Consider the following 50,641-nt stretch of genomic DNA (forward strand, 5'->3'; position numbering starts at 1 on the left):
CGTCGCCTGCCGTTGGACATGGTCGTCTGGGCCGTGGTCGGGATGGCCTTGTTTCGACATATCCCGATGGGGCAGATCGTCAATCACCTCGACATCATGCTGCCCGGCAAGCGCCCCTTCGCCGCGCCCAGTGCCGTGGTGCAAGCACGTCAAAGGCTTGGGGTGGAGCTCGTCAAGCGCGTCTTCGAGCAGACCCAGGCCTTGTGGCATCAGCAGACCCCTCACCCCCACTGGTGCGGCCTGACGTTACTGGGTGTCGACGGCGTGGTCTGGCGTACGCCTGACTCTCCCGAGAACCAGGCGGCATTCGCGCGCACACGCAATGCTCAGGGGGAGGCGAGCTATCCACAGATTCGCATGGTGTGCCAGATGGAGCTGACCAGCCATCTACTGACGGGCTCGGCCTTCAATAGCGTCGCGAGCAGCGAAATGGAGTTGACCACTGAGCTCATCGGCAGCACCCCGGACCACTCCCTGAAACTGTTTGACCGTGGGTTCTACTCCCTGGGTCTGCTGCATGCCTGGCAGAGCGCAGGCGAGCAACGTCATTGGCTCATTCCGCTGAAGAAGGGAACGCATTATCAGGAACAACGCTCGCTGGGTAGGCAAGACCGCCTGGTAACCTTGACCACGTCACCTCAGGCGCGCAAGAAGTGGCCGGACTTGCCGCCGACAATGACGGCGCGTCTGTTACGGCGCAAGGTGAATGGCAAGGAGGTCCAGGTCCTGACCTCGATGTCCGACCCGCTGCGCTTTCCGGCGGCAGATATTGTCGACCTTTATAGCCATCGCTGGGAAATCGAACTGGGCTACCGGGAAATCAAGCAATCGTTGTTAGGAAACCGCCTAACGTTGCGCAGCCGCACGCCGGAGATGGTCTTTCAGGAGCTCTGGGGCACCTTGCTGGCCCACAACCTGATCCGTTTCCAGATGGCGCGCATGGCCTATAGCCTGGACGCCGTGCATCCCAACCAGCTTAGCTTCCATCAGGCTGCCCACTGGCTCATCAAGGAGTTGACGATTCTACCTTGGGTCTCGCCGGGACGCGTGCCCGGCGTGCTTCAATCGATGCTGGACATGGCACCTGCCTTCGTCCTGCCTTCGTCCTGCCTGAGCGACGCGAGCGGTCTTGTCCTCGATCGGTCAGGCGCCGACCACAGAAATACCCCACCAAGAAAAATGCCAGTCAGCGTTAACTGACTGGCATTAGGGCATAAGCCCGGCATGAAGAAAGGTGATTTGCTCGGTATTACTGTCGGCGAGCAATCTGCTGGGCTTCGACCAGTTGAGAGTAATCCAGCAGGACTTGGGCCGCTTCGAGTACCTGAGCGCGATCCACCGGGGTATTTTCTTCTTCCTCGATGTCTTCATCGCGGGCATCGATCCATTCATCCAGCGGGTCCAGGCCCAGAGCACGACGCCGTTGATTTTCCAGTGCAAGCTGTTCGGCCTCTTGGGCCTGCATTTCACTCTGGCGCAGCTCGCGATTCAAGCTGACACTGGTGTGCTGTTCTCGTAGCTTGCGTGCCAGTTCCGATTGGCGCTCCAGGTAATGAAAGTTGGGCTCTTCCTGAGCGCGTGTCTGATGGCGGCTGAGCAAGGTTTCCATGAAATTCTCAGGTTCGCCGTAACGGCGGTACTGCACGTTCTGAACCTTATCCCAAGGCAGGGCGTTATCCAGGCTGCTTTCTCCGATACGTTCCGGGTCGAACAGGCTGGGGAAGATGATGTCCGGTTCGACACCTCGGTTCTGAGTGCTTTCACCGGAGATCCGGTAGAATTTGGCGCGGGTCAGTTTGATTTGGCCATGGCTGAGTTCGCTCATGGTTTGTACCGTGCCCTTGCCGAAGGTCGAGCTGCCCAAGACCACTCCGCGACCATAATCCTGGATAGCACCGGCAAATATCTCCGAGGCCGAAGCGGACAGGCGATTGACCAATACGCCGATTGGACCGTCATACAGGGCGCCGCTTTCGCTGTCGCCATAGAGATTGATGCGTCCGCGAGCATCACGCACCTGAACGGTGGGGCCGCGGTCAATGAATAGCCCGATCAAAGCGTTGGCTTCCTGCAGCGCGCCACCGCCATTGTTGCGCAGGTCGAGTACGATACCCTCCACTCCCTCCTGCTTGAGGCGTTCGACTTCCTGAGCCACATCGCGGGTGGTACTGCGATATTCCTCTTCACCTGCCTGCCAAGCGTCGAAATCCACATAGAAGGTAGGAATCTCGATGACTCCGAGACGATGGGTGCGGCCTTCACGTTCAATATCGATGACTTCACCCTGAGCGGCCTGGTCTTCCAGGTCAACGGTATCACGGGTGATATTGATGACGTGCGAGCGAGTCATGTCCACGGCCTGAGCGGGGACGACATCCAGGCGCACGACCGATCCTTTGGGGCCACGAATCAGATCAACCACGTTATCCAAGCGCATGCCTACCACATTGACCATCTCACCGTCTTCCTGACCCACGGCCACGATACGGTCGGCGGGCTTCAAGGCGCCGGCACGCTCGGCGGGGCCGCCTGTAACCAGGCTGGATACCTTGACATACTCTCCATCGGATTGGAGCAGGGCACCGATGCCTTCCAGTGAAAGGCTCATCTGGATATCGAAGGATTCACCTTGGCGCGGAGAAAGGTAGCCGGTATGGGGGTCGATGGTGCCGGTGATGGCGGCCATGAAAAGCCCGAAGACATCTTCCGGCTCGGTCTGACGTACCCGGGAGAGCTGGCCTTCATAGCGCTGACGTAGAGTGGTCTCGACCTGCTCATCGTCCTGGTCTGACAGCGACATGGTCAGGGCGGCATTCTTCAAGCGCTTGTGCCAAAGCTCGTCAAGCTCACTTTCACGGCTGGCAAAAGGCACGTCTTCACGCTCCAGTTCCAGGCGCATGTCGCTGTCAAAACTGAAATCGAGCCCATCGTCGAGCTTGGCCAGTAGCCACTCCAGGCGATCTTCCATGCGCTCGTTCAGGCGCTGGTGAAGGGCGAAGATTCGATCAAGGTCACCATCGAAAATGACTTGATCCAGGCGGGGTTCCAGATCACGGAATTCATCGATATCGCTACGTAGCAGATAGGCACGCTGACCATCCAGAATATCCAGATAGCGCTCAAACGCTGCTATCGACCATTCCTCACCGAATTCTACCTCGGCGTAATGGCCGTAGCGGAGTGAATCCGCGATCTCTGTCGCTACAGTGCGCTGGGCGTCCGTCGGCTGCAACTGGGCCGATGCCACTGGACTGGCTATTACCAGCACCAAGGCAAGTGCCGTCGCGCGCGAAAGCGTTGCAAACAGGCTCATCAATCAAGCTCTCCCGGATTTGTGTACACTCTGATTTCTAGACCCGCATCTTTCTAGACCTGCAAGCGGCTCATGAGTTGCATGATGACGCAACTCATGCCGAAGAAAGGCCATTGTAGCAGTTCATCTGCTGGGCCGAGACGCATTCACTACTGTTATGAGGAATTTCATGTCCAACTCTGCTAGCGCCGGCGGGCTGGCGCGGTTATGCGATTTTTTAGGGCAATCCCCCACTCCCTGGCATGCCACGCAATGCATGGCTCAGCGCCTGGAAGCGACAGGGTTTCGTCGTCTGGAAGAAACCGCCGCCTGGCAGCTGTCGCCGGGCGAACGTTTTTATGTCACCCGTAACGACTCCTCGATCATAGCCGTTCAGCTTCCTCAAGGGGAGCTCCAATCGTTACGTATGCTGGGGGCTCATACCGATAGCCCGGGGTTGCGGCTCAAGCCCAACGCCGTCCAGCATGCCGCTGGTTGGCTGCAGCTGGGGGTGGAAGTGTACGGCGGCATGCTGTTCAACCCCTGGTTCGATCGTGACCTGGGGCTTGCCGGTCGGGTACATGTGCGCCACGCCGACGGGCGTCTGGAAAGCGTATTGCTGAATGTCGACAAGCCCATCGCGATTATTCCCAGCCTGGCGATTCATCTGGATCGTGACGTCAACAACGGCCGAGCAGTCAATCCGCAAACGCAAATGGCGCCGGTGGTCATGCAAACTGAGCAAGCCGAGTTTACTCCGCTGCTCGAGGGTTGGCTGCACGAACAGCATGGCTTGGAAAATATCCAGGTAATGGATTTCGAGTTGGCATTCTACGACCTGCAACCGGCGGCCCTGGTGGGCTTGAAACAGGAATTGCTCGCCAGTGCTCGGCTGGATAACCTGCTTTCGTGTTTCATCGGCCTGGAAGCATTACTCGAAAGTGATGGTAGCCAAGGAGCGTTGTTCGTTGCCAGCGACCATGAGGAAGTCGGCAGTGCCAGTGCCTGTGGAGCACAGGGGCCGTTTCTGGGCGATGTGCTCAAACGTATCAATGCCCAGATTGGTAAAGGGGGCGAAGAGGCATTGATTCGCTTGATCCAGTCATCGTGCATGATTTCCTGCGACAACGCCCATGCCTTGCATCCCAATTTTTCCGACAAGCACGATGCGGCGCATGGCCCAAGGATCAACGGTGGGCCGGTAATCAAGGTCAATGCCAATCAGCGCTACGCCACAAACAGCGCGACGAGTGCCTTGTTTCGTGATCTGTGCCGAGAGGTGGGCGTGCCGGTGCAAACATTCGTTACCCGGGCCGACATGGGGTGTGGCAGCACGATAGGGCCGATCACGGCCACGGAGGTGGGTGTGCCGACGTTGGATGTGGGTGTTGCGCAATGGGCAATGCACTCTATCCGCGAAACCGCCGGTAGCCAGGATGTGGTCCATCTTACCCGGGTGCTCACCGCCTTTCTCAACCGCAGACAGCTGAACTGATCGAACTCTTGCATGCGAGTCCATACAAACCTTTCATACAAAAAGCCCGCTGACAAAATCAGCGGGCTTTTTGGCAATCTTGGTGGCTACGCCCTGATTCGAACAGGGGACCCCATCATTATGAGTGATGTGCTCTAACCAGCTGAGCTACGTAGCCTTTCAACGGGGGCGAATATTACTGAGTAATTCGATCCTCGTCAAGGCGTTGGCCGGTTCAAACGTATCTTTTCAGACTCATACATTGAACCGGAAATGGATCACGTCGCCATCCTGGACAATGTACTCCTTGCCTTCCAGGCGCCATTTGCCTGCATCCTTGGCGCCTTGTTCGCCGCCTAGCGAAACGAAGTCGTCATAAGCGATCACTTCGGCGCGAATGAAGCCTTTTTGGAAGTCGGAGTGGATAACGCCTGCGGCTTCCGGGGCGGTTGCTCCTTGCTTGACGGTCCAGGCACGCACTTCCTTCACCCCGGCGGTGAAGTAAGTCTGCAGACCGAGCAGGGCGTAACCGGCACGAATCACGCGGTCCAGACCCGGCTCGGACATGCCCATTTCATCCAGGAACATGGAGCGTTCCTCGTCGTCGAGTTCCGCGATTTCGGCTTCGATCTGGTTGCACACCGGTACCACCACGGCACCTTCCTCGGCGGCAATTTCATTGACCACATCGAGGTAAGGGTTATTTTCAAAGCCGTCTTCATTGACGTTGGCGATGTACATGGTGGGTTTCAGCGTCAAGAAGCCGAAGCTCTTGAGTTGACGCTGATCCTCTTCATCCAGGCCGAAACTTCTCAAAGGGTAGCCTTCAGCCAGATGGGGCTGGACACGTTCGAGAATCGCCTTGGTGGCAATGGCATCCTTGTCCCCGCCCTTGGCGACGCGCACCAGGCGTTGAATAGCGCGCTCTACGGTATCCAGGTCGGCCAGTGCCAGCTCCATGTTGATAATTTCGATATCCGCACGCGGGTCGATCTGATTGGCCACATGGATAACGTTATCGTTGTCGAAACAACGCACCACATGCGCGATGGCCTCGGTCTCGCGGATGTTGGCCAGAAACTTGTTGCCCAGTCCTTCGCCTTTGGAAGCGCCCGCCACCAGGCCTGCGATATCCACGAATTCCATGGTGGTCGGCAGCACTTTTTGCGGTTTGACGATCTCGGCGAGCTTGTCAAGGCGCGGGTCGGGCATGGGGACGATGCCCACGTTGGGCTCTATGGTGCAGAACGGAAAGTTTTCTGCATCGATCCCGGATTTGGTCAAGGCATTGAAAAGAGTGGATTTGCCGACGTTTGGCAAGCCGACGATGCCGCAATTGAAGCCCATGATGTATTCCTGAAAGTCTGTACTTGAAAAAATGCAGCTGCGCGAACTTTACGTTCAACGACTGCCGTCGCGCAACGCCAGGGCGCGTCACTCTTAGGGCTTGACGCTGTGCAACCGATTCATGGCTTTGGCCCAATCGCCCGCCACTGCATAGGGCAAGGTGGCAAGGCACTCCGACAGGGCATCCTCGATGGCGGCCTGTTCCGATTTTCCGGGCCGGCCAAGCACGTAATGGGTGACTTGGCGTGCATCCCCGGGATGGCCGATGCCGATGCGAGCGCGATGAAACTGCTTCTGATTGCCCAGCGCACTGATGATGTCGCGCAGACCATTGTGTCCGCCGTGCCCGCCGCCGGTCTTGTAGCGAGCCTGGCCGGGGGGAAGGTCCAGCTCATCATGAGCCACCAGCAAGTTTTCCGGGGCCAGCTTGAAAAACTGACACAGGGCGGCCACGGCAGCGCCGCTGCGATTCATGAAGGTGGTCGGGTTGAGCAGGTGTAGCTCATGATCGTCGAGCCGTATCTTGGCGTATAGCCCCAGAAATTTCTTTTCCGGACGCAGTTCGCTATGCGCTTGTCTGGCCAAGGCATCGACCAGCCAGGCGCCGGCATTGTGGCGTGTGGCGGCGTATTCGGCTCCGGGATTACCCAGCCCGATGATGGCTGTCACCTGACTCATGCTCACCTCCAAAAAAATTCCAGGAGAAATTTTCGACGTCGCGCCAGCGGCGGTCCGAAGGGCGGCTGCCTCGGATGGCCGGCCGCAAAAAAAAGATCAAGCGCCGGAGCGCTTGATCAATATCACGAGGGCCATGCGAACATGACCCTGGCAAGCGCTTACTCTGCGCTGGTACCGCTTTCTTCACCGCCTTCTTCGTCTTCCTCGGTACCGCGTACCTTGGGCTTGACGATGCTGAGCACGGCGTTGTCGTGATCTGTGCCATGAGTCAAGGCGACGATGGTGACGCCGGCAGGCACGGTCAGGTCGGACAGGTGCAGTGTGGTACCCAGTGCAAGCTCGGAAATGTCGACTTCGAGGAAGTCAGGCAGATCCTTGGGCAAGCAGCTGATTTCGACTTCGTTGGCCAAAACGTGCAATTCACCGCCATCGTCCTTGATGCCGATGCTCTTTTCTTCACCCAAAACATGCAGCGGCACGCGCAGGGTGATTTCGTGAGTGGCATCGACACGCAGGAAGTCGGCATGAATCAGCAACGGCTTGAAGGGGTGACGCTGCAGGTCACGCACCACGACTTGCTCTTTGTTGCCGTCAACCACCAAGGTAAGCACGGAAGAGAAGAAGCTCTCGTCTTCAATGGCCTTGTAGAAAGCGGTTTTTTCCACGGAAATGGATTGCGGCGCAGCTTCACCGCCGTAGATCACGGCGGGAACCTGTTGGTTCGCACGACGCAGGCGGCGGCTCGCACCTTTCCCCAGGTCGTTACGAACGCTGGCGTTAAGGATAAAATCAGACATGTAATGTGCCTCTTGGTTTAAGTAAGGAAACGTCGCCGCCCGCGACCAGACGACGACGTTTCCGGGAGCTCCTGGTGGAGCTGAGTTGTCAGTGGCGCTTAATGGAACATCGCACTGACGGATTCTTCGTTGCTGACACGGCGAATCGCCTCGGCAATCAGGCCGGCTACACTGAGCTGGCGGATCTTGCCACTGCGGCGCGCGATATCGGACAACGGGATGGTGTCGGTCACCACCACTTCATCCAGCACCGACTCGGTAATATTGTCTACCGCCGGGCCGGAGAGAATCGGGTGAGTTGCATAGGCCACCACACGCTTGGCGCCATGCGCCTTGAGCGCCTCACCTGCTTTGCACAGCGTGCCAGCGGTGTCGATCATGTCGTCCACCACCACACAGGTGCGGCCTTCGATGTCCCCGATGATATGCATCACCTGGGCCTGGTTGGCCTGGGGGCGGCGCTTGTCGATGATCGCCAGGTCCGCATGAAGTTGCTTGGCAATCGCACGAGCACGCACCACGCCGCCCACATCGGGAGAAACCACGACCAGATCATCGTAATTCTGACGTTCGATGTCGTCGAGAAGAATCGGTGAGCCGTAGACGTTGTCTACCGGTACATCGAAAAAACCCTGAATCTGGTCGGCGTGAAGGTCCATGGTCATGACGCGGTCAACGCCGGCCTTGACCATCATGTCGGCGACTACCTTGGCGGAAATCGGTACGCGGGCAGAGCGCACGCGGCGATCCTGGCGGGCGTAACCGAAGTAAGGCAGTACCGCGGTGATTCGAGCCGCCGAAGCGCGACGCAACGCATCCACCATCAGGATCAGTTCCATCAGGTTGTCGTTGGTCGGTGCACAGGTGGACTGAAGGATAAAGACATCCTTGCCGCGCACGTTCTCGTTGATTTCGACCGCGATTTCACCATCGCTGAATTGGCCTACCGTGGCGTTACCCATGCGGCTATCCAGGCTCTCGGCGATCTTGTGAGCGAGTTCGGGGTTGGCATTCCCGGCGAAAACCATCAATTTTGACACGCGCAGCCACCTTTGCAGTGTTGGGGATCGTGGGAGGAACAGGCCTTCCGGCCATCGCTCAGAGCGGCGGGATCAGTTTTTCGATATCCAGCTTGGCAACCGAAGCGATGGCTCTGGGTGTTCAGCAGCCCAGAGCATCGTGAAGAGGAGAGACGTTGAGACCGCGTGCCACGAAGGCATGCCAGTGTTGATTGGCCGCCGCTGCTAATGCCTGTGCCGCCTGCTCTGAATCAAGACGAGCAAACAGACAGGCGCCGGTGCCGGTCAACATGCTGGGTGCGTACTGAGACAACCAGTCAAGTGCTTGCGCTACTTGCGGATAACGCAGTCTGACGGTGGACTCGCAGTCGTTACGCCACTCAGGCGCTCCCCCCTGCAGTGCGCGCGCCATGGTAATGGGGCGGCTGTCGCGTGTCAATTGCGGGTCATTGAACACCACCGGCGTGGCGACGCTCATCCCGGGGTGCACCACCACGAACCAGGGCGTATCGAGGGTCACCGGGGTCAAGCGTTCCCCGATGCCTTCCGCCCAAGCCGCACGACCATGGATAAACACCGGGACATCAGCCCCTAACTGGGCACCCAGGGCGGCAAGGCGTTCAAGACTCAGGCCGAGTTGCCATAGCTGGTTGAGCCCTAGAAGTGTCGTGGCGGCATTGGAACTGCCACCGCCCAGGCCGCCGCCCAGGGGTAAGCGTTTTTCCAGATGGATGTCCGCTCCCGAAGAAGCGTGGCTGGCGCGTTGCAATAGCCGTGCGGCGCGCACCACCAGGTTGTCCTCGTGGGTGACAGTTTCAAGCGCAGGGGAAAGGTGAATCTCCCCATCCCGGCGGGCTGTCAACGTCAGGTTGTCGCCGTGGTCGAGAAACTGAAACAGGGTCTGCAGCTCATGGTAGCCGTCGTGACGGCGACCAACGATATGCAGCATTCGGTTGAGCTTGGCGGGTGCCGGTAGAGTCAGCCCTGCGGTCATGCGTTTTCCTCAGGGTTCAGAGCGCCATTGGTTGATCACCAGGGTAATCCTGAGGTCGTCGTAGTTGAGTACCATGCGGCGTGGCAACCAGAGATCATCGAGGCGTTCCCAATCGCGATAGTCGATTTCCCAACCGTCCTGTTGAAGGTGGCTGGGGAAGCCGAGTTCATCGGTTTCCAGGCGATAGCTTGCATGGTCGCCGGGAAGACCGCGCACCCAGTCAGGCATGGCTTCCACCGGAAGCGACCAGCCGAGCTGGGCGTTCATCAAGGCTTCAGGCGTCTCGGCTTCAAAGCGGCCCTCACCGGTGGTCAAGGAGTAACGGCCTTCACGGCCTTCCAGTACGCTACGCCCCCCGCCGAAAGGGCCGCTGATCAGCATGCGAAAATAATGCGGATATTGATTCCAGTCGAGATTGGCACTGGTCGACTCTTCGGAAGTACGCAGCCCCACCTTGCCTGCCAGGCCCCAGGTGTCGAGTCGTTCGAGTGCGGATTGCTGAGCTTCCCATTGGCCGGATTGACGCTCGCCTTCGAGAGGCGCGCCGGGGGCGGCGCAACCGGCGAGAAGAATGACGGCGAGTGCCGGGAGTAAAAAGCGTGAAAATGTGGATGACGCTAATAAAGAGGGCATGGAAACTCCGGAAAAAGTGTAAACGGTGGCGAGAAAGGGCTGCATCATGAAGTACTCGCTGCGGGAGTGAGCTGGGGGTGGCGTTCAAGCAATTTTTCTATCTGAGGATAATCGCTGAAACGCTGCATGACCTCCTGGATCACCTGGCGAGCTTCAGAGGTGCGCCCCAATGCATGCAGGACTTCCGCCAGATGTGCAGCAATTTCCTGGTCGGGCATCAGGGCGTAAGCGCGCTCAAGCCAAGGCAGCGCCTGTTGCGGGTCGCCTTGACGGTAATGGACCCAGCCCAGGCTATCCAGTACCGCAGGATTGTCGGGTTCTTGCTGGTAGGCACGCTCGATCAATTCGCGAGCTTCCTCCAGGCGATCGGTAAGGCCAAGGTCGGCCAGGGTGTAGCCCAGGGCATTGAGCGCCATGGCATTATCGGGGTCGTTTTTTAGAATGCGCCGTAAATCCCGCTCCATGGCTGCAAGGTCGCCGTCTTCCCAAGCGCGCATCGCCCGCATGTAGAGAAGCTGGGTATCATCCGGGGTGCGACCAAGTTCGCGATCAAGCAGAGCGTCTGCGGAGGCGCTCATGTCGAGTTCATCGAGCAGGCTGGCTTCAAGCATGACCAGTTCACTGAAATATTCTTCAAAGCGCATGCGTTCGATACGTAAAAAAGCCCGGGCATCGAGCAGGCGGTCATTCTCGATCAGCATGCGTGCGGCGGCAATGCGCGCCGGCATGAATTCCTCTCCCGGTTCGACCTGACGGTAATACAGCAGGGCATTATCGACATCGTCCTCATGCTGGGTAATGGCGCCCAGCAGATAGTAGGCCAGAGGCGGCGTGTCCTGCTCGGCGACGAGAGGCTGCAGTAAGCGTCCAGCCGGTTCGGGATAGCCTTCTTCCAGGTAAAGTTGAGCCAGGGCCATGCGAAGAGATTGGCTACCCGCATGCTGTTCAAGCAGGCCATCGGTATATGCTTCGGCGGCGGCAATGTTGCCGAGCCGGGCTTCCGCTTGGGTCAGCAGCAGGATGAAACGTGCGTCATCCGGCGAGAGTTCAAGACCGCGTTTCGCCGCACGACGTGCCGTGGCGGGGTCCTGATTCTGCAATGCCAGGTTGGCGCGGGTCAGCCACAGGCTGGGCTCTTCCGGCGTGAGCGTTGCTGCCTGGTCAAGCCGACGCATGGCACTTTGCGTATCGCCGATAGCGGCTTCGAGCAGGGCGGTTCCCAAAAGCACATCGCTATGAGATTCAAACGCGTCGACGCCGGGGTTAGCCAGGTAAGCACGTAGTTGAGCGACCAGCGGAGCCAGCGGCGCGTTTTCCGCGAGAGCCGTTTCGGCAAAGCTTGCCACGTTACCATAGCCGCCATTACCTGCGACATTCAGTCGCTGCTCAAGGCTTTCCTGCCAATTGCCTCGCTGTAATGAAAAGTCGGCCAATAGGCGGGCGGGAGCATCCGACTGGGGAGCGAGCTCGCGCCAGCGTGTTGCCGCTTCCTCCAGCAACGCCGGGTCATTGGCGAAGCGTGCCGCCAGGGTGGCGCGCTCGGCAAGCATCGGAGTGGGGTAACGTTGAGCGGCATCCAGGTAGCCTCGGCCGGCGGTACTGTAATCGCCGCGCTGCCCGGCCAGTTCGGCGCCCAGCAGGATGCTCAGGCCGGCGGCATCCAGCCCTTGGGTAATCGGCGGTGCCGAACGCATGGGATCCGAGGGAAATGTCTCAAGTATCCCTTCCTGCGATTTTTCTTGAGAGGTGAACGTCTGGCAGCCACTGAAGAAAACGGCCACAGCGACCAAGGGGAATAGGGTCCAACGTGAAGGCATGCATTTCTCGCTCAGGTTGCCTGAAGTGTCAGCATAGCGGCTTGCCGCGGCGGGGCAAAGTCGTGTGCGCCTGTTGGTTCATGGCTGTGATAGGATATATCGCCTTGAAGGGGCGATGAACAGCCCCGACGCGTTCAAATAACCGATCAAATCTGCCTTACGCGGGCATTCAATGACCATGCAAAGACTGACACTAGCGAAGACGCATAACGCATGACGCTTCTTGCCCTGGGAATCAATCATCGCACCGCCACGGTGGCCGTACGCGAACAGGTGGCCTTTACAGCGACTCAGCTGGAAATGGCGCTTGCCGAACTGCGCAGCCTACCGCAAATAAGCGAAGCGGCGGTACTTTCCACCTGCAATCGCACGGAATTGTATTGCGTGACTGATGCTGAAGGTGAGCAAGCCGTGCTCGACTGGCTGGGGCGTTTCCATGGCTTGCGGGTCGAGGAGCTGGCGCGCTGTGCTTACCATTACCTGGATAACGATGCTGCCCGTCATTTGATGCGCGTGGCGGTAGGGCTGGACTCCATGGTATTGGGTGAGCCGCAGATACTCGGCCAGCTCAAGGACGCCTATCAGCAGGCACGCGATGCCGACGGCTTGGGTGGCGAACTCGAGCGCCTGTTTCAGCACACCTTTGCGGTGGCCAAACAAGTGCGCACGGAAACCGGGATCGGCAAGAATCCGGTATCCGTGGCGTACGCGGCTGTCAGCTTGGCCAGCCGGATCTTCGATGACTTTTCCCGGGCGCGGGCACTGTTGATCGGCGCGGGTGAAACCATCGAGCTAGTGGCGCGCCATTTACATGAAGCCGGGGTGCGCCATCTGACCGTTGCCAACCGGACGCGCGAGCGAGCTGAACGCGTCTCGGCCGAGCTGGGCGGCGAAGCCATTACTCTGGAAGAAATCCCTCAGGCCTTGGAACGTGCGGATATCGTGATTTCTTCCACCGGGTCGCCGCTGCCGATATTAGGCAAGGGGATGGTCGAGCGCGCTTTGAAGAAACGCCGCCACCGGCCGGTATTCATGGTCGATATCGCCGTGCCCCGTGATATCGAGCCGGAAGTGGGTGAGCTTGCGGATGTATTTCTGTATACGGTGGATGACCTGGAAGAGGTCATCCAGGAAAATCGCAAACATCGCCAGGTGGCCGCCGACCAGGCGGAAACCCTGATTCACCACGGTGTGGCCAGCTGGCAACATGATCGGCGTATTCGTAATGGTGGGGAATTGATTCGTGATTATCGACGCCAAGGCGAGGCCCTGCGCGACATCTCGCGCCAACAGGCACTTGAGCGTCTTGCGCGTGGCGAAGACCCGGCTGAGGTGATCGAACGTCTCGCCCATCAGTTGGCCAATCGCTTGATGCATCAGCCGACCCAGGCGATTCGTGACGCCGCCTCCCGTGAGCAATACGACCTGCTCGATGCCGCCTCAAGCCTGTTACTCCCCGCCGAAATGCCCGCTCTTGCCCATCGTCAGAAGGATAATACGCCTGCATGAAAGCTACGTTGCGTCAACGCCTTGAAGCCTTTAGTGAACGGTTCGAAGAACTCTCCATGCTGCTGTCCGAACCGGAGGTAATCAACGATCAGCGTCGTTTCCGGGATTACTCACGGGAATATGCCGAACTCGAACCGCTGGTTGACACCTGGACCCGGTTTCGCGAGACCGAAGGCGACATGGAAGCGGCCGAGCAGTTAAGCCACGATAGCGACGCGGAAATGCGTGAGCTGGCCCAGATGGAGCTGACGGAAGGGCGTGCGCGCCTGGAAGCGCTTGAAGCCGACCTCAAGCGATTGCTGGTGCCGAAGGACCCGGATGATGGGCGCGGGGTGTTTCTGGAAGTGCGCGCCGGAACCGGGGGGGATGAAGCCGCCCTGTTTGCCGGGGACCTGTTTCGCATGTATGCCCGTTATGCCGAAAAACGCGGTTGGAAAGTGGAAATCGTCAGCGCCAATCATGGCGAGCAGGGCGGCTACAAGGAAGTGATTTCCCGGGTAAAGGGCGATTACGTTTACGCCCATTTGAAATTCGAGTCCGGTGCCCATCGGGTTCAGCGGGTGCCGGCCACCGAGTCTCAAGGCCGCATTCACACCTCGGCCTGCACCGTGGCGGTGATGCCTGAGGTCGACGATATCGGCGACATCGACATCAACCCTTCTGACTTGCGTGTCGATACCTTTCGTTCCAGCGGGGCGGGTGGTCAGCACGTCAACACCACTGATTCCGCGATACGCCTGACCCACTTGCCCAGTGGCGTCGTGGTGGAGTGCCAGGAAGAACGCAGCCAGCACAAGAACCGTGCCAAGGCGATGTCGCTTCTGGCCGCCAAGCTCAAGCAGTCGGCCCAGAACAGCCAGCGTCAGGCACAGGCGGATACCCGCCGCTCCCTGGTGGGCTCGGGGGATCGCAGCGAACGTATTCGCACCTATAACTTTCCCCAGGGGCGCATCACCGATCACCGCATCAACCTGACGCTCTACAAACTGAACGAAGTGATCAGCGGTGAACAGTTGGATGATGTGATCGAGCCCTTGATCAACGAATATCAAGCCGAACAGCTGGCAGCGTTGCAGGATGCCGGATGACGTTGGATACCTTGGTCATGCAGGCCGCCAAGCGCTTGAGGCAGGCCGGCTCATCCAGCCCGCGCCTGGATGCCGACGTGCTGCTTTGCCATGTGTTGGGGCGTGAGCGTGCCTGGCTGTACACCTGGGGCGACAAACCCTGCCCCACCTGGCAGCACGCGCGTTTCGATGCGCTGATTGCCGCTCGTGTTCAGGGCATGCCGGTGGCTTACCTGACCGGTGAACGTGAGTTTTGGGGGTTGCGTCTTGCAACGTCGCCGGAGACCTTGATCCCGCGTCCGGATACCGAAACCCTGGTCGAAGCCGCGCTGGCGCAGGGCTCTCAGCCTGGCGGGCGCCTGCTCGATCTGGGGTCCGGCACCGGCGCCATTGCGCTGGCCTTTGCCAGTGAGCGGCCCGGTTGGCAAGTAGAAGGGGTGGATATCCGCGAGCAAGCCGTGGCGCTTGCGCGGCACAATGCCCAGCGCCTGGCCCTGGCTAACGCAACCTTCCAGCTCAGCGACTGGTTCGCCGCTCTGGATGACGCTACCCGGTTCGATGTTATCCTCAGCAATCCGCCTTATATAGCGGCCGATGATCCACATTTGATGCAAGGGGATGTTCGCTTTGAACCGGCTTCCGCCCTGGTGGCGGAGCAGTCCGGTTTGGCGGATCTGTATCATTTGATCGCCTCGGCAAGCACCTACCTGGAAATTGGTGGCTGGTTGCTGCTGGAGCACGGTTACACTCAGGCTCTGGCGGTGCAGCAGGCCTTGCGTGAAGCTGGTTATGTCGAGGTGCAAAGTCGCCGGGATCTGGGCGGGCACGAACGTGTGACCTTGGGGCGCTGGTTGCCGACCCCAACTTGAGCCTAAGACAATACAGTCCGATAGGAAGTCAAAAACACAATGAAAATCAAAAATCGAACGCTGGACCGTATTGACCTCAAGATCTTGCGCGCCTTGCAGGAAAACGCGCGTATCTCCTATGTCGACCTCGCCGCCGATGTCGGCCTTTCCACCACGCCCTGTCTCGAGCGTGTCAAACGATTGGAGCGCGCGGGCATCATCCGCGGTTATCAGGCGATTCTCGATCCTCGAGCGCTCAAGGCCAATCTATTGGTATTCGTTGAAATCAGCCTGGAAACGCAATCCCCGGCGGTGTTCGATGAATTCCGGCGTGCTGTCGAGGAGCTGCCCCAGATCCAGGAGTGTCATCTGGTGTCGGGGCAGTTCGACTACATTCTCAAATGCCGGATTCCCGAGATGTCCGCCTACCGCCAGCTACTCGGCGATGTGGTGTTGACGCTGCCGGGGGTCAAGGAATCCAAAAGCTATGTGGTCATGGAGGAAGTGAAAGAGAGCTTCGCCTTGCCGGTACCCGATATCGAGGAATTTGACGACAAATGAGACAGTCAATGCAGGATCAAGCGCTGCTGCGTTATAGCCGCCAGATAATGCTGCCGGAAGTGGACATCGAAGGCCAGGAGCGCCTGCTTGCCGCCCGGGCGCTGATTATCGGCGGGGGCGGACTAGGCTCGCCGGTGGCCCTGTACTTGGCTGCAGCAGGCGTCGGGCAAGTGACGATTGCCGATGCCGATGAAGTGGAACTTTCCAACTTGCAGCGCCAGATCGCCCATCGTGAAGCCGATATCGGGCGTAACAAGGCAGTGTCCGCCGTGGCTGCTGCTGCGGCACTCAACCCGGATTGTGAACTCAGCGCCTTGCCTGTCCAGTTGCAGGACGAAGCCTTGCTTGAAGCGGTGACCAACGCGGACGTGGTCCTGGACTGCACCGATCGTTTTTCCAGCCGCTACGCAATCAACGCGGCCTGCAGAAAAGCCGGCAAACCACTGGTGTCGGGGGCGGCGATTCGCTTTTCAGGGCAATTGGCGGTATTTGACCCCCGTGACGCTCAGAGCCCTTGCTATGCCTGCCTGTATCCGCCGGATGGCTCGGGCGATGAAGCCTTGAGCTGTGCCGAAAGCGGCGTTATCGCACCGCTGGTGGGATTGATCGGGAGCTTTCAGGCGCTGGAAGCCATCAAGTTGCTTAGCGGTGCGGGTAAGGTGCACCAGGGGCTTTCCACCTTCGATGGATTGAGCGGCCAGTGGCGCCATTTTCGTGTCATGCGTGACCCCGCCTGCTCGGTATGTGGCCTAGCCTGAAACGAGCGACTGGGGGCTGATGATAAAGCATTGAAAAACGCCATAAAAACGCCCGCTACTCTGTGAAGAGTCGCGGGCGTTCTGGTTTTACGGTGGTTTTTTGATCAGTTGCGGATGCGATCAGTTACGGATGATGAAGTCGAAAGCACCGAGAGACGCTTTAGCCCCTTCGCCTACCGCAATCACGATCTGCTTGTAGGGGACGGTGGTCACATCACCGGCGGCAAACACACCGGGCACTGAGGTCATGCCGTGGGAATCGATGATGATCTCGCCACGCGGGGTCATTTCGATGGGCGAGCCCTTGAGCCACTCGGTATTGGGCACCAGACCGATCTGGACGAAAATCCCTTCCAGGTCGACTTGCTTCAGCTCATCGGTGTGACGGTCCTTGTAGCTCAGGCCGGTGACACGGTTGCCGTCACCATTGACTTCGGTGGTCTGGGCGCTGGCGATGACCGTGACATTGGGCAGGCTTTTGAGCTTGGTCTGCAGCACGGCGTCGGCGCGCAGCTCATCCATGAATTCGATCAAGGTGACATGGGCGACGATACCCGCCAAGTCGATCGCGGCTTCGACACCGGAATTGCCGCCGCCGATCACCGCCACGCGCTTACCCTTGTATAGCGGGCCGTCGCAGTGCGGGCAGTAGGCCACACCCTTGTTACGGTACTCTTGCTCACCGGGGACGTTCATTTCACGCCAGCGGGCACCGGTGGCCAGAATGACGGTCTTGCTTTTCAACGTAGCGCCCGAATCGAAGCTCAACTGATGCAGACCACCCTGAACGTCCGCAGGGGTGAATTTCACCGCGCGCTGCAGGTTCATCACGTCAACCTCATAATCCTTGACGTGCTCTTCCAGGGCTCTGACCAGCTTGGGGCCTTCCGTGTGCGAAACGGAGATGAAATTTTCGATCCCCATGGTGTCGGCCACCTGGCCACCAAAGGCTTCAGCGGCAAGTCCGGTATTGATGCCCTTGCGTGCGGAGTAGATCGCCGCGGACGCACCGGCGGGGCCGCCGCCGATAATCAGGGTGTCAAAGGCGGCTTTTTCATTGAGCTTCTTAGCATCGCGTTCGGCGGCACCGGTATCGACCTTGGCCAGAATCTGCTCGAGGGTCATGCGGCCTTGATCGAACGGCTTGCCGTTCAGGTAGATGCTGGGTACCGACATGACTTCCCGCGCTTCCACTTCGTCCTGGAACAGGGCGCCGTCGATGGCCACGTGACGAATGCCGGGGTTGAAGATAGCCAGCAGGTTCAGTGCCTGGACGACATCCGGGCAATTCTGGCAGGAAAGCGAATAATAGGTCTCGAACAGGAAGTCGCCTTCGATCGACTTGATCTGCTCGATGACCTCATCGGAAACCTTGGGCGGATGCCCTCCGGTCTGGAGAAGCGCCAGTACCAGGGAGGTAAACTCATGGCCCAAGGGAATCCCGGCGAATACCACCCCGGTTTCTTCGCCGGGGCGATTCAAGGCAAACGACGGCCTGCGGCTATCCTGACCGTCGGTTTTCAGGGAAAGCTTGTCGCTCAGGCTGTCGATGTCTTCGAGCAAGCCGAGCAACTCCTGTGACTTGGCGCCGTCATCGAGGGACGCAACGATCTCGAACGGCTGAGTCACTTTTTCCAGATAAGTTTTCAACTGATTTTTCAGATTGGCGTCCAACATGACAGCGGTTTCCTCGCAATAAAAAAGATAACTTCAAGTATCGTGCCCACACAAGAACGCAATGACCTGGGTGGGCCGATGAAACGATGTGCGGGAAAAACAAACGCCCGAGCTGGTGCCCGGGCGTTGGGCAACGTCGCAGTCAAGCCATGGGTACGTTAAGTAGTGGCTTGGGCTGCTTCAGAGCCGGTATGGCAGGGAGTTTAGATCTTGCCGACCAGGTCCAGTGACGGCGCCAGTGTCGCTTCGCCTTCTTTCCATTTGGCCGGGCATACTTCGTTGGGATGAGCCGCGACGTACTGAGCCGCCTTGACCTTGCGCAGCAGTTCTTCGGCGTTACGGCCGATGTTGCCGGCATTGATTTCGACGATCTGGATCTTGCCCTGGGGGTCGACCACGAAGGTGCCGCGCTCTGCTACACCGTCGGCTTCGATCAGGACTTCGAAGTTGCGCGATACAACGTGAGTCGGGTCCGCCAGCATCGGGTAATTAAGCTTGCTGATGGTGTCGGAGCTGTCGTGCCATGCTTTGTGCGTGAAGTGGGTGTCGGTGGAAACGCCGTAGATTTCCACGCCCAGCTTCTGGAATTCTTCATAGTTGTCGGCCAGGTCACCAAGCTCAGTGGGGCAGACAAAGGTGAAGTCAGCCGGGTAAAAGAAGAAAATGTTCCACTTACCCTTCAGGCTTTCTTCGTTGACGTCGATGAATTCGCCGTTGTGATAGGCCTTGGCGGAAAATGGTTTTACTTCGGTGTTGATAAGGGACATTAGTGATGTGTCTCCGTTGAGTTGGGTGGATGGCTAAGTCGATGGGCGTAGGATAGCGCTGGGCTCGCCATAGTGAAAGTTGAATGTGACGATTGATTTGATAGGTTTTTACTATCTATCAGTTGGGCTATCCTTCTTTCACCGGGCAATTTAGCTAAGTGCCCTCAGCTACTGCCTTTCGAGCGCTGCTGCGAATGTTGGGCCGTAACAAGTGGATTGCAAGGCTTGCCCGAATGGATCCAGGCTTAAAGCACGTCATCGTCGCGGCCGGTGGTTACCGTCAGTTCATCGGTCATCGGTGAAACCTCTACCTGCAGCTGAATGGGCGCACAACATTGATGGCAGTCTTCCCAGGTGGTGTGGCTACCCTGGGAGGCATCGATAAGGAACTCCAGGGCGCTATCGCAGTAAGGGCAGTGGAAATGGTAGGGAACAAGAGCGTCTTCCGGCATGGGGCCTCCATCGAGTGTTGCTAAAGATGAGCGAGTTGACGCGCATTCTGTATTTCGATCCACTAGGATGCATAATGCACAGGGTAGATTCCACGTTAAAATAAGCGAGAGTAAACAATGAAGATGCGTTCAATCGTGTTGGCCGCCGCTTTGACGTTGCCAGTGGCAGCCATGGCGGAAACCCCCAATATCGAGCCTGGGGAATGGGAATTCGTCAGCGTGACTCAGATCAAGGGTGATATGGAGATCCCGGATCGGACCGAAACCGAGCGTCAGTGTATCACCCAGGAAGAACTTGAAAATGACGCCTTCACGTTCATCGAAGAGGAAGAAGGTTGCGAGGTGTTGAGCCAGCAAGCCGACGCTAACGGCCTCTCCTACAGCATGGTATGCCGAGCGGAAGGTGGTGAAGCGAACATCGACGGCAACATGAACTTCATGGGTGATCGTGTAGAAGGCAGCGTGGATATTCTTACCCAGTCGCCGATGGGTGAAATCAGCATGAATACCACCATCGAAGGCGAACGCATCGGCGAATGTTAAGCAGTCAATGCCCTTAGCTATTAGGCACATGCCGATGCAAAACACAGGGTCGCCCTCGGGCGGCCCTGTGCTATTTAGTGCACCTTGGTCATTTCTTCGTCCAACTGACGTTTGACCGCGCCGGGAGATCCGGTATATCGCGCCAGCAGGTCGTAGGCCACCGGTACCACAAACAGCGTGAACAGCGTGGCGGCGCCTACCCCAGCGATGATGACGGTACCAATCACCAGGCGCGTTTCGGCACCCGCACCGCTGGAAATGATCAGCGGTACCGCGCCGGCCATGGTGGTCACCGCGGTCATCACGATCGGCCTCAGGCGTGTCACCGCGGCTTGCATCAATGCTTCCTGGAAAGCCAACCCTTCATCACGAAGCTGGTTGGCAAACTCGACGATCAATATGCCGTTCTTGGCCGCAAGGCCGACCAGCATGACCAGCCCCACCTGACTATAGATATTCAGCGATTGCCCGGTGACATACAGCCCTAGCAAGGCGCCGAAGATCGCCAGCGGGACGGTGAACATGATGACCAGTGGATGGATAAAGCTTTCAAACTGAGCGGCCAGCACCAGAAACACCACCAGAATGCCAAGACCCAGCAAAAAGCCCGTCGCCCCGCTGGCTTCAAGGTAATCGCGGGAGGCGCCCTTGACGTCGGTCTGGACTTCCGCCGGCAGTACCTGGGCAACGCTGGCATCCAGGTAGGCCAGTGCTTCTCCCAGGGGATAGCCGTCGGCCAGATCGGCTTCGATGGTGATCGCGCGCAGGCGGTTGAAGCGGTTGAGGGTGCTCGGTCCGGCGAAGTCGGTCAGGGTGACCAGGCTTGCCAGCGGAATCAGTTCGCCGCTGCGTTGGGAGCGCACCTGCAAACTGTCCAGTGAGCGCGGGCTGGGGCGAGCGTTAGGCTCGCCCTCCAGGATGACATCGTATTCTTCGCCGTCATCCACATAGCGCGTGACGGTGCGCCCCCCCAGCAAGGTTTCCAGGGTGCGGCCGATCTCGCTGACGGTGACCCCCAGCGAGGCGGCTCGGTTATAGTCGATGTCCACGCGCAGCTGGGGCTGGTTTTCTTCGTAATCGCTGTCCAGCCCGGTCAGGCGAGGATTGTCTTCGCGGATATGCTCAAGCAAGGTATCGCGCCATTCGGCGAGCTGGGCATAAGTGCCGCCACCGAGCACGTATTGCACGGGTTTTTCCACCCGCTGGCCGAAGCCTTGGCGCATTACCGGAAAGGCGCGGATCCCCGGAAGATCGCTGAGCAAGGTGCGGATATCGGCCATGATCGCCCAGGCCGAGCGTCGTTCTCCCCAGTCGGCCAGGCCGATAATCACGAAACCGCTATTGAAGTTCTCGATATTGCCCCAGCCGCGCGGGGCGCGTACCACGGCGCGCTCGATTTCGCCGGAATCTACCATGGGCAGTAACCGAGCCTCGATCTCGTCCATGTAGTCGAGCATGTAGTCATAGGTGGCGCCGGGGGGGCCGTTGACGATCACGAAGAAATTGCCGCGATCTTCCTGAGGTGTGTATTCGTTGGGTAGCTGGCCATTGAGCCATAGCATGCCGCCGATCAACCCGACGAAGACCGCAATCACCAGCAGCCGCGCCTTGAGTACCCGGAACAGCATGGCACGATAGATAGCGCGTGAGCGCTCCAGCCCCTGCTGAACGGCATGGGCGATACGCCCTTCATGCATGTTCGGCTTGAGAATCTTGGAAGCCATCATCGGAGTAAGCGACAACGCCAGCACACTGGAAATGGCCACCGCCGCCGCCAGGGTCAAGGCGAATTCGGAGAACAACCGGCCGATATCCCCCTGGAGCATGCTCAGGGGAATGAACACGGCGATCAGTACCAGAGTGGTGGCGATGACGGCGAAGGCGATCTGGCGAGTACCGCGAAAGGCGGCGACCAGGGGTGTTTCGCCATAGTCGTGCATGCGCCGGTGAATGTTCTCCAGCACCACGATCGCATCGTCGACGATCAGGCCGATGGCCAGCACCAGTGCCAGCAAGGTCAAAAGATTGATCGAAAAATTCATCACGCCCAGGGCGGCGAAGGTGCCGATCAAGGCGATAGGTACAGTCACGGCGGGAATCAGGGTGGTGCGCAGGTTGCCCAGAAAGACAAAGATCGCCACCACAACGAGACCCATGGCAATGAACAGCGTCTGCACCACCTGGGATATTGCCCCGGAAACGAACACCGATGCATCGAAATTCAACCCCAGGGTCATGCCTTGGGGCAGGGTGGGCTGCAGGCGTTCCATCTCGGCCTTCACGCCTTGTGAAAGCTCGAGCACGTTGGCGGTGGACTGTTTCATCATGCCCAGCCCCACCATGGGCAGGCCGTTGCCGCGAAAGATGGTGCGTTCTTCCACGGCGCCTATCTCGACCCTTGCCACGTCGCCGAGCCGAACCAGATAACCGTCTTCACCCTGGACGATGGCCAGGCGGCGAAAGTCTTCCGGGGTGGAAAAACTGCGTGGCAGGCGCACGATGAACTGGCGGTCCTGCGACTCGATGGCGCCTCCGGGCAGCTCGACGTTTTCACTGCGCAGGGCGGCTTCCACGTCACTTGCCGAGAGGTTGCGAGCGGCCAAGGCATTGGCATCCAGCCAGATGCGCATCGCATAGTCACGCCCGCCACCCACTCTTACCTGGGCCACACCGGGCTGTACCGAAAAACGATCCACCAGGTAGCGGTTGGCGTAATCGGTGAGTTCGGCCATGCCGTAGCCTTCCCCCGACAGGCTCAGCCATACCACCACTTCCGAGCTGGAGTCGGCCTTCTGTACCTCGGGCGGTTCCGCTTCCACGGGCAGGTTATCCAGGGAGCCGGAGATGCGGTCACGGATATCGTTGGCGGCGGCGTCGATGTCCATTTCCAGGGAGAACTCGACATTGATACTTGAACGACCATCCTGGCTGGAGGAGGAAATCACCTCGATGCCTGCCACACCGGCAATCCGGTCTTCGAGCAGTTGCGTGATACGGGTTTCCACGACACTGGCAGAGGCGCCGGGATAGCGCGTGTCGATACTGACCACGGGGGGATCGATGGAAGGATATTCCTGCAATGGCAGCCGATTCAAAGCCAGCAGGCCGAAGGCGACGATCAGCGCTGCCAATACCATGGCGAGTACCGGGCGTTGAACGGAAATATCCGACAAGCGCATCAGCTGTCTCCCTGTCCGCGACGCGATTCGAGAAGCTCGCGAACCGAGGTCTCGTCGCTGGCGATGCCCAGCAGTTGGACATTATCGCCTTCGCGGCTGTGCTGTACGCCGTGGCTGACGACAAGCTCACCCTTGTTGATCCCTTCAAGCACCTCGACATCGCCCGGGCGGCGTTGGCCAATCTGGACCTGACGCCTTTCGATGCGATTATCTTCCTCTTCGTGAATCACCAGAACGAAGTGGCGCTCCCCTTCGGGAATCAGGGCGGCTTCGGGAATGACTATCGTCTGGCGTGGGCGGCGTCGCACCACGACTTCCATCAGCATGCCGGGGCGCAGGCGCATCTCAGGGTTCTGCAATTCGGCGCGCACGTTCATGCTGCGCGAGATGGGGTCAACCCGGCTCCCGATGGTGGCGATTTCCCCTTGAAAGGTATAGCCGGGAAAAGCGGCACTGGTGGCAGTGAGGATCAAGCCGGGTTCGAGAACGTCCAGAAAGACTTCCGGCACCGCGAAATCCAGTTTCATGATGTCGAGCTTGTCCAGGGTGACAAGCGCCATGCCCGGGGTGACCAGAGCGCCGGTACTGATATTACGAAACCCGACGCGCCCGCTGAACGGTGCCAGCAGCCGGTAGTTGGCAAGCCGTGCCTGCAACGCCTGGATTTCCGCCTCGGCTTGGCGTAGCCGCGCCTGGGTATCTTCCACCTCCGCACGCGGCGCCAGGTTGCGCTCCAACAGTTGTGACGCCCGGTTCAAGGCATTGCGCCGTTCATCGCGAATTGCCTGAGCGACGCGCAGTTGCGCCTGTTCTTCGTTGTCTTCCAGCTTGATCAAAAGCTGTCCGGCTTCCACCTGTTCACCGTCGCTAAAATTGATCTGGGCGATGATTTCGGTAAGCGTGGCGGAAAGGGTAATGCTCTCGTCAGCGCGCAGGGTGCCTAGTGCCTCAATCGGGTCCGACCAGGGTTCAAGTGTCGCGCGGGCGCCTATGACAGTCGGTACGGACTGGGCTTGCACGGAAGAGATGAGCAGCAGTGTCAGTAGCCCGGCAAGAAAAAAACCACGAAAGGGGAAGGGCATGGAGGTATCTCTTAAAGCAAGTGAGTCTGAAAAGTGTGCCGGTGACGCATTACAAAATAGGCGACATGCTATTCTGGTTCATGCTGTGTATAGCTTCTGTATACCATAGGAATGCCCTTCAAGCACGTAAGGGTTGCCGCCTCGATTGCTGGGAGGCCAAGGTTAGCTGTTAGAATAACGGCCTTTTACTTTCTCTTTTAACTTCTTTTCTTTTAACTTCTTTTTTTACTCTCTGGAGTCGTTTCAATCATGGGCGATCGCTTTAATGAGCTGACATTTTATGAGCCAGCATTTCATGACCTATGACGTGGTGGTGGTCGGCGCCGGTGCCGCAGGGCTGATGTGTGCACTGACAGCCGGCTATGCCGGACGCCGAGTACTGGTAGTCGATCATGCCAATAAAGCCGGCAAGAAGATTTTGATGTCGGGGGGGGGGCGCTGTAATTTTACCAATCTTGCCACGACGCCAAAACACTTCACCTCGGCCAATCCGTCTTTCTGCATCTCCGCTCTAAAACGCTACCGTCCGGAACACTTTGTCGAACTGGTGGAGCGACACGGCGTCGAGTACGTGGAAAAGACCCCAGGCCAGTTGTTCTGCGCAACCTCGGCAAAGGAAATTGTCGCCTTGCTGCTTACCGAATGTGAATGGGCGGGGGTTACGGTTCAGTTGAAAACCCGGATTGATCGCGTCGAGCGCCAAGGCGAGGGCATGCGCCTGGTAACGTCGTCTGGGAAGGTGGAAGCAGGTGCTGTGGTGGTGGCCAGCGGTGGGCTATCGATTCCGAGCATGGGCGCCAGCGGGTTCGGGTATGATATCGCCCGCCAGTTCGGAATCGAGGTGATGCCCACACGTCCCGGCCTGGTGCCTTTTACCTTGAGTGATCCCTGGAAAACGCGCGCAGCCGAACTTTCGGGACTTAGCCTGCCGGTAGCGGTCAGTTGTCAGGGTAAGCGTTTCGAAGAACCGCTGCTATTCACGCACCGAGGGCTTTCAGGGCCTGCGATGTTGCAGATTTCCAGCGCCTGGCAGCCGGGTGAGTCACTTGAAATAGACCTGCTGCCCGGCGAAAGCGTTTTTGAACAGTTATGTCTGGCACGCAGAGAGACACCTAAGCGGCAATTGGCTACCTGGCTGGGGGAGCGCTTTCCAAAACGCCTGGCTCAGGCGCTGCTTGGCTGGTATCCCGAACCCAACCTGGCGGGTGGCACCTTGGCAGAATGCTCCAACGCCACTCTACAGGCGTGGGCCGAACGGCTTAATCAGTGGCAGATAAAACCCGCCGGCACGGAAGGCTGGCGGACAGCGGAGGTAACATTGGGCGGTGTGGATACGGATGCAATTTCTTCGCGGACATTCGAAGTCAAGGCCTTGCCCCAGCTGCGCTTTATCGGCGAAGTGCTGGATGTTACCGGCGAGCTGGGTGGGTATAACTTTCAGTGGGCCTGGGCGAGTGGGGTGGCTTGCGGCAGCTCTATTTGAGATGGTGCTTGAGATAGCGCTTGAGTGAGAAAGCGCTATTTAAGGTATTGTCGAAACTTGCGTACCACGACATACCCTGTCAGGAGGCGTTTGGCATTGTATAGAATACGATGAGGGTGGCGTAGACTGCGCCAAAGTACGACACCACCCACCATATACAGCGGCGTTTTCAAACGATTGAAGCCATTGTCAAGGGATTGGCCCGCACGCAGGAAACGCTCGCTTTCCACCAGTAAGTCAATACGCTGCTGCTCAAGCAGCGTTAGCAGCGCCTCCTTGCGCTCCTGACGAGTTGGAAAAGAAGGGTTAGCGTCTCGATTTTTCATCATGAGCATCTGCTTCCAGCAGGTTTCGGTCGGCCGCCAATTGGCTCAAGGTTTCCTTGAGCAAAGTATGAGTGCGGGCTTGTTTGCGGGCACGAAGCGCGAGAATGCCACTCAATGCCAGTAGCATAACGGCACTGCCGGCAATCGCGATAAGACGGTAGCTGTCCCAGAAAATAACCACGACAAGTGCCGTCAAGGTAGCGATGCCCAGCAAGAGAAACACCAAGCTAGCGCCTACCAATAGCAATAGAGACACCAAACGATCACGTTCTTCTTCAAGCTCAAGAACCGCCAAGCGTAATCTCGTTTCCCCTCCCGAGAGAAGGGTTTTCAGTAATCGCTTGGCGGCTTCAAATACCCGCTGGGTAGGACCCAATGCCATCAGCGCCGCCCGAGCAACATACCAATGATCATGCCGGCGGCAGCGCCGATACCAATGCTGGTCCAGGGATGATCGTGCACATAACGGTCGCAGGCATCCGCCTGATGATTAATGTTCTGACGCGCGTTGTCGTAGATATGTTCGCCTCGCGACTCAACCCTTGAACGCGTTTCCTTCAAGCGCTTCTCGGCACGCTCACGCAAGTCACGCATTTCGCCGGATGCATCCTTGGCAGTGGCGTTGACCAACTCTTCCACCGTTTCGCTCAAGTGACGTAAATCCTGTTTTAGCTGATCCGTGCTTGTTGGTGTTTCGATCGAATGTTTAGCCATTCAATTTTTCCTCTGACGGTGGGTGACATCCTCAGCATAGCAGTCGTAGGCCGGGACACAAGGTGCCTATCAATGGTTAACGATTGAAACCGCTGGCACTGAAAACAGGGTTCAGGCTGAATCCCAGGCTTAGGCGGTGTACGCGATGGTCATAATCGACCAGGCTTTCTCCATAGCCGTAGTAGTACTGTATATGGGCACGCAGACTGTTGAATGCCGGCCAGCTGTAATCCAGCTGAGTACCGATATTGCCAGCGCTGGGGTTGCCGCGCAGTTGAGTGCTGATCTCATGATTATCGTTAAGGCGTTTACTCAGCCGGATGTCACCGTAGCCTAAATAGCGCTCGATATCAGGGTTGTCATCCTCACTTTCAGATTCCGGTATGCGCCAATGAGGCGCCAAGGTCAACGCCCAATCGCCGCGTTGAAAGGTGGTTTCCAGATAAAGTCGATTCCAGCTGCGTGAAAGCTGTTGCGAACGGCCGTTGGACTGGTGGTTCAGGGCGATCCGGTTACGTGTATTGACCCAACCTAAAGCATTCCAGGCATTATCGAAGTCGATGAAGATTTCCGGCTCGTAATTGGTTTCGCGAAACGGTGAAGAGGCATCGGTATTGTATGCCTGCCACCAGCTGCGCTGGGTGTATGCGAAGTAAAGATCACCATGGTTACCGAAAAGTCCTTCGATCAAGTTGACTTTGGTGCTGAACTGAAACTTTAATTCCGCCTTGTCCGGCCCCGTCTCTGACGACAATTGGCGAAACGCTACATGGTTGGGGTTCACGTTGTAGCTAATCGGGAAAAGATAATTCGTTCGATGGGTGGTGATCGAGAATGGATTGCGACTTGATTCTTGCTCAAGTTGGCGGCGTTCATTGAGATCCTGGAATGCGGCCGCCTCGGGGAGCGTTTCGGGTTCTTCCTGCTGATTTGTCGAATCGGTAATCTCACGCCGTTGTTGTTGAAGCTCAAACAGCTCGGCATTCAGGGCTCTGATGCGCGCATCGATGTCCTGTGTATCGTTTTCGGCTAATGCGCTCAAAGGAAGCATGCCGACAATAATGAGGGCAGCTGTGAACAAGCATTTTCCAGCACCTCTTTTTACATCCATCATTCTTCCAGAAGACAATTCATTAACACGTAGGTTTTCAATGCATAGGTTTTCGACGAGCATGGGGTTTTCGACGAGCATGGCAACAATCCATGAAAAAAGAGAAGTACAGGAAATACGAAAAGCGGAAGGCTATTTCTATCATGTCATATGAGCAAGCCAGTTTCCGTGATTGCCAAGCGCAGGCCTTGGTTCGACAATACAACGCTTGTCCGGTTCCGGGCTGTCGCGCGAGTAAACAGTAGTGGCATATGGTGTAAATAATAGCTTAAAAATCGCTGTTCTCTCATTAATTTGCCGCCGCCTCTGGTCAGGGGCAGGCGTTGCCATCATGTTGCTTGCCACCAGCTGGGCATGGGGCCTTGAAGGCGTGCCCGAAAGAGACGTTCTACAGCAACGGCTCGCTCATCATGAAAAGCGGGAAGGTGACGTTGATCCAGAGAGTGCGCGTGAACGAGCGGCACTTGAAGCCGCCCTCAGTGCTTATGAGCGTCTCGATTCTGTTGCCGCGCGCCTGAATGCTTTGGATGAGCGCGTGCAGCAAGCACCGGATGAACTCCTGCGCCTGGAACGGGCATTGCGTGAAGAGGAGGAGGCCACGCAAACCCTGCTGGTGACCAACCTCAGTGAAATGGCGCTTGATGAACTGCAAGCACGCCAGCAAGACGCATTAGCCGAACTTCAGCAGTTGCAAGGTCGGTTAGCTGACGTCAATGCTCAGTTGCTGGCTGCACATACGCTTCCCGAGCGCGCCCAGCAAGCCATAGCCGATGCCATGCAGCGTGCCGAGCGCTTGAGACGCGAGCAGGAAGCGCAGGCGGTATTGCTCGCTGACCAACAACTTTCGGAAATGCATGATGCGCAGTCAATCCGGCTACAGTTGGAACGTAGCGTGGCCGAGCAGGAAATACGTTTTCATCAACGCGAATTGAGTGCCAATAGCCGGTTGCGGGAACTGGCCCAGCAACGCCGTGATGTGCTGATGCTGCAGATCGAGCATCAGGAGCGCCAGCTGAGCTTGCTGCAAGGTGTGATCGATCGCCAGCGTCGGGTGCTTTCCGAACAGGCGATTGCCGATGCGGCACGCGACGATCCCTTGATCGCCGAAGGCCATCCTGTGGTGGTTCGCGCACAGCAAATCAACCAGGCGCTCAGCCTGGAATTATTGCGTGCCACGGATCGCTCTAATAGCGTGATCAGGGAAGGCATCGATATTCGCCGCCAGCTCGACAATGTCCAACATTTGCAGCGTAGCTTGAATGAACAGATCCAGGCGATTCGTGGCAGCCGGTTGCTGTCACGAATCTTGCGTGAACAGCGTCAAGCCTTGCCTCAGGTCACCGCTCGCAAGGATTTACAGGAAGAAATTGCCGACTTGCGTTTGCAGCAATTCGACTTGATGCGGCAACGCGACCAGCTGCGCTATACCGAACGCCTCGCAACACAGCGGTTGGAAGAGGCTGAGGTGGGGGTGACGCCTGGTTTGGTGGACTCTCTCGTTCGGCTTTATCAATCACGCCGTGAGTTAGTGGAACAATTGGAACAGGTGTATGGCGTGCTACTGAGTGGCGCCATTGAACTTCAGCTCAACCAGCAGCAGCTATTCACTACCACGCTGGAGCTGCGTAACATTATCGATGAACAGTTGTTTTGGGTCGCCAACACCCGTCCTTTGGACATGGTTTGGGTACGCCAAGTGCCGAAAAACTTGCGTACCCAGTGGCAGACAGGTGAATGGCGAGAAGTGTTGCCTGCGCAGTGGCGTATGCCTACCTGGCAATCACTGGCAGGTATGCCATTGCTGCTGGCTAGCCTTGGGCTGATGGCGTGGCGGCGCCGCATCAAGCACCGCCTGGCCGCGCTGCATGCCCAGATTGGACGACTCAACAGCGATACCCAGTTACATACACCCAAGGCCGTGCTGATCAATATTCTGTTGGCTTGCCCCGGCCCGTTAGTGCTGGCCGGGTTGGGAGTAAGCCTGATGGCCGAAGGAGGGAGGCTGAGCATAGCGCTTGCCCCGGCCTTGTGGCAGCTAGCATTGAGTTGGCTGGTGATTGCCTGGGGACGCCGCCTGCTGGTGGCGGATGGCGTGGCGGCGCGCCATTTTACCTGGCCCCCAGGCTATATTGCCTGGTTGCGGCGTTTGTTGGGTGGCTTAGGACTGGCATTGGTGCCGGTAATCGCCATTGCCGCTCTGGCTAATGATGGAGAAGCATCGCTTTCCTCTCAGCCTTTGGTGCTAGGGGTGTTTCTGTTGGGCCTGGTGGCTATGAGCGCGATTCTGGCTCGTTTGATCCTGGCGCATATTCCATTTTTCGGCGTGCATTTGCTGCGTTTTCTGTTGGGGATGGGCATGGCGCTGGTACCCCTGGTGCTGGCGGGGCTGATGGTCATGGGGTATGAATACACCGCCCTGAGTTTAGTCGGGCGCTTTGCGGTGACCCTGTACCTGTTGGGACTGTGGGTCGTGGTCGAGGCAACGGTGGTGCGTAGCCTGGCGGTTGCCGCGCGTCGGCTGGCCTATCGAAGAGCACTGGCCCGACGCCGTGCGCTGCATCAGGATGGCATGGAAGGCACGGCGGAAGTCGAAGAGCCACCCCTGGACATGCACAAGATCAATCAGCAGTCATTGCGGCTTTCCCAGCTGATTTTGCTGATCGGCTTCAGTGTCTTGCTCTACCTTGTGTGGTCGGATCTGTTGAATGTGTTGGGTTATCTCGATCAAGTGGCATTATGGGAGGCGGGTGCCGGTGATGATCTCGTCAGCGACGCCCTCTCGATTCCCGATGTATTTACCGCCCTGTTGATAGTGGCTGTGACCTTCATCATGGCGCGCAACCTCCCGGGGCTTCTTGAAGTCATGGTGCTGTCACGCCTGTCGCTCAAGCCGGGCGGTGCTTATGCCATCAGCTCACTGCTTTCCTATGTGATTGTCGGTACCGGTGTGGTGATGGCGCTGGCTACCTTGGGGGTGTCGTGGAACAAGCTCCAATGGCTAGTCGCGGCGCTAAGCCTGGGGTTGGGTTTTGGGTTACAGGAAATTTTCGCTAATTTCGTGTCCGGCCTGATCATCCTGTTCGAACGTCCGATACGCATCGGCGATACCATTACCTTGGGTAATCTTCATGGTACGGTCAGTCGAATCCGGATTCGCGCCACCACGGTGACCGATTTCGATCGTAAGGAAATCATCATCCCCAATAAGACATTTGTCACCGACCAGCTGATCAACTGGTCGCTGTCGGACAATGTCACCCGAGTCGTGTTGAGCTATGGGGTCGCCCATGGCTCGGATTTGCAGCTTGTGCATCGATTGTTGCGCCAGGTTGCGGATGAGAATCCTCGGGTACTGGTCGATCCGGAGCCGCAAGTGTTCTGCTTGAGTTACGGCCCACACAGTCTCAATTTCGAGTTGCGTATCTTCGTCAATAATGTCCTGGATCGGCTATGCGCCGCCGATGAAGTCAATTGTCGAGTGGATGCGATGTTCCGCGAGCAGGGTATCAAGATCGCCTTCGAGCAGATGGATATATGGCTGCATCACGACCAGCGCGGGCCGGTCAAGGTATTGTCTCGAAGCGTTTCAGGTAGCCCTGACAGGGACATGGGCGTAGTAAACACCGGCGAAAATGCTATCTAGAGCGCACCAGTTCAGCGTAAACGGGCGTGCAGCAGAAATTCCCGGTTACCGTCGCTGCCGGTAATCGGGCTTTCCTGCCAATGCAGTACCTCAAAGCCGCACATTTCGCAGGCGGACTGGATGCGCTGTTGCACCTCGGGGTAACGGCTAGCATCACGGACGATGCCCCGCGTATCGACGCCATCCGGCCCCAGTTCAAATTGGGGTTTTACCAGTGACACAAGCTGTCCACCGGGTTTAAGTACGCTGGCGATTTCTGCAAGAATCAGGGTTTGTGAAATGAACGATACATCCATCACCGCGATACTGGGGGGCTGGGCTTGAAGTGCCGTGATGACTCTTTCGGACTGGCTCAAATAGCGTGCGTTGATGCCTTCCAGGCATTCCACGCGTGAATCGCCGCGCAAGCGCTCATCAAGCTGACCGTGGCCGACTTCAATGCCCACCACCCGTGCGGCGCCATAGTGCAGGGCACAGTCGGTAAAACCTCCGGTGGACTGACCGATATCCAGCACGCACTGGCCTTCCAGGCGCAGCGCCAATGCTTCCAGCACGGCTTCAAGCTTTAAACCCGCGCGCGAAACATAGCGTTCTTCGGGGTCGTCCTCGACACACAGCCCAGTGGTTTCAGCAAGCTTTTCACCAGGCTTGCAAAGCACTCTGCCATCTTCCATCAGCGAAACCCGCCCATGACGAATCAAGCGCTGAGCGCGGGTGCGTGAGCGCGCCAGCCCTTGGCTGAGCAGCAGTTGGTCAAGTCGGAGCATTGACATATTTCTGTGGAACCTGGTTGGGGGGTAAGTCAGCTAAAAATACATGGAAAATAGATGTTTATAAGCCAAGAATCACAAGGTGCTAGTTAAAAAACTATACAGATGTATTAAATATATATAATACATGTATCATTTTAATTTTCATTTAATGACAAAGTATGAAAGAATTAATTTATAAATCTTAGTTAACTTTCGTTGGCTGATTCTACGTAATATTTCAGGGTGTGATCAAGGGGTAAGTAATGGAGCCCATCAATGTGCTCTTGGTGGAAGACGATCCAGGTGATGCGGGTATTGTACATTACACCTTGAAAGACAGCGGTGCCGCCCATCAGTTGAAGTGGGTGGAAAGTCTCGCAGCGATGACGACGGCACTGGAAGATTTCTCGCCTGACATCATCCTGTTGGATCTGAACCTGCCGGATTCTACAGGTATTGCCACCGTCGAAGCGGTGAGAACACGGCTGACAGATGTTCCGACGGTGGTGCTCACGGGCCATGATGACGTCGATTTTGCTTTGCAGACACTGGAGGCCGGTGCCCAGGATTATATTGTCAAGGGGGATATCGATGCCTCCAATCTGCTGAGGGCCATACGCTACGCGATAAGCCGTGCCCAGATGGAAAAGCGCTTGCTGCTTTCCGAAGAGCGTATGTCGGCAGCCATTGAAGGAGGCAACTTGGGCATTTGGGAATGGCGGATGGAGAGTGACGTTCTGATCCTTTGTGATCGTTGGCTTTCGAGATTGGGTTATACACAAGGGGACCTTGCCGTTACTCAGAACAGGCAGTGGTGGCATGCCCAGGTTCACCCGCTGGATGCACCTGACATTGAGCGCGCCATTCAGGCACATGGTACGGGAGCGGCACCTACCTATCAGTGTGAGTTCCGCATGCGCCATCGGGATGGCCACTGGGTATGGATATTCGAGTCGGGGCATATCGTGGAGCGTAATGCCGAGGGTCGTCCCATGCGAATGGTGGGCGTGCAGCAGAACATTACAGAGCGCAAGCGGCTTGAAGAAAAACTCACTGAGCTCGCCACCCTCGATACGCTCACTGGCTTACCCAATCGACGAATCTTCATAGAAACCGCCGCACGAGAGTACGGCCATTTATTGCGACGCCCCGACTACAGCGTGGGTGTCTTGATGCTGGATATCGATCACTTCAAACGTGTCAATGATACCTACGGCCATGCTGCGGGTGACGAGGTGTTGCGTGTCTTTGCGAATACCTTGACTGATGAGCTGCGTGTAAGCGATGTCTTGGGTCGTCTGGGGGGGGAGGAGTTTGCAGTGGTGCTCCCTGACACGGATCTTGCCGGCGCCACGCGAGCAGCGGAGAAGCTGCGTTGCGCGATCGAGGCGATGAGAGTCCCACTTGAAGACGGTACGCTGCTGCGTATTACGGTAAGTATCGGAGCAACGCTTATGTACCCCGGCGACCATCGCCCGGACGGTGCCTTGGTGCGCGCCGACAAAGGTTTGTACCTGGCCAAGAACAGTGGACGTAATCGGGTCTGTGTGCACCTGCATGATGCGCAACCCTCCGACATGCCTGAAGAGGATTAGCACCATGGAAAGCCATCAATATTACAATGAGCTAATGGAGTGTTTGCCTACTCCTTTACTGCAGCAGGAGATAGACAGTCAGGGTGATGCACGTTTTGTGAGTGCCAATCGCGCCGCTCTCGAGCTTTTGGGAATGACGGATGCTCGGCAGTTGATTGGCAAGAGGCCACAAGATATTTCCCCAGCCTGTCAGCCTGACGGAGAGTGCTCACAGGGCAAGTCAAGGCGATTGCTGGCTGAGTTGCCTACAACGCTTACTACACCGTTTGAGTGGGTTCACAGCCGCACTGATGGAAAAGCAGTCATCGTGAAAGTCTCATTGCTGGTGTTGGATAGCCACGAAGAAGGGCGTGTAGTGGTGACTTGGCACGACATTACTGAGTACAAGCACACCTTGCAGGCTTTAAGCGAACAGCGTGAGGCGCTGGAAAACATTCTTTGGGGCACCGGGGCGGGTACTTGGGAGTGGAACGTTCAAACCGGCGAAACCCGCTTTAACGAGCGCTGGGCGGAAATGGTGGGCTATTCACTGGCGTCGCTGGAACCCACCACCATCGATACCTGGATGGCGCTGGCCCACCCGGACGACCTCAAGCAATCCGAACGGGCATTAACGGAACATTTTTCGGGTGAGAAACCCAGTTATGACCTGGAAGCGCGAATGCGCCATCGGGACGGGCATTGGATATGGGTGCAGGACCGAGGCAAGGTGGTTTCGCGTACGCCTGAGGGGGAGCCACTCTGGGTTGTTGGTACACATAGCGATATCACCGAACGCAAAGAAGCCGAATTTATTGCTTCGGAGCTGACGGAGCGGCTGAAAAAGCTAGCTGCCCTGTTACCCGGTACCCTATATCAATACCATCAGTGGCCTGATGGACGTAGCGCCTTTCCCTATTCCAGTGCGGGTATCAAGCATATTTACGGGGCTAGCTCCGAAGACGTAAAAACGGATGCCTCGCCGATATTCGAGGTGATTCATCCCGAGGATTTCTCCTTGGTGGTTGGCTCCATCGAGGCGTCTGAGCATAAGCTGACTACCTGGCGCCAGCGCTTTCGAGTCAATCATCCCCAACGGGGGCTGAGGTGGCTTGAAGGCACAGCGACGCCTGAACGTTTGGACGATGAAAGTACCATCTGGCATGGGTACATACACGATATCAGCGATGTGAAACAGGCTGAGGATGCGCTTGACGTTTATCGAGATTCGCTTGAGCGCTCCAATAAAGAGCTTGAGCACTTCGCTTATGCAGCCTCACATGATTTACGCCAGCCCTTGCGTATGGTGACCAGTTATTCTCAATTGCTTGAGCGCCATTTGGGTGCCGACTTGGATGAGCATACCGACACCATGCTGCATTTCATGAAGGATGGCGCTAAGCGTATGGATCAAATGCTGGTCTCGTTGCTCGAATATTCCCGTGTGGGGCGTAAAGGCCAGCCCATGAACTGGATGGATAGTCGAGAAGCCTTGGAGGAAGCGCTGCGCTTTCTGCAACCGGACATTGAAGAAACCGGTGCCAAGCTCAGCATAGAAGGGCAATGGCCAAAGATATACGCAAGCCCTGATGAAATGACTCGCCTGTTTCAGAACTTGGTGGGTAATGCCCTTAAGTACCGCAAAGCGGATAACACTATCGAAATATGCCTGGAGGCTGGAGGGGACGCTCAAAAATCCCGCTTCAGCGTCAGGGATAATGGAATCGGTATCGCCCCGGAGCATACCGACCGACTCTTCAAGGTTTTTCAGCGACTACATACCCGCGAACAATACGAGGGTGCCGGCGTAGGCTTGGCGATATGTCGCAAGATTGTCGAGCGTCACGGTGGCACTATCTGGGTGGAATCAGGAGGGAATGGCAGGGGGAGTTCCTTTAATTTCACGCTGGCCCTGCGCGGGCCGCAAGAACCAAGTTCATGAGGGCTTTTTACGGGCTCATTCGGTGGCTGTCAGTAGTATTTCTGATAGGACCCGCCGTTAGCCTGGCGGTGTTGGCACAACCTTCTTTCGACGATTTTTTCGAGCAACATCCCTCTCCCATGTGGGTAGTCGACCCGCAAACCGGAGAGATCGTCGAGGCGAATACGGCTGCCAAGGCTTTCTATGGATTTGATCAGTTGGTAGGCATGCAGATTGAACAAATCAACATATTCAGCCTCAGCCAAATTAAACAAGAATTAAGCGCCGTCTCTCAAGATATTCGTAATCACCTTTTCGTGCGTCATCGGTTGGCAAGTGGCGGGGTCAAGATGATGGGGGTTTATACCCAAGAATACTCGTTTGATGACAGGCAACTGCTTGTCTCTTCTCTATATGACGCCAGCGATTTTATCGGGCCGGCAAGGCGGCATTATGTTGCCAGTGTGGAGGAACAAGTCGACTTGCAAACCGCTGAGATTCAGCAATCGAAAGAGCTGATCCGCTGGTTGGCAATAGGCGCCAGTCTTTTGCAAGGCGCGGCGATCGTCATATTGGTTATCCTGGTGGTGCGCTTGAAGCGTGCTCAGAAGGAAAGAAAATACCTGGTCGACGAGCTTTCTTTTCGCAATAAAGAGCTTGAGCGGCTTAGTCATGTGATGGCGCATCACTTTCAAGAGCCTAGCCGACGCCTGGTCAGCTTCGCCCAACGCCTGGAGAAGACAATGTCTCAGGTGGAGGACGCCGATGCCCGCCTGTCTATCGATTTTATCAACAGCCAGGCGAAGCACTTGAGAAACCTTGTGAGTGATGTACAGCGTTACCTGAGTTTCGATAGTGCTCCTACTGCCTCGGAAAGTCTGGATGCGCGCGCTATTCTTGAGGAGGTCTATCAAACCGATCCGGTGTTGAAGCAAGCCAGAGACGAGAGTGCTTTGACGATATCCGGACGTTTGCCCAAAGTACAGTTTGATCAACGGCGACTTGCATACCTATTCAAGGTGCTGCTGGAGAACGCTTGGTATTACCGTCGAATTGAAAAGCCCTTACATATAATCGTGTCAGCGAAACAATCCGAGGATCGGGTGATATTTCGCGTTGCTGATAATGGCCAAGGGATCGCTCCCGAGTATCGTGAACAGGTTTTCGAGATGTTCACGCGGTTGGTGCCCAGCTCGGCACGCTATCCGGGGACGGGCATGGGGCTTGCGTTGGTAGTGAAAGTTTTGCGAATGGCCAATGGCCATGTCCACATAGAAGAAAGCGCCGAGGGCGGTGCTTGTTTCGTATTTGATTTACCTAGAGCGAGAAATAGCGATGGACGTTAAACCCTCCTTTACCGTGCTTCTGGTGGAAGATGAACCGGCTGATATTCACCTCACCCGGATGGCATTCAATGAGAGTCGGTTGCTTGTGGATGTGCATGATGTAGGTGATGGCGTGGAAGCGTTAGCATTTTTGCAAAATGAAGGGAGTTACCAGAAGGCTCCCAGACCGGATTTGATATTGCTGGATTTGAACATGCCACGCATGGATGGACGAACGTTCCTGAAACATTTCAAGGCATTGGAAAAATTACGGCAAATCCCCGTCATCGTGCTGACCACCTCGGATGCCGAAAATGATATATATGCTTCATATGACCTTGGCGCTTCGGGATTCATTGTAAAGCCGGTCGACATTGTTCAATTCATCAAATCTATTCAGGCGCTTGAAGATTACTGGTTATGTCTGGTGAAGCGTCCCGCTCACTGACGCGAGTATCAGTGAGCGGGACGCTTATTACACAAGTGAAGCTACGTCATGCCTTTGCATGCTATGGAAAAGCAAGCTATCCCAGCAAAATTCGCGCTAGCCTGAGGTTATTTGCATGAAAAGAGCCCCATTGAGCATTCTGTTGCTGGAAGATGATCCTGCAGATGAATATTTGGTCAGAATGGCGATGAAACAAGCCTCCCCCGATACTCGGATTTCAACCGCAGTAGACGGTCGAGAAGGTTTGGCATTGCTTCGTCGTGAAGATGGATTCGATAAGGTCTTCGATATGCTGTCAGGACCTGACTTGATCCTGCTGGATATCAATATGCCGGGCATGGATGGCCATACGTTTCTAGCCGAGTTGAAACAGGATCCATTGCTCTGTGCGCTGCCTGTGGTGATACTGACGACATCCTCAGACCAGCGTGACATCAGTCAAGCCTACGTTAGCGGGGCTGCTGGCTATATTGTCAAGCCGTTGAGTATTGAAGCATTGATCGAGGCATTGCGTTGCCTGTGTGACTACTGGGGAAGTGTCACCGAATTACCGAAAAAAATGACGTCGGAATAAACCCTGTTGTTGACTCCTTTTTGTATCACCCTGATATCTTGAGAGGTTTTCTTGACCGAACAATCAGGTATGACTGCTAACGGAAAAGCAGCATGAAGAAGATAAACAAAGTGTTGCTTGCGTTAGTGTTGAGTACTGCTGCCATGGCGATTTCTGCCTCGGAAAAAGCCGCTACTTTTGTGGTCGCCTTTGCTCAGGATGACCTCTCCAACGACTGGCGTTTGGCGCAGGTGAAAGATGCCCAAGGTGTTTTCGAGGCCTACCCGGATGTTGAATTTGTATACACCGACGGCCAGGGCCAGACAGCGCTTCAGGTGGCGCATATACACCAGTTGATCGAGCAGAAGATAGATGCCCTGATTACTAGTCCGCGCGAAATTCTGGGGGCAAGCCAAGTGATTCGTGAGGCTTATGAACGTGGCATTCCAGTGATATTGCTAGATCGCCATGTGGATCACGCCGCCTACAGCACATTTTTACACAACGATAATTACAACATTGGCTTGAGAGCAGCGCAATTTCTTGATTCGGCGCTAGAAGGTAAAGGACGAATCCTGATGTTGGAGGGGTTGCCGGGCGCTACACCTACGATATTGCGTAGGGAAGGCTTCATTAACTTTATGGAGCAACGTCCGGGTATCGAGCTTGTCGCACGTACCGGTAATTACCTGCGCCGGGACGCTATCCTCATACTGGAAGAGTTTCTTAGTCAAGGTAATCATTTCGACGCCATTTATTCGCATAGCGATAGTATGCTCGAGGGCGCCAGGATGGTGATGAAGCGCTACGATATAAATCCCGGTGACATTCCGACTGTAGGCATAGATTACATTCAAGGAGCCCAGGATGCCTTGCTTGCCGGTCAGCAGAGTGCCAGTTTCACTTACCCGACATTAGGGGAAGAAGGGGCTGAGGCCGCACTGACGCTACTTGCCGGGGAAATTTTCCCCAAGACCATCATGAACGAGTCGATCATGGTGACGGTAGAAAATGCCACTGAAATTGTGCCTATTTTTTAACATAATCTCATGGTAAGGACTCTCTTCTAAATGGCTGTTATCTGATGCCTATGTTAACGCTGAAACACCGACTTTTACTGCTGATCTTCAGCGTTACGCTGGGCGTTCTGCTATTGGCGGGTTTTATGAGCAATCTGAGCTTATTGAATTATCATAGGTACAAAGCCCAGCAGATGATTGAAAACAGCTTCGAAATAGTCGCTTTGGATTATATTCGGCTAAGAGAGGAGTTGCAGCATGAGGCGAGATTGTTAGATGACGATATCAATCTCGAAGCTTCATTGAATTTGATAAATATCTATGAGGATCGCAATAATTACAAGAGCATTCTTTTTGATGAAGAAAAGCTCAGTATCGGTGCGCGCTTGCTAACCGCCGTGCAAACCGGGCGTAGTGACCAGGCATATCTTTTCGATCAGGGAAGCCGGCTCGTAGCGGCTGCCAGCCTTTGGGAAAAAAGCTGGGACCGTCTGTATCAGAGCTACCAGCAAGGCCAGGCAGAAATAAAGTCCACTGCTACACAGCCTTTTTCACAAGAGAAATCACAAGAATTTCAAGCCTCGCTTTACCTATTGGAAGAACGTTTGGAAGTGCTTCGTTCAAGCCTTTCCAATGGACTGTATCTGATTGATGAGAGTTTGCAGTTGCTTTATCGGCACTCGCTGAATTTTGAAAAAGAAACGCCAGATGGTCATTTGATCATGTTGCGCCACTTGGATGAAACGGTGTTTTCCAATTTGATTACGGCTCCTTTGAAATATCAGCTGCGAACCGAGGGTCAAACTGTGATAAGCACTATGAACCGGGATCTTGAGTTGGAACGTCAATTATCCCTTCTACAAAAGGAAGGGCAGGGTAGCACCGCTATTTATCGGACCGAGCAAGGGTTTTACGGAATGCGAGAGTTGTTCAACGATACTCTCGAGCCTGTGACGCTAGTGCTGAAATACCCCAATGATCTCTACCTGGAGTCACGCAATAAAACACTGAAGGCTCTCATGTTGGCGATGCTGGCTTCAGCAATTCTCGCATTGCCGTTAGCATTATGGTTTCTTGTCCGCCAGGTAACGCAGCCGATCCAAGGCTTGGTACAGGGGGTCAAGGAATTACGTGAAGGGAAGTATCAGGTCGCCATGAATGAGAGCTCGCGGGATGAACTTGGCGTACTTGCTCAAGAGTTCAATTCCATGGCGGCGGAAATACGTAATCGTGAGCAGCGTCTTGAACGTGCCAATCGTGATTTGGCGCGATTGAGTGAGGCGATGGCGCACCATTTTCAGGAGCCCTCGCGTCGCTTGGTGGCCTATGCCTCTTATCTGGAAAATGCCTTCGAGACCGGTTCACAATCTGATATGTCCACTGCAGTGGGCTTCATTGGCCAACAAGCACGTCACTTGCATTTACTGGTCAATAAAGTGCAGCAATACCTGGCATTTCAGCGAGAGTCGCCTGCTCTACAGCCAGTCGCGCTGAACATGGCACTCGAAACAGCGCTTCAACACTCTCTGCTTAACGCCACCGAAGTCGATGTTGAAATTGCCCCAGCATTGCCTGCCGTCGAGGCTGATCCCGAGTACCTTCACGAGGCACTGGTAGCCGTGATGAATAATGCCTATACCTATCGCGTTGAGCAGCGCCCGCTCATGATTCGCATAACCGCACTGCGCCATGCAGACAAGGTTACGCTGCGTGTCTGTGACAATGGCATGGGCATTTCTCTTGCCGATAGAGAGGCTGTGTTCGAGCTGTTTACACGCTTAACGCCAGCGGTGAATGCTGAAGCAGGAACCGGCATGGGGCTGGCCAATGTACGCCAGTCCTTCTATCAAATGCAGGGAGAAGTACACGTCGAAGAGGGTATCGAGGGTGGGGTCTGTATTGCGATGAGTTTGAAGGCCGCCTCGGACTTTCAAGATGCGAACGCTCAAGGTGCCAACGCCGCCGTCCAATAGAAGACGGCGGCGTTGGTATGCTGGAACAATATGTTATTTGACCGGGGCTTGAGTGGCTTGAAGGTCCGTGGGCGGTATGCGTGACGCTCCCCAGCTACGGAACAAGTAACCTTTTACGCTTTCCAGTTCGGTATCCGGCACTTTGCTGAGGTCGCCTCGCTCTAGAGGGTCGTAATGGAAAATGTACAAACGCGAGGCAAACTGCTCGATAGGCAATGATGCCTCACCGAAGCGCTCGCCGCTGCCAGCGGTGCTCACCTTGACCTCATCCCCCCAATCCTGGCCACTATCATTGTTGGGGTTGTAGAAATACACCCGCATCACATCGCGCGGATCAAGGGTGATACGCAAGATGGTGATGGCGTGCCAACCAATGAAGCGGGCGGCGCTATCGGTAAACGCAATACCGGCGGGCTGGGGATGAATCAGAGGCTGATTGCCATTGTAGTAGGGGTGGTAGCTGGCATAGAAATGTCGCAGGAAGTCATCCACCTCGAAGAGGTTTCCAGTGGCGACATCAACGTTGATGCGAAAGCCGCGGCCCGACCACCAGCCGTGGAATTCCGGGTTGACCCAGCGGTGCGGGTCACCTTCACGTCCCACGCAACGTCTACCCATTTCGGCATAAATCCGATCCAGGTGCGGCACCACCAACAGCGACACTGGATCAAGGTCCATGGGCAGTTCGGTGGCCACCCCGGAAAGGCTGGCCATGGATGAAATCGGCTGTCCTTCGAAGTGCATGATGATCTCGTCATCACGTGCGGCCCAGGCCACCATTTGCAACAGGTAATCCGGGTCGTTGTAGGCCCACATGGAGAGCGCGCGTGCCGATTGACAGGTAGGGTTGTTGCCTTGTCCGACTCCCAGCGGCATGCCTAGCATGCAAACCACGCCTTCCAGCAGGCGTGCCCGTGGTGAAGCGGTGTCGCCGTAAGTCAGGGTCAAGCGGGCCTCGGACCATTCGGAAAGTACCAGCCCGAGCTGGCGCCACATGGCGGGGGCAACCGGCGGCTGATAGAGAATGCCGCGTTCCAGCATCAAGGAAAGCCCATACAGTGCCTGGGACGTGGCCGGATAGACACCGCCCCGAATCAGGGCATGGACCAACTCCCGATAGCACATCAGGCAATCGCGCCCGGTCGAGGAGAGCCCTAGCGTTTCGGCCACCAGGTTGTCATTTTCTTCGAGCAAATGGCGCAACAGTACCGGATGGTAGGGCGAGACAAGGCCAGTATCGTGCATGGCGCGAGCAAAGCCGGTAGCCTCGGCCTGGAGTGAGGCTTGATCCATGTGGTCCAGACGTTCGCGATACACATCGAGACCGGGGTCTTCACGGCATGCCTGGGTCGGCCCGAACAGCGAACTAACCAGACGGTCGGCTCCCTGGCCACTACTGCCCAGGTCAATTTCCGGGTTAGCTTGGCACAGGGCTATCTGCATGATCATTTGCTTGATCGAATCGACCTGGATCGGACGTTGTTTGAGAATCCGCCAGATTTCCTCGATCAGTTGATCGATGACGTGCTCGTAACCGATTCGCTCGGCGAGGTGCTGAAACAGATGGCGTGGAATCATCGCCAGGCGACCCTGGGTTTCACGCTCGGCTTCGCTGGGAGTGCTGAACAGCAACCAGAGGTTGATCGCCATTGTCTGGGTCAGGTAGTGGTGGGCATGCTCGGCGGAAATTTGGTCATGAATGTATTCCCCCTTGGAAACTGCTAGCAGGCGCAGTTCGCTCAGGGACTCGATGACCACCACATTGGGGTCGGCGCTTTTCAATGCATGAGGGGTGAGGCTGGGCACCAGATACTGGGGCGTTTCCCAGTCGGAACCAGCGAACACGCCGGCTGCCTCCAGTGCCTGGGCGCGTTGCTCGATAGCGGCCGCTCCGCCCTCCTGAAGCAGTACACGGCGAGCGGTATCCAGCACTCGAGGCAGTTTTCCGGGCTTGGAAAAGGCTGGCGCCTGCAAAAGCAGGCGCACGGCGTCATCAAGCTTGGCTAACAGGCCGGTCAGTTTCTCATTGCTTGGTGGCGATATACTATTATCAGTAGTCACAAAGACTCCTTATCCCGGCGATTGCTTGGGATTATACATAGAAGTCGAGCTCTTCCTGATGTTTCAGTAAGTCGCGCAGGGTGTGCGCATCGTCGCCCTTGAAGTAAATAAGCCCCCAGTGAGTCCCGAAAGCGGTGCGCTTGGTCACGGTTTCTTCCATGGGTGCGGTCAGTTCATGCGACTCGAAGTAAGGGTGATCTTCGGTTTCCTCGGGAATTTCCAGACGGCTTACCACGCGGCGACGGGGGTATACACCGAAGCAACCGGCGAACCCATCGGCATCCACGACTTCCTTGGGGAAAAAGGCGGCGACTTCTTCCGAGGTGCTCTTGGGGTCGAATACCAGCATGGTGGCCTGGTAGGCATTGAAGCCGTAGACTTTTTCCAGTAGCTCGAACACCTTGAAGCCGGGCGGACGATAGGCCACCTCCCCGAAGTACATCTCACCATCGCTAGTGACAAAGTACTCGGGATGGATCAGGCCGAACTCGATGTCGAATGCCTTGATCAGCTTCTCGATCTGCTGGGTGATTTGTTCGCGGTATTTTTCCAGCTCCGGCGAGGCGGGAACGAACACCGAATACCCCAGGGTCACGTATTCGGAAATGTTCAGAAAGACGATCTTGCCCTTGTGGATCCAGGCTTCCACGGCGAATTCCCAACCATCCAGGTGCGATTCCATCAATACCGGGAATTCCTCGTCGGGAATGGTATCGACTTCATCCGGGGTGCGGATGACGCGGTGACCAAGACAACCGGCCTTGTCAAACGCTTTAAGGTGAATCGGGTCGTTGGGATCGCCATCAAGCTTGAGCAGCGTCTGGTTGACGCGCTTGAGGAAACGCACCACATCTTCCTTGTCGTGGGCTTCTTCGAAAATGCCCACACGGATACCGCCCAGCTGCGCCCGACGTTTCATCAAGGCTTTGTCGCGCAACAGCAGCGACTGGCCGTAGATGCGGGGGTTATCCAGCAGCACGGAGTTGATCGCACCGGCCCATTCCACGGTTTCTTCATACAGCGGAATGGCCACGTCGACGCCTTTTTCCTTTAGCGTTTCGGCGATTTCGATCGAGCGGTCGTTCAAGCGCTCGAAGTTCCAGGGCACGTAGGGGATATCATGTTTCTGGCAATAGTCTTCCGCCCAATCGGGCGCCACCACAATGTAACGCCGGTCAAAATTTTCGGCCGCTTCGATGGCGTTCAGGCTCCAGCCCAGCAGGGCGATATAGCCCTTGTTCGGATCCTTTTGCATAGTGATGACTCCGTTATTGATGAAATGGTTGATAGCCGGTGCTTTGTTTTCCATCCCGCACCGCCACCATCTACCATAGACGAGAGTTGCATGGGCTGGCTAGCGTTGTCATTGCTCGTACAGCTAACGCAATACTGTCGAAAAGCACGGATGGACACCCTAACCTTCGAGGTTTCAAGAGGTGAATGTGATAATCTAGTCGCAGCTATTTTCAATTTCCAGTGACATCATTCAGCGCAAGAGGAACGGGCCAAGATGGCGGCCAAGCCGATCTATCGTGTCGTAGTGCACCAACAAGGTGAAATTTGGGATTTATACGTCAGAGAGATTTTTCAAAGCGAACTCTGGGGCTTTATTGAGGTCGAGGAGTTCGTATTTGAGGATCCCAGCCGCCTGGTAGTGGACACTGCCACAGAGAAACTTCAACGTACCTTCGAAGGCGTCAAGCGCAGTTACCTGCCGCTGAACGCCATTGTGCGTATTGACGAAGTGGAGCGTGAAGGGCCTCTCAGGGCGGTAAAAAGTGAATCCAGCATCGCTGAATTTCCCCGCCCATTCTCCTTGCCTCCACGAGGTGAGTAAGCTTTTCCTGGCGAATGGAGCGGGCAGGAAATCGTGGGCAGGTAAGTGTTTACAATTCAGGGCAAGGTCTAATGCGAGTAAATCTATCTCAACTCCGTTTTTCGCGTCTCGCGGTGGGTATGCTTCTGGGCACCACCAGTCTGATGGTGTTGGCTCAGCAAGCGGAGGGTAACGCCTGGGTTTCCGATGAGCTGACCACTTATGTGCGCAGCGGCCCAACCGATGGCTATCGGATCATCGGGACACTCACCGCAGGTGAGCCGGTAGACGTGTTGGAAACCAGTGGTGACTACACCCGCGTGGAAAATAGCGAGGGTGACACCGTTTGGGTACTGAGCCAGGAGCTGCAGGAAACGCCCAGCGCTCGTGAGCAATTGCCGGTATTGGAAGCACAGGTCGAGGCCTTGAGTGCCGAGCTTGAAGGGATCAACGAGACTTGGGAGCAGCGAGTCGCTTCCATGACCCAGACCCTGGAGGTTCGTGAACAGCGGATCGCCGACCTTGAAACACGCAACAATGAGTTGGACAGCGAAACGGAACAGTCGCGCCAGCAGGTGCGAGCGCTTCAAGCGCGACTCGATACCCAGGAAGAAGATTTGTTGATGCGTTACTTCATGTACGGCGGCAGTGTCGCCGGGGCGGGGCTGTTAGTGGGCTTGATCGTGCCGCATTTGCCGCGTCGGCGTAAAAAACGTGACCGTTGGTTCTAGAGCATGAGCCTCGAATGGATGACGCGCTGGCGGGAGGGACGGATTGGATTTCATTTGAATGACGTCCATCCCGCTCTGGAGCGCTACTGGCCGCAACTGGAAGTGCCTCCCGAAACCAAGGTGCTGGTGCCGTTGTGTGGCAAAAGTCTGGATATGCGCTGGTTGGCTCAGCATGGCTATCCGGTCCTGGGAATCGAGTTGGTGCCTGAAGCCATTGAACAGTTTCTGGCCCAGCGTCAAGGCGAAGTGTCACGTTATCGCCAGGCTGGGTTTGATATATCGCGCCAAGGTAGCATTGAGTTGTGGTGCGGTGATTTCTTTCATCTGCATATTCAACAGGCCGCTGAAATCGGGGCGTTTTATGACCGTGCCTCGTTGATTGCCCTGCCACCGGCCGGACGCCAGCGTTATGCTTTTCACCTGGCTCAACTGATTCCGCCCGGGGCGAAAGGGTTGCTGATCAGCCTGACCCACGAAAAGTCTGGCGCCGGTCCGCCTTTCAGCGTGCCGGCGCAGGAAATTCAAGACATATTTTCTCCCAACTTTCGCCTGACTCATCTGGAAGACAGTGCCTCGGATGCCATGGGCAGAGCCGAGTCGGTATGGGCGCTCGAGCGTCGCGGTCCGCGGGGCTGACTAGCGCGCCAGAAGTCCGGCTAGCTCCGGGTCTCCGAAGGCGCGGTCCAGCCCATCGCTGAGCAAGTCATTGAGCATACGCGTGTTGCTGTCACGATCGGGTTTGATCGCATAGCCCTGGGTGCGGCGTGAGGTGTAAGTGCCGATATAGGTAGTGCCCTGATGGCTGGCTTCGGCACGAAATACCGCTTCCAGGCGCGCTTCATCGATCAATGCCTGGCCGCTGTCACCGCGAACATAGGCCAGGTTGTCAAGCACCAGCACAAGGCTGGGTCGGCCCTCGGCGGCTTCCTGCGTCGGCGTGAAACCCATATCGCGCACCGCACGTTCGGCCTCTTTCTGAAGGTGCGGAATCAGCTCATGGCTACTCACGGTGATATGTGCCGACGACATCCCTCTGCCGGTACGATTGCCGATGATGTCGCTGTCGCGCCCATCCTGAGCGATTACCGTGACTGCCTGGCCTTGGCCTACCTGGGGAACACTGGCGGAACGTTGGGGGCTAAGTTGCAAGTAATGAGGACTGGCACAGCCGGCAAGCCAAAGGCTGACCAGCAAGATAATAAATCCATGAAAGAAATGGCGCTGCAGCATGGTGACGCTCCCTGGGGCAAGACAAAAGCAGTTAAAAAAGCCTTGGCGAGTATAGCGCGCGCCTTGCCCCAGGCAAATGCTCATGCCGTGCTGGGTGAAGGAGAATATCTGGGCGACTGCTGGGCAAAGCGATGCCAGCGGCGCGGTTCGACATAAAGCCGTTGGCCTCGGGTTAACCCCAGGCGCTCGAAGTCAGCGTGCCTGATGGTGGCAAGCCAGGGGTTGGCCAGCCAATCGGCCTCCAGCTCGACACGGACTTCAGCGCCCACCGGAACGGTAGCGGTAACCGTCACCGGTAAATGGGCATGCGCAGTGGGTGTTTCGATCAACCTGAGTTCATGGGGGCGAAGCAGTAGCTCTTCGTGGCCATCGGGTAAATCCACGTCCAGGCGTGCATCGCCGCAGGTCAGAATGCCGTTCTGTACCTTGCCTTCCAGGTGATTGACATCCCCCAGGAACTCGAACACAAAACGGTTGGCCGGATGACGATAAAGCGTTTCCGGGGTGTCGATCTGTTCGATCTTGCCGTTGCTCATCACTACCACCCGGTCGGAAAGCTCCAGCGCTTCTTCCTGATCGTGGGTGACGAACACGCTGGTGAAATTGAGTTCGTCGTGCAGGCGACGCAACCAGCGGCGCAAGTCCTGGCGCACCTTGGCATCGAGGGCACCGAACGGCTCATCCAGCAGGAGAACGTCCGGCTTGACTGCCAGGGCACGGGCCAGCGAGACGCGCTGTTGCTGCCCACCGGAAAGCTGGGCGGGGAAGCGGTTGGCGAAGTCTTCCAGTTTGACCATTTCCAGCAAGCGAAACACCCTGGCGCGAATCTCGCCTGTACTGGGACGCCGGTTGCGCGGCATGACTTTCAAACCGAAGGCCACGTTTTCGTAGACGCTCATGTGCCGAAACAGGGCGTAATGCTGAAAGACGAACCCGATACGCCGGTCACGCACATGCACATGGGTTACATCCCGGTCGCCGAACAGGATCTTGCCCGAGCGGGGGTGGGTGTCGGCACTTTCCAGCCCGGCAATGATGCGCAGCAGGGTGGTTTTACCCGAGCCGGAGGGACCCAGTAGCCCGACCAGTTCACCTTCGTGAATGTCCAGATTGACCGGTTCCAGCGCTCGGGTATTACCGAAATGCTTGGAAATCTGCTGAAGACGAATGCTCATAAAAATGCCTCCCGGCGCGATGCGCGCCATTCAAGCCCTGCCTTGGCTGCCAGAGTCAGCAAGGCGATCAAGGCCAGCAAAGCTGCGCAGGCGAAAGCCCCCACGGCATTGTAATCCTGGTAAAGCTGTTCCAGATGTAGCGGCAAGGTGTTCGTCTGGCCGCGAATGGCGCCGGAAACCACCGAAACCGCACCGAATTCGCCTACGGCCCGAGCGTTGGTGAGTATCACGCCATACAGCAGTGCCCAGCGAATGTTGGGCAGGGTGATACGCCGAAACGTGGTCCAGCCCGAAGCGCCGAGTACCACCGCGGCTTCTTCTTCCTTGGAGCCTTGGGCCTGCATCAGAGGAATCAGTTCCCGGGCCACGAAAGGGCAGGTCACGAAGATAGTCACCATCACGATGCCTGGCCAGGCGAACATCAATTGAATGTCGTAGCTGTCCAGCCAGGTGCCCATCCAGCCGGTGCGGCCATATAGCAGAAGGTAAACCAGGCCTGCCACTACCGGCGATACGGCGAAGGGGATATCGATCAAGGTCTGCAGTACCCGCCGCCCTGGAAAACTGAAACGAGTGACCAGCCATGCCAGGGCTACCCCGAACACCAGGCAGACGGGGATCGTCAGCACAGCGACGAACAAGGTCAGGCCAATGGCGGACAGGGTATATTCGTTGCTGACATTGTCCCAGAACACCGCCACGCCCTGGGCGAATGCTTGGGCGAAGATCGCCACCAACGGCAGCAGCAGAAATAGCGCGGCAAGGAACAGGGCGGCACCGATCAATAGGCGCCGGACAGTCGGAGCATCACCAATGCGTCTCATCAGCCCTTTCCTCCATGCAGACGCCGGATGAAGCGCCCTTGCCAGATGTTGATGGCCAGCAGCAGAGCCAGTGACACGAACAACACTACCGAGGCGATCGCCGAAGCACCGGCGAAATCGTATTCCTGCAATTTGACGAAAATCATCAGGGCGGTGATCTCGGTTTCATAGGGCATGTTGCCGGCAATGAAGATGATCGCTCCGAATTCACCCAAAGAACGCACGAATGCCAGGCCGGTCCCGGTCACCAATGCCGGCCAAAGGTGCGGCAGGATGACTCGGCGAAAGGCGACACCGTCGGTTGCTCCCAGCGACATGGCCGCCTCATCCACCTCTATCGGCATGTCTTCCAATACCGGCTGCACCGTGCGCACCACAAATGGAATACTGGTAAAAGCCATGGCCAGGGCGATCCCCACCCAGGTATAGGCGACCTGAAACCCTAGCGGTTCCAGCAAGCGACCCATCCAGCCATTGCTGGCATAAAGGGTGGCGAGGGTAATGCCGGCAACTGCGGTGGGTAGGGCGAAGGGCAGGTCCATCAGCGCATCGAGAAGCCGCTTGCCGGGAAAGCTGTAGCGCACCAGTACCCAGGCCAGCAACAAGCCGAACACGGCATTGACCAGAGCCGCCACGGCTGCGGCGCCGATCGTCACCATGTAGCTTGCCACCACGCGGCCTTCGGTGATGATGGCCCAGTATTGCGCCAGACTCAGACCGGCCAGCTGCCCGAACAGCCCCGTCATGGGCAACAGCAGCACCAACGAAATGAAGGTGACGCTGATGCCCATGGAAAGACCGAACCCCGGCAGCACACGGGTGCTGCCGGAGCGAAACAGGCCGTTGGGTTTTAAAGCACCCGCTTTTAAAACATTAGGTTTCATCGTTTTGCGCGGGAAACCCGGTTGCTTTAGCGCCGGGAGGGATAGCGCGTCGTGCGCAGCACGACTCGGGGTTCCCTGTACGCGTCTCCTTTATGATTGGATTGTGGGTAGTGGGTGATAGCCGTAGCCATCACCGCGTTGCAGCAGGGTGCAGTGGCGCCAGGAAATCCCCTGGGCCGCTCCCTGTTCGGTCTGAATATTGAAACTGCCGGTCTTGCGAATCGCCACGCGCCCCGTGTGGCTGCCGGTCTTCTTGCCGGCCGGGACAATCGCCCTGACCCTATCGCCGGTCTGAAAGCCCTGTACTTGCTTCTGCCGCATCAAATAGCCACGCGGAAAGCCGAACTTGTCGAGGCGCGTGCGCTGGTAGCTGCCACGGCCCATGGCCTTGATGACTAGGGTGGGTACCCGCCAGCCTTTCAGGGTGTCGAACTTGCCGACACAGGCCGCATCCAGGGCATGAGTCTTGGGAATACCCAGCCGCTGACGGTTGTACTTGGTGCGACCACCACTGCCCACGGCGACCGGCAGGCCGGTGGTTTTCATGGCTCCGAACAGCGCCCAACGGGTGGCGTTGACGGCAG

At 56.8% G+C, this 50,641-nt stretch carries 43 protein-coding genes, 1 tRNA gene and 2 pseudogenes; 20 read left to right on the top strand and 26 right to left on the bottom strand.

Translation table 11 applies throughout. The annotated features are described in order from the left end of the window. Positions 1-1,196: pseudogene (locus DU506_RS12320) on the top strand (IS4 family transposase); the annotation flags it as partial. A 53-nt stretch (positions 1,197-1,249) separates the two neighbouring features. On the opposite strand, the gene DU506_RS12325 reads toward DU506_RS12320, so the two are convergent. Beyond that, entirely contained in the window at positions 1,250-3,313 is a 2,064-nt protein-coding gene (locus tag DU506_RS12325) for a carboxy terminal-processing peptidase (protein WP_114487212.1), read from the bottom strand. A gap of 169 nt (positions 3,314-3,482) precedes the next feature. On the opposite strand from DU506_RS12325, the gene DU506_RS12330 reads away from it, so the two are divergent. Then, entirely contained in the window at positions 3,483-4,787 is a 1,305-nt protein-coding gene (locus DU506_RS12330) for a M18 family aminopeptidase (RefSeq protein WP_114487213.1), read from the top strand. Positions 4,788-4,867: 80 nt separating this feature from the next. Here the strand turns inward: DU506_RS12330 and DU506_RS12335 are convergent. The 8 genes from DU506_RS12335 to DU506_RS12370 all read right to left on the bottom strand — a co-directional run bounded on the left by DU506_RS12335 (position 4,868) and on the right by DU506_RS12370 (position 12,051). Then, positions 4,868-4,944 (bottom strand) — tRNA-Met (locus DU506_RS12335). 77 nt (positions 4,945-5,021) lie between these two features. Further along, complete coding sequence (gene ychF / locus DU506_RS12340) at positions 5,022-6,113, bottom strand: redox-regulated ATPase YchF (protein ID WP_114487214.1); 1,092 nt, start codon at positions 6,111-6,113, stop codon at positions 5,022-5,024. 93 nt (positions 6,114-6,206) lie between these two features. Then, a complete protein-coding gene (gene pth / locus DU506_RS12345) occupies positions 6,207-6,791 on the bottom strand; it encodes an aminoacyl-tRNA hydrolase (protein WP_114487215.1) in 585 nt (194 codons plus the stop codon). 158 nt (positions 6,792-6,949) lie between these two features. Next, positions 6,950-7,588: a 50S ribosomal protein L25/general stress protein Ctc gene (locus tag DU506_RS12350; RefSeq protein WP_114487216.1), complete on the bottom strand. Its 639-nt coding sequence runs from the start codon at positions 7,586-7,588 to the stop codon at positions 6,950-6,952. A gap of 98 nt (positions 7,589-7,686) precedes the next feature. Next, positions 7,687-8,628: a ribose-phosphate pyrophosphokinase gene (locus tag DU506_RS12355; RefSeq protein WP_181870761.1), complete on the bottom strand. Its 942-nt coding sequence runs from the start codon at positions 8,626-8,628 to the stop codon at positions 7,687-7,689. Between the two features lie 121 nt (positions 8,629-8,749). Continuing rightward, on the bottom strand, positions 8,750-9,601 hold the full coding sequence (gene ispE, locus DU506_RS12360; protein WP_114487217.1) for a 4-(cytidine 5'-diphospho)-2-C-methyl-D-erythritol kinase: 852 nt from the start codon (positions 9,599-9,601) through the stop codon (positions 8,750-8,752). Positions 9,602-9,610: 9 nt separating this feature from the next. Next, positions 9,611-10,234 (bottom strand): lipoprotein insertase outer membrane protein LolB, encoded by a 624-nt coding sequence (gene lolB / locus DU506_RS12365; protein ID WP_114487249.1) that lies wholly within the window; start codon positions 10,232-10,234, stop codon positions 9,611-9,613. Positions 10,235-10,278: 44 nt separating this feature from the next. Continuing rightward, complete coding sequence (locus tag DU506_RS12370; protein WP_114487218.1) at positions 10,279-12,051, bottom strand: tetratricopeptide repeat protein; 1,773 nt, start codon at positions 12,049-12,051, stop codon at positions 10,279-10,281. Between the two features lie 213 nt (positions 12,052-12,264). On the opposite strand from DU506_RS12370, the gene hemA reads away from it, so the two are divergent. From hemA to DU506_RS12395, 5 genes are read left to right on the top strand one after another with little or no spacing between them, the layout of a single operon-like run. Continuing rightward, positions 12,265-13,560, top strand: coding sequence for a glutamyl-tRNA reductase (gene hemA / locus DU506_RS12375; protein WP_114487219.1), 1,296 nt, complete (start codon positions 12,265-12,267; stop codon positions 13,558-13,560). Beyond that, positions 13,557-14,648 carry a peptide chain release factor 1 gene (gene prfA / locus DU506_RS12380; RefSeq protein WP_114487220.1) on the top strand — a complete coding sequence of 364 codons (1,092 nt, stop codon included), beginning with the start codon at positions 13,557-13,559 and terminating at the stop codon, positions 14,646-14,648. Before hemA ends, prfA begins: the two co-directional genes overlap by 4 nt. Further along, positions 14,645-15,496, top strand: coding sequence for a peptide chain release factor N(5)-glutamine methyltransferase (prmC, locus tag DU506_RS12385; RefSeq protein WP_114487221.1), 852 nt, complete (start codon positions 14,645-14,647; stop codon positions 15,494-15,496). Before prfA ends, prmC begins: the two co-directional genes overlap by 4 nt. A 39-nt stretch (positions 15,497-15,535) precedes the next feature. After that, positions 15,536-16,036: an Lrp/AsnC ligand binding domain-containing protein gene (locus DU506_RS12390; protein WP_114487222.1), complete on the top strand. Its 501-nt coding sequence runs from the start codon at positions 15,536-15,538 to the stop codon at positions 16,034-16,036. After that, positions 16,033-16,794 (top strand): HesA/MoeB/ThiF family protein, encoded by a 762-nt coding sequence (locus DU506_RS12395; protein WP_235825589.1) that lies wholly within the window; start codon positions 16,033-16,035, stop codon positions 16,792-16,794. The genes DU506_RS12390 and DU506_RS12395 overlap by 4 nt, the downstream gene beginning before the upstream one ends. A gap of 120 nt (positions 16,795-16,914) precedes the next feature. Here the strand turns inward: DU506_RS12395 and ahpF are convergent, their stop codons facing one another. The 3 genes from ahpF to DU506_RS12410 form a co-directional block, all read right to left on the bottom strand. Then, the gene (ahpF, locus tag DU506_RS12400) at positions 16,915-18,471 is read right to left on the bottom strand and encodes an alkyl hydroperoxide reductase subunit F (protein ID WP_114487224.1); all 1,557 of its coding nucleotides are present in this window, start codon (positions 18,469-18,471) and stop codon (positions 16,915-16,917) included. A gap of 203 nt (positions 18,472-18,674) precedes the next feature. Next, the gene (gene ahpC, locus DU506_RS12405; RefSeq protein WP_114487225.1) at positions 18,675-19,238 is read right to left on the bottom strand and encodes an alkyl hydroperoxide reductase subunit C; all 564 of its coding nucleotides are present in this window, start codon (positions 19,236-19,238) and stop codon (positions 18,675-18,677) included. A 245-nt stretch (positions 19,239-19,483) separates the two neighbouring features. After that, entirely contained in the window at positions 19,484-19,690 is a 207-nt protein-coding gene (locus DU506_RS12410) for a zinc ribbon domain-containing protein (RefSeq protein ID WP_114487226.1), read from the bottom strand. 117 nt (positions 19,691-19,807) lie between these two features. On the opposite strand from DU506_RS12410, the gene DU506_RS12415 reads away from it, so the two are divergent. Continuing rightward, positions 19,808-20,233 (top strand): DUF3617 domain-containing protein, encoded by a 426-nt coding sequence (locus DU506_RS12415; RefSeq protein WP_114487227.1) that lies wholly within the window; start codon positions 19,808-19,810, stop codon positions 20,231-20,233. Positions 20,234-20,307: 74 nt separating this feature from the next. On the opposite strand, the gene DU506_RS12420 is transcribed toward DU506_RS12415, so the two are convergent. Next, positions 20,308-23,412, bottom strand: a complete 3,105-nt coding sequence (locus DU506_RS12420; protein ID WP_114487228.1) for an efflux RND transporter permease subunit — start codon at positions 23,410-23,412, stop codon at positions 20,308-20,310. Next, entirely contained in the window at positions 23,412-24,494 is a 1,083-nt protein-coding gene (locus DU506_RS12425) for an efflux RND transporter periplasmic adaptor subunit (protein ID WP_114487229.1), read from the bottom strand. Before DU506_RS12425 ends, DU506_RS12420 begins: the two co-directional genes overlap by 1 nt. Positions 24,495-24,789: 295 nt before the next feature. Here DU506_RS12425 and DU506_RS12430 point away from each other — a divergent pair, with 295 nt between their 5' ends. Further along, positions 24,790-25,977 (top strand): BaiN/RdsA family NAD(P)/FAD-dependent oxidoreductase, encoded by a 1,188-nt coding sequence (locus tag DU506_RS12430; protein ID WP_114487250.1) that lies wholly within the window; start codon positions 24,790-24,792, stop codon positions 25,975-25,977. 35 nt (positions 25,978-26,012) lie between these two features. Here the strand turns inward: DU506_RS12430 and DU506_RS12435 are convergent, their stop codons facing one another. The 4 genes from DU506_RS12435 to DU506_RS12450 form a co-directional block, all read right to left on the bottom strand. After that, positions 26,013-26,306 (bottom strand): YqjK-like family protein, encoded by a 294-nt coding sequence (locus DU506_RS12435; protein ID WP_235825592.1) that lies wholly within the window; start codon positions 26,304-26,306, stop codon positions 26,013-26,015. Then, a complete protein-coding gene (locus DU506_RS12440) occupies positions 26,284-26,685 on the bottom strand; it encodes a phage holin family protein (protein ID WP_114487230.1) in 402 nt (133 codons plus the stop codon). The genes DU506_RS12435 and DU506_RS12440 overlap by 23 nt, the downstream gene beginning before the upstream one ends. After that, entirely contained in the window at positions 26,685-27,017 is a 333-nt protein-coding gene (locus DU506_RS12445) for an ElaB/YgaM/YqjD family protein (protein ID WP_114487231.1), read from the bottom strand. Before DU506_RS12445 ends, DU506_RS12440 begins: the two co-directional genes overlap by 1 nt. 76 nt (positions 27,018-27,093) lie before the next feature. Then, positions 27,094-28,128, bottom strand: a complete 1,035-nt coding sequence (locus DU506_RS12450) for a phospholipase A (protein ID WP_114487252.1) — start codon at positions 28,126-28,128, stop codon at positions 27,094-27,096. 331 nt (positions 28,129-28,459) lie between these two features. On the opposite strand from DU506_RS12450, the gene mscK reads away from it, so the two are divergent. Further along, positions 28,460-31,771 (top strand): mechanosensitive channel MscK, encoded by a 3,312-nt coding sequence (mscK, locus tag DU506_RS12455; protein WP_114487232.1) that lies wholly within the window; start codon positions 28,460-28,462, stop codon positions 31,769-31,771. A gap of 11 nt (positions 31,772-31,782) precedes the next feature. On the opposite strand, the gene DU506_RS12460 is transcribed toward mscK, so the two are convergent. Beyond that, positions 31,783-32,538 carry a TlyA family RNA methyltransferase gene (locus DU506_RS12460; protein WP_114487233.1) on the bottom strand — a complete coding sequence of 252 codons (756 nt, stop codon included), beginning with the start codon at positions 32,536-32,538 and terminating at the stop codon, positions 31,783-31,785. A gap of 248 nt (positions 32,539-32,786) precedes the next feature. Here DU506_RS12460 and DU506_RS12465 point away from each other — a divergent pair, with 248 nt between their 5' ends. The 7 genes from DU506_RS12465 (at position 32,787) to DU506_RS12495 (ending at position 41,336) form a co-directional block, all read left to right on the top strand. Further along, a complete protein-coding gene (locus DU506_RS12465; RefSeq protein ID WP_114487234.1) occupies positions 32,787-34,118 on the top strand; it encodes a diguanylate cyclase in 1,332 nt (443 codons plus the stop codon). A 4-nt stretch (positions 34,119-34,122) separates the two neighbouring features. Further along, positions 34,123-36,039: a PAS domain-containing protein gene (locus tag DU506_RS12470; protein ID WP_181870762.1), complete on the top strand. Its 1,917-nt coding sequence runs from the start codon at positions 34,123-34,125 to the stop codon at positions 36,037-36,039. Further along, the gene (locus DU506_RS12475; protein WP_114487236.1) at positions 36,036-37,364 is read left to right on the top strand and encodes a sensor histidine kinase; all 1,329 of its coding nucleotides are present in this window, start codon (positions 36,036-36,038) and stop codon (positions 37,362-37,364) included. The genes DU506_RS12470 and DU506_RS12475 overlap by 4 nt, the downstream gene beginning before the upstream one ends. Further along, positions 37,354-37,791 (top strand): response regulator, encoded by a 438-nt coding sequence (locus DU506_RS12480; protein ID WP_114487237.1) that lies wholly within the window; start codon positions 37,354-37,356, stop codon positions 37,789-37,791. The genes DU506_RS12475 and DU506_RS12480 overlap by 11 nt, the downstream gene beginning before the upstream one ends. A 130-nt stretch (positions 37,792-37,921) precedes the next feature. Next, entirely contained in the window at positions 37,922-38,365 is a 444-nt protein-coding gene (locus DU506_RS12485) for a response regulator (RefSeq protein WP_181870763.1), read from the top strand. A 92-nt stretch (positions 38,366-38,457) separates the two neighbouring features. Next, positions 38,458-39,384, top strand: a complete 927-nt coding sequence (locus DU506_RS12490; RefSeq protein WP_114487239.1) for a substrate-binding domain-containing protein — start codon at positions 38,458-38,460, stop codon at positions 39,382-39,384. A gap of 44 nt (positions 39,385-39,428) precedes the next feature. Then, positions 39,429-41,336, top strand: coding sequence for a sensor histidine kinase (locus tag DU506_RS12495; protein WP_114487240.1), 1,908 nt, complete (start codon positions 39,429-39,431; stop codon positions 41,334-41,336). 33 nt (positions 41,337-41,369) lie between these two features. Here the strand turns inward: DU506_RS12495 and DU506_RS12500 are convergent, their stop codons facing one another. Beyond that, entirely contained in the window at positions 41,370-43,397 is a 2,028-nt protein-coding gene (locus tag DU506_RS12500) for a hypothetical protein (RefSeq protein ID WP_114487241.1), read from the bottom strand. Between the two features lie 31 nt (positions 43,398-43,428). After that, on the bottom strand, positions 43,429-44,652 hold the full coding sequence (locus DU506_RS12505) for an ATP-grasp domain-containing protein (RefSeq protein ID WP_114487253.1): 1,224 nt from the start codon (positions 44,650-44,652) through the stop codon (positions 43,429-43,431). 255 nt (positions 44,653-44,907) lie between these two features. On the opposite strand from DU506_RS12505, the gene DU506_RS12510 reads away from it, so the two are divergent. The 3 genes from DU506_RS12510 to DU506_RS12520 all read left to right on the top strand — a co-directional run bounded on the left by DU506_RS12510 (position 44,908) and on the right by DU506_RS12520 (position 46,580). After that, positions 44,908-45,234 carry a DUF1820 family protein gene (locus DU506_RS12510; protein ID WP_114487242.1) on the top strand — a complete coding sequence of 109 codons (327 nt, stop codon included), beginning with the start codon at positions 44,908-44,910 and terminating at the stop codon, positions 45,232-45,234. Positions 45,235-45,305: 71 nt separating this feature from the next. After that, on the top strand, positions 45,306-45,944 hold the full coding sequence (locus tag DU506_RS12515) for a TIGR04211 family SH3 domain-containing protein (protein WP_114487243.1): 639 nt from the start codon (positions 45,306-45,308) through the stop codon (positions 45,942-45,944). Between the two features lie 3 nt (positions 45,945-45,947). Beyond that, complete coding sequence (locus tag DU506_RS12520) at positions 45,948-46,580, top strand: thiopurine S-methyltransferase (protein WP_114487244.1); 633 nt, start codon at positions 45,948-45,950, stop codon at positions 46,578-46,580. On the opposite strand, the gene DU506_RS12525 is transcribed toward DU506_RS12520, so the two are convergent. The 5 genes and pseudogenes from DU506_RS12525 to DU506_RS12545 form a co-directional block, all read right to left on the bottom strand. After that, complete coding sequence (locus DU506_RS12525) at positions 46,581-47,174, bottom strand: YajG family lipoprotein (RefSeq protein WP_114487245.1); 594 nt, start codon at positions 47,172-47,174, stop codon at positions 46,581-46,583. Positions 47,175-47,254: 80 nt separating this feature from the next. Beyond that, the gene (locus DU506_RS12530; protein WP_114487254.1) at positions 47,255-48,349 is read right to left on the bottom strand and encodes a sulfate/molybdate ABC transporter ATP-binding protein; all 1,095 of its coding nucleotides are present in this window, start codon (positions 48,347-48,349) and stop codon (positions 47,255-47,257) included. Then, positions 48,346-49,173, bottom strand: a complete 828-nt coding sequence (gene cysW, locus DU506_RS12535) for a sulfate ABC transporter permease subunit CysW (protein WP_114487246.1) — start codon at positions 49,171-49,173, stop codon at positions 48,346-48,348. The genes DU506_RS12530 and cysW overlap by 4 nt, the downstream gene beginning before the upstream one ends. After that, on the bottom strand, positions 49,173-50,057 hold the full coding sequence (cysT, locus tag DU506_RS12540; protein ID WP_114487247.1) for a sulfate ABC transporter permease subunit CysT: 885 nt from the start codon (positions 50,055-50,057) through the stop codon (positions 49,173-49,175). Before cysT ends, cysW begins: the two co-directional genes overlap by 1 nt. A 90-nt stretch (positions 50,058-50,147) precedes the next feature. Continuing rightward, positions 50,148-50,641: pseudogene (locus DU506_RS12545) on the bottom strand (RNA-guided endonuclease IscB); the annotation flags it as partial.

This window comes from Vreelandella rituensis (genome assembly GCF_003336665.1).
Taxonomy (GTDB): domain Bacteria; phylum Pseudomonadota; class Gammaproteobacteria; order Pseudomonadales; family Halomonadaceae; genus Vreelandella; species Vreelandella rituensis.

What these genes read in the sequence shown, in the direction of transcription:
- DU506_RS12390 (WP_114487222.1), top strand. Translation starts at nt 15,536, where the DNA reads ATGAAAATCAAAAATCGAACGCTGGACCGTATTGACCTCAAGATCTTG.
- DU506_RS12370 (WP_114487218.1), bottom strand. Translation starts at nt 12,051, where the DNA reads ATGCCTTCACGTTGGACCCTATTCCCCTTGGTCGCTGTGGCCGTTTTC.
- DU506_RS12410 (WP_114487226.1), bottom strand. Translation starts at nt 19,690, where the DNA reads ATGCCGGAAGACGCTCTTGTTCCCTACCATTTCCACTGCCCTTACTGC.
- DU506_RS12330 (WP_114487213.1), top strand. Translation starts at nt 3,483, where the DNA reads ATGTCCAACTCTGCTAGCGCCGGCGGGCTGGCGCGGTTATGCGATTTT.
- prmC (WP_114487221.1), top strand. Translation starts at nt 14,645, where the DNA reads ATGACGTTGGATACCTTGGTCATGCAGGCCGCCAAGCGCTTGAGGCAG.
- pth (WP_114487215.1), bottom strand. Translation starts at nt 6,791, where the DNA reads ATGAGTCAGGTGACAGCCATCATCGGGCTGGGTAATCCCGGAGCCGAA.
- DU506_RS12325 (WP_114487212.1), bottom strand. Translation starts at nt 3,313, where the DNA reads ATGAGCCTGTTTGCAACGCTTTCGCGCGCGACGGCACTTGCCTTGGTG.
- DU506_RS12460 (WP_114487233.1), bottom strand. Translation starts at nt 32,538, where the DNA reads ATGCTCCGACTTGACCAACTGCTGCTCAGCCAAGGGCTGGCGCGCTCA.
- DU506_RS12470 (WP_181870762.1), top strand. Translation starts at nt 34,123, where the DNA reads ATGGAAAGCCATCAATATTACAATGAGCTAATGGAGTGTTTGCCTACT.
- DU506_RS12415 (WP_114487227.1), top strand. Translation starts at nt 19,808, where the DNA reads ATGAAGATGCGTTCAATCGTGTTGGCCGCCGCTTTGACGTTGCCAGTG.
- mscK (WP_114487232.1), top strand. Translation starts at nt 28,460, where the DNA reads ATGTTGCTTGCCACCAGCTGGGCATGGGGCCTTGAAGGCGTGCCCGAA.
- DU506_RS12505 (WP_114487253.1), bottom strand. Translation starts at nt 44,652, where the DNA reads ATGCAAAAGGATCCGAACAAGGGCTATATCGCCCTGCTGGGCTGGAGC.
- DU506_RS12425 (WP_114487229.1), bottom strand. Translation starts at nt 24,494, where the DNA reads ATGCCCTTCCCCTTTCGTGGTTTTTTTCTTGCCGGGCTACTGACACTG.
- hemA (WP_114487219.1), top strand. Translation starts at nt 12,265, where the DNA reads ATGACGCTTCTTGCCCTGGGAATCAATCATCGCACCGCCACGGTGGCC.
- DU506_RS12475 (WP_114487236.1), top strand. Translation starts at nt 36,036, where the DNA reads ATGAGGGCTTTTTACGGGCTCATTCGGTGGCTGTCAGTAGTATTTCTG.
- lolB (WP_114487249.1), bottom strand. Translation starts at nt 10,234, where the DNA reads ATGCCCTCTTTATTAGCGTCATCCACATTTTCACGCTTTTTACTCCCG.
- DU506_RS12440 (WP_114487230.1), bottom strand. Translation starts at nt 26,685, where the DNA reads ATGGCATTGGGTCCTACCCAGCGGGTATTTGAAGCCGCCAAGCGATTA.
- DU506_RS12515 (WP_114487243.1), top strand. Translation starts at nt 45,306, where the DNA reads ATGCGAGTAAATCTATCTCAACTCCGTTTTTCGCGTCTCGCGGTGGGT.
- DU506_RS12445 (WP_114487231.1), bottom strand. Translation starts at nt 27,017, where the DNA reads ATGGCTAAACATTCGATCGAAACACCAACAAGCACGGATCAGCTAAAA.
- ahpF (WP_114487224.1), bottom strand. Translation starts at nt 18,471, where the DNA reads ATGTTGGACGCCAATCTGAAAAATCAGTTGAAAACTTATCTGGAAAAA.
- DU506_RS12520 (WP_114487244.1), top strand. Translation starts at nt 45,948, where the DNA reads ATGAGCCTCGAATGGATGACGCGCTGGCGGGAGGGACGGATTGGATTT.
- DU506_RS12435 (WP_235825592.1), bottom strand. Translation starts at nt 26,306, where the DNA reads ATGATGAAAAATCGAGACGCTAACCCTTCTTTTCCAACTCGTCAGGAG.
- DU506_RS12490 (WP_114487239.1), top strand. Translation starts at nt 38,458, where the DNA reads ATGAAGAAGATAAACAAAGTGTTGCTTGCGTTAGTGTTGAGTACTGCT.
- DU506_RS12350 (WP_114487216.1), bottom strand. Translation starts at nt 7,588, where the DNA reads ATGTCTGATTTTATCCTTAACGCCAGCGTTCGTAACGACCTGGGGAAA.
- prfA (WP_114487220.1), top strand. Translation starts at nt 13,557, where the DNA reads ATGAAAGCTACGTTGCGTCAACGCCTTGAAGCCTTTAGTGAACGGTTC.
- DU506_RS12420 (WP_114487228.1), bottom strand. Translation starts at nt 23,412, where the DNA reads ATGCGCTTGTCGGATATTTCCGTTCAACGCCCGGTACTCGCCATGGTA.
- DU506_RS12480 (WP_114487237.1), top strand. Translation starts at nt 37,354, where the DNA reads ATGGACGTTAAACCCTCCTTTACCGTGCTTCTGGTGGAAGATGAACCG.
- ychF (WP_114487214.1), bottom strand. Translation starts at nt 6,113, where the DNA reads ATGGGCTTCAATTGCGGCATCGTCGGCTTGCCAAACGTCGGCAAATCC.
- ispE (WP_114487217.1), bottom strand. Translation starts at nt 9,601, where the DNA reads ATGACCGCAGGGCTGACTCTACCGGCACCCGCCAAGCTCAACCGAATG.
- DU506_RS12530 (WP_114487254.1), bottom strand. Translation starts at nt 48,349, where the DNA reads ATGAGCATTCGTCTTCAGCAGATTTCCAAGCATTTCGGTAATACCCGA.
- cysT (WP_114487247.1), bottom strand. Translation starts at nt 50,057, where the DNA reads ATGAAACCTAATGTTTTAAAAGCGGGTGCTTTAAAACCCAACGGCCTG.
- DU506_RS12465 (WP_114487234.1), top strand. Translation starts at nt 32,787, where the DNA reads ATGGAGCCCATCAATGTGCTCTTGGTGGAAGACGATCCAGGTGATGCG.
- cysW (WP_114487246.1), bottom strand. Translation starts at nt 49,173, where the DNA reads ATGAGACGCATTGGTGATGCTCCGACTGTCCGGCGCCTATTGATCGGT.
- ahpC (WP_114487225.1), bottom strand. Translation starts at nt 19,238, where the DNA reads ATGTCCCTTATCAACACCGAAGTAAAACCATTTTCCGCCAAGGCCTAT.
- DU506_RS12450 (WP_114487252.1), bottom strand. Translation starts at nt 28,128, where the DNA reads ATGGATGTAAAAAGAGGTGCTGGAAAATGCTTGTTCACAGCTGCCCTC.
- DU506_RS12510 (WP_114487242.1), top strand. Translation starts at nt 44,908, where the DNA reads ATGGCGGCCAAGCCGATCTATCGTGTCGTAGTGCACCAACAAGGTGAA.
- DU506_RS12430 (WP_114487250.1), top strand. Translation starts at nt 24,790, where the DNA reads ATGACCTATGACGTGGTGGTGGTCGGCGCCGGTGCCGCAGGGCTGATG.
- DU506_RS12495 (WP_114487240.1), top strand. Translation starts at nt 39,429, where the DNA reads ATGCCTATGTTAACGCTGAAACACCGACTTTTACTGCTGATCTTCAGC.
- DU506_RS12525 (WP_114487245.1), bottom strand. Translation starts at nt 47,174, where the DNA reads ATGCTGCAGCGCCATTTCTTTCATGGATTTATTATCTTGCTGGTCAGC.
- DU506_RS12395 (WP_235825589.1), top strand. Translation starts at nt 16,033, where the DNA reads ATGAGACAGTCAATGCAGGATCAAGCGCTGCTGCGTTATAGCCGCCAG.